At 74.3% G+C, this 56155-nt stretch carries 51 protein-coding genes (2 of these 51 cut by a window edge); 32 read left to right on the top strand and 19 right to left on the bottom strand.

From position 1 onward, the window contains the following. From ACGF1Z_RS07105 to lgt, 10 genes are all read left to right on the top strand, one after another. Positions 1-1048 carry the 3' portion of an anthranilate synthase component I gene (locus tag ACGF1Z_RS07105; RefSeq protein WP_393000845.1) on the top strand. Its footprint begins 452 nt before the window's first position, so the window shows 1048 of its 1500 coding nt (coding positions 453-1500); its start codon lies beyond the left edge, outside the window; its stop codon occupies positions 1046-1048. Positions 1049-1112: 64 nt separating this feature from the next. Next, positions 1113-1769 (top strand): TIGR02234 family membrane protein, encoded by a 657-nt coding sequence (locus tag ACGF1Z_RS07100; RefSeq protein WP_393000843.1) that lies wholly within the window; start codon positions 1113-1115, stop codon positions 1767-1769. A 116-nt stretch (positions 1770-1885) separates the two neighbouring features. After that, a complete protein-coding gene (locus tag ACGF1Z_RS07095; RefSeq protein WP_393000841.1) occupies positions 1886-2146 on the top strand; it encodes an HGxxPAAW family protein in 261 nt (86 codons plus the stop codon). Between the two features lie 311 nt (positions 2147-2457). After that, the gene (locus ACGF1Z_RS07090) at positions 2458-2844 is read left to right on the top strand and encodes a DUF2752 domain-containing protein (protein ID WP_393002411.1); all 387 of its coding nucleotides are present in this window, start codon (positions 2458-2460) and stop codon (positions 2842-2844) included. A gap of 111 nt (positions 2845-2955) precedes the next feature. Then, the gene (trpC, locus tag ACGF1Z_RS07085) at positions 2956-3765 is read left to right on the top strand and encodes an indole-3-glycerol phosphate synthase TrpC (protein ID WP_393000839.1); all 810 of its coding nucleotides are present in this window, start codon (positions 2956-2958) and stop codon (positions 3763-3765) included. 91 nt (positions 3766-3856) lie between these two features. Continuing rightward, complete coding sequence (trpM, locus tag ACGF1Z_RS07080; RefSeq protein ID WP_376629959.1) at positions 3857-4063, top strand: tryptophan biosynthesis modulator TrpM; 207 nt, start codon at positions 3857-3859, stop codon at positions 4061-4063. A gap of 341 nt (positions 4064-4404) precedes the next feature. Continuing rightward, positions 4405-5688: a tryptophan synthase subunit beta gene (gene trpB / locus ACGF1Z_RS07075; protein ID WP_393000837.1), complete on the top strand. Its 1284-nt coding sequence runs from the start codon at positions 4405-4407 to the stop codon at positions 5686-5688. After that, complete coding sequence (trpA, locus tag ACGF1Z_RS07070) at positions 5685-6503, top strand: tryptophan synthase subunit alpha (protein WP_393000835.1); 819 nt, start codon at positions 5685-5687, stop codon at positions 6501-6503. Before trpB ends, trpA begins: the two co-directional genes overlap by 4 nt. 63 nt (positions 6504-6566) lie before the next feature. Beyond that, positions 6567-7403: a DsbA family protein gene (locus ACGF1Z_RS07065; protein WP_393000833.1), complete on the top strand. Its 837-nt coding sequence runs from the start codon at positions 6567-6569 to the stop codon at positions 7401-7403. A gap of 76 nt (positions 7404-7479) precedes the next feature. After that, entirely contained in the window at positions 7480-8508 is a 1029-nt protein-coding gene (lgt, locus tag ACGF1Z_RS07060) for a prolipoprotein diacylglyceryl transferase (protein ID WP_393000831.1), read from the top strand. Between the two features lie 67 nt (positions 8509-8575). Here lgt and ACGF1Z_RS07055 read toward each other — a convergent pair whose 3' ends face one another. Genes ACGF1Z_RS07055 through ACGF1Z_RS07025 form a run of 7 tightly spaced genes read right to left on the bottom strand, consistent with a single transcriptional unit; the run spans position 8576 to position 16488 of the window. Next, positions 8576-9382, bottom strand: coding sequence for an HpcH/HpaI aldolase/citrate lyase family protein (locus ACGF1Z_RS07055; RefSeq protein ID WP_393000829.1), 807 nt, complete (start codon positions 9380-9382; stop codon positions 8576-8578). Next, positions 9379-10602, bottom strand: a complete 1224-nt coding sequence (locus ACGF1Z_RS07050; protein ID WP_393000827.1) for a CaiB/BaiF CoA transferase family protein — start codon at positions 10600-10602, stop codon at positions 9379-9381. Before ACGF1Z_RS07050 ends, ACGF1Z_RS07055 begins: the two co-directional genes overlap by 4 nt. Beyond that, positions 10599-11519, bottom strand: a complete 921-nt coding sequence (gene rbsK / locus ACGF1Z_RS07045; RefSeq protein WP_393000825.1) for a ribokinase — start codon at positions 11517-11519, stop codon at positions 10599-10601. Before rbsK ends, ACGF1Z_RS07050 begins: the two co-directional genes overlap by 4 nt. Next, on the bottom strand, positions 11516-12919 hold the full coding sequence (locus ACGF1Z_RS07040) for an ADP-ribosylglycohydrolase family protein (RefSeq protein WP_393000823.1): 1404 nt from the start codon (positions 12917-12919) through the stop codon (positions 11516-11518). The genes rbsK and ACGF1Z_RS07040 overlap by 4 nt, the downstream gene beginning before the upstream one ends. Then, positions 12916-14067: an ADP-ribosylglycohydrolase family protein gene (locus ACGF1Z_RS07035; protein WP_393000821.1), complete on the bottom strand. Its 1152-nt coding sequence runs from the start codon at positions 14065-14067 to the stop codon at positions 12916-12918. The genes ACGF1Z_RS07040 and ACGF1Z_RS07035 overlap by 4 nt, the downstream gene beginning before the upstream one ends. Further along, on the bottom strand, positions 14048-15421 hold the full coding sequence (locus ACGF1Z_RS07030; RefSeq protein WP_393000819.1) for an ADP-ribosylglycohydrolase family protein: 1374 nt from the start codon (positions 15419-15421) through the stop codon (positions 14048-14050). The genes ACGF1Z_RS07035 and ACGF1Z_RS07030 overlap by 20 nt, the downstream gene beginning before the upstream one ends. Beyond that, positions 15418-16488: an ADP-ribosylglycohydrolase family protein gene (locus ACGF1Z_RS07025; RefSeq protein ID WP_393000817.1), complete on the bottom strand. Its 1071-nt coding sequence runs from the start codon at positions 16486-16488 to the stop codon at positions 15418-15420. The genes ACGF1Z_RS07030 and ACGF1Z_RS07025 overlap by 4 nt, the downstream gene beginning before the upstream one ends. Positions 16489-16716: 228 nt before the next feature. On the opposite strand from ACGF1Z_RS07025, the gene ACGF1Z_RS07020 reads away from it, so the two are divergent. The 6 genes from ACGF1Z_RS07020 (at position 16717) to ACGF1Z_RS06995 (ending at position 26064) form a co-directional block, all read left to right on the top strand. Beyond that, positions 16717-17445: a VIT1/CCC1 transporter family protein gene (locus ACGF1Z_RS07020; RefSeq protein WP_393000815.1), complete on the top strand. Its 729-nt coding sequence runs from the start codon at positions 16717-16719 to the stop codon at positions 17443-17445. 523 nt (positions 17446-17968) lie between these two features. Further along, positions 17969-22540 carry a glutamate synthase large subunit gene (gene gltB, locus ACGF1Z_RS07015; RefSeq protein ID WP_393000813.1) on the top strand — a complete coding sequence of 1524 codons (4572 nt, stop codon included), beginning with the start codon at positions 17969-17971 and terminating at the stop codon, positions 22538-22540. Continuing rightward, positions 22533-23993, top strand: a complete 1461-nt coding sequence (locus ACGF1Z_RS07010; RefSeq protein ID WP_393000811.1) for a glutamate synthase subunit beta — start codon at positions 22533-22535, stop codon at positions 23991-23993. The genes gltB and ACGF1Z_RS07010 overlap by 8 nt, the downstream gene beginning before the upstream one ends. Positions 23994-24220: 227 nt before the next feature. Beyond that, positions 24221-24958: a VWA domain-containing protein gene (locus ACGF1Z_RS07005; RefSeq protein WP_393002409.1), complete on the top strand. Its 738-nt coding sequence runs from the start codon at positions 24221-24223 to the stop codon at positions 24956-24958. Positions 24959-25138: 180 nt separating this feature from the next. Then, entirely contained in the window at positions 25139-25513 is a 375-nt protein-coding gene (locus tag ACGF1Z_RS07000; protein WP_393000809.1) for a VOC family protein, read from the top strand. A gap of 41 nt (positions 25514-25554) precedes the next feature. After that, the gene (locus ACGF1Z_RS06995) at positions 25555-26064 is read left to right on the top strand and encodes a pyridoxamine 5'-phosphate oxidase family protein (protein WP_393000807.1); all 510 of its coding nucleotides are present in this window, start codon (positions 25555-25557) and stop codon (positions 26062-26064) included. A gap of 6 nt (positions 26065-26070) precedes the next feature. Here the strand turns inward: ACGF1Z_RS06995 and ACGF1Z_RS06990 are convergent, their stop codons facing one another. From ACGF1Z_RS06990 to ACGF1Z_RS06980, 3 genes are read right to left on the bottom strand one after another with little or no spacing between them, the layout of a single operon-like run. Next, positions 26071-27057, bottom strand: a complete 987-nt coding sequence (locus ACGF1Z_RS06990) for an acyl-CoA dehydrogenase family protein (protein ID WP_393000805.1) — start codon at positions 27055-27057, stop codon at positions 26071-26073. Next, positions 27057-28247 carry an acyl-CoA dehydrogenase family protein gene (locus tag ACGF1Z_RS06985; protein ID WP_393000803.1) on the bottom strand — a complete coding sequence of 397 codons (1191 nt, stop codon included), beginning with the start codon at positions 28245-28247 and terminating at the stop codon, positions 27057-27059. Before ACGF1Z_RS06985 ends, ACGF1Z_RS06990 begins: the two co-directional genes overlap by 1 nt. Continuing rightward, entirely contained in the window at positions 28247-28465 is a 219-nt protein-coding gene (locus tag ACGF1Z_RS06980) for a hypothetical protein (protein WP_393000801.1), read from the bottom strand. The genes ACGF1Z_RS06985 and ACGF1Z_RS06980 overlap by 1 nt, the downstream gene beginning before the upstream one ends. A gap of 46 nt (positions 28466-28511) precedes the next feature. Here ACGF1Z_RS06980 and ACGF1Z_RS06975 point away from each other — a divergent pair, with 46 nt between their 5' ends. From ACGF1Z_RS06975 to ACGF1Z_RS06960, 4 genes are read left to right on the top strand one after another with little or no spacing between them, the layout of a single operon-like run. Then, positions 28512-29657 (top strand): acyl-CoA dehydrogenase family protein, encoded by a 1146-nt coding sequence (locus ACGF1Z_RS06975; RefSeq protein WP_393000799.1) that lies wholly within the window; start codon positions 28512-28514, stop codon positions 29655-29657. After that, the gene (locus ACGF1Z_RS06970) at positions 29654-30445 is read left to right on the top strand and encodes an SDR family oxidoreductase (protein ID WP_393000797.1); all 792 of its coding nucleotides are present in this window, start codon (positions 29654-29656) and stop codon (positions 30443-30445) included. Before ACGF1Z_RS06975 ends, ACGF1Z_RS06970 begins: the two co-directional genes overlap by 4 nt. A 15-nt stretch (positions 30446-30460) precedes the next feature. Next, the gene (locus ACGF1Z_RS06965) at positions 30461-31075 is read left to right on the top strand and encodes a TetR/AcrR family transcriptional regulator (protein WP_393000795.1); all 615 of its coding nucleotides are present in this window, start codon (positions 30461-30463) and stop codon (positions 31073-31075) included. Positions 31076-31117: 42 nt separating this feature from the next. Further along, the gene (locus tag ACGF1Z_RS06960; protein WP_393000793.1) at positions 31118-32275 is read left to right on the top strand and encodes an acetyl-CoA C-acetyltransferase; all 1158 of its coding nucleotides are present in this window, start codon (positions 31118-31120) and stop codon (positions 32273-32275) included. 80 nt (positions 32276-32355) lie between these two features. Here ACGF1Z_RS06960 and ACGF1Z_RS06955 read toward each other — a convergent pair whose 3' ends face one another. The 5 genes from ACGF1Z_RS06955 to ACGF1Z_RS06935 are packed head-to-tail and all read right to left on the bottom strand — an operon-like array spanning position 32356 to position 36679. After that, a complete protein-coding gene (locus ACGF1Z_RS06955; protein WP_393000791.1) occupies positions 32356-33252 on the bottom strand; it encodes a tyrosine-protein phosphatase in 897 nt (298 codons plus the stop codon). 10 nt (positions 33253-33262) lie between these two features. Next, positions 33263-34309 (bottom strand): NAD(P)H-dependent flavin oxidoreductase, encoded by a 1047-nt coding sequence (locus tag ACGF1Z_RS06950; RefSeq protein WP_393002407.1) that lies wholly within the window; start codon positions 34307-34309, stop codon positions 33263-33265. A gap of 29 nt (positions 34310-34338) precedes the next feature. Next, positions 34339-35049, bottom strand: coding sequence for a CoA-transferase subunit beta (locus ACGF1Z_RS06945; protein WP_393002405.1), 711 nt, complete (start codon positions 35047-35049; stop codon positions 34339-34341). A gap of 8 nt (positions 35050-35057) precedes the next feature. Then, complete coding sequence (locus ACGF1Z_RS06940) at positions 35058-35915, bottom strand: CoA transferase subunit A (RefSeq protein WP_393000789.1); 858 nt, start codon at positions 35913-35915, stop codon at positions 35058-35060. After that, entirely contained in the window at positions 35912-36679 is a 768-nt protein-coding gene (locus tag ACGF1Z_RS06935; protein ID WP_393000787.1) for an enoyl-CoA hydratase family protein, read from the bottom strand. Before ACGF1Z_RS06935 ends, ACGF1Z_RS06940 begins: the two co-directional genes overlap by 4 nt. 64 nt (positions 36680-36743) lie before the next feature. On the opposite strand from ACGF1Z_RS06935, the gene ACGF1Z_RS06930 reads away from it, so the two are divergent. The 3 genes from ACGF1Z_RS06930 (at position 36744) to ACGF1Z_RS06920 (ending at position 40243) form a co-directional block, all read left to right on the top strand. Beyond that, positions 36744-37538, top strand: coding sequence for an SDR family oxidoreductase (locus ACGF1Z_RS06930; RefSeq protein ID WP_393000785.1), 795 nt, complete (start codon positions 36744-36746; stop codon positions 37536-37538). 1 nt (position 37539) lies between these two features. Then, positions 37540-38415 carry an SDR family oxidoreductase gene (locus ACGF1Z_RS06925; RefSeq protein ID WP_393000783.1) on the top strand — a complete coding sequence of 292 codons (876 nt, stop codon included), beginning with the start codon at positions 37540-37542 and terminating at the stop codon, positions 38413-38415. Between the two features lie 157 nt (positions 38416-38572). Then, the gene (locus tag ACGF1Z_RS06920) at positions 38573-40243 is read left to right on the top strand and encodes a serine/threonine-protein kinase (protein ID WP_393000781.1); all 1671 of its coding nucleotides are present in this window, start codon (positions 38573-38575) and stop codon (positions 40241-40243) included. A gap of 264 nt (positions 40244-40507) precedes the next feature. Here ACGF1Z_RS06920 and ACGF1Z_RS06915 read toward each other — a convergent pair whose 3' ends face one another. Together ACGF1Z_RS06915 and ACGF1Z_RS06910 are read right to left on the bottom strand one after the other, a co-directional pair. Continuing rightward, positions 40508-41995, bottom strand: coding sequence for an ankyrin repeat domain-containing protein (locus tag ACGF1Z_RS06915; RefSeq protein WP_393000779.1), 1488 nt, complete (start codon positions 41993-41995; stop codon positions 40508-40510). An 80-nt stretch (positions 41996-42075) separates the two neighbouring features. Then, positions 42076-42900 carry a hypothetical protein gene (locus ACGF1Z_RS06910; RefSeq protein ID WP_393002403.1) on the bottom strand — a complete coding sequence of 275 codons (825 nt, stop codon included), beginning with the start codon at positions 42898-42900 and terminating at the stop codon, positions 42076-42078. Between the two features lie 182 nt (positions 42901-43082). On the opposite strand from ACGF1Z_RS06910, the gene ACGF1Z_RS06905 reads away from it, so the two are divergent. Next, a complete protein-coding gene (locus ACGF1Z_RS06905) occupies positions 43083-43865 on the top strand; it encodes a S1 family peptidase (RefSeq protein ID WP_393000777.1) in 783 nt (260 codons plus the stop codon). A 52-nt stretch (positions 43866-43917) separates the two neighbouring features. Here the strand turns inward: ACGF1Z_RS06905 and ACGF1Z_RS06900 are convergent, their stop codons facing one another. Continuing rightward, positions 43918-45672 (bottom strand): beta-galactosidase family protein, encoded by a 1755-nt coding sequence (locus tag ACGF1Z_RS06900; RefSeq protein ID WP_393000775.1) that lies wholly within the window; start codon positions 45670-45672, stop codon positions 43918-43920. A 96-nt stretch (positions 45673-45768) separates the two neighbouring features. Between ACGF1Z_RS06900 and ACGF1Z_RS06895 the strand changes: the two genes are divergently transcribed. The 4 genes from ACGF1Z_RS06895 to pepN all read left to right on the top strand — a co-directional run bounded on the left by ACGF1Z_RS06895 (position 45769) and on the right by pepN (position 50584). Further along, positions 45769-46656 (top strand): helix-turn-helix domain-containing protein, encoded by an 888-nt coding sequence (locus ACGF1Z_RS06895; RefSeq protein ID WP_393002401.1) that lies wholly within the window; start codon positions 45769-45771, stop codon positions 46654-46656. An 11-nt stretch (positions 46657-46667) separates the two neighbouring features. Further along, on the top strand, positions 46668-46976 hold the full coding sequence (locus ACGF1Z_RS06890) for a chorismate mutase (RefSeq protein WP_393000773.1): 309 nt from the start codon (positions 46668-46670) through the stop codon (positions 46974-46976). Then, complete coding sequence (locus ACGF1Z_RS06885; RefSeq protein ID WP_393000771.1) at positions 46976-47989, top strand: asparaginase; 1014 nt, start codon at positions 46976-46978, stop codon at positions 47987-47989. Before ACGF1Z_RS06890 ends, ACGF1Z_RS06885 begins: the two co-directional genes overlap by 1 nt. Before the next feature lie 102 nt (positions 47990-48091). Next, positions 48092-50584: an aminopeptidase N gene (gene pepN / locus ACGF1Z_RS06880; protein WP_393000769.1), complete on the top strand. Its 2493-nt coding sequence runs from the start codon at positions 48092-48094 to the stop codon at positions 50582-50584. A 63-nt stretch (positions 50585-50647) separates the two neighbouring features. Here the strand turns inward: pepN and ACGF1Z_RS06875 are convergent, their stop codons facing one another. Continuing rightward, positions 50648-51538 (bottom strand): LysR family transcriptional regulator, encoded by an 891-nt coding sequence (locus tag ACGF1Z_RS06875; protein ID WP_393000767.1) that lies wholly within the window; start codon positions 51536-51538, stop codon positions 50648-50650. A 108-nt stretch (positions 51539-51646) separates the two neighbouring features. Between ACGF1Z_RS06875 and ACGF1Z_RS06870 the strand changes: the two genes are divergently transcribed. The 4 genes from ACGF1Z_RS06870 to ACGF1Z_RS06855 all read left to right on the top strand — a co-directional run. Continuing rightward, complete coding sequence (locus ACGF1Z_RS06870; protein ID WP_393000765.1) at positions 51647-52024, top strand: hypothetical protein; 378 nt, start codon at positions 51647-51649, stop codon at positions 52022-52024. Further along, positions 52017-53639 (top strand): multicopper oxidase family protein, encoded by a 1623-nt coding sequence (locus ACGF1Z_RS06865; RefSeq protein WP_393000763.1) that lies wholly within the window; start codon positions 52017-52019, stop codon positions 53637-53639. Before ACGF1Z_RS06870 ends, ACGF1Z_RS06865 begins: the two co-directional genes overlap by 8 nt. Before the next feature lie 316 nt (positions 53640-53955). After that, positions 53956-55338 carry a pyridoxal phosphate-dependent decarboxylase family protein gene (locus ACGF1Z_RS06860; protein WP_393000761.1) on the top strand — a complete coding sequence of 461 codons (1383 nt, stop codon included), beginning with the start codon at positions 53956-53958 and terminating at the stop codon, positions 55336-55338. Beyond that, positions 55335-56155: the 5' portion of a lysine N(6)-hydroxylase/L-ornithine N(5)-oxygenase family protein gene (locus ACGF1Z_RS06855; RefSeq protein ID WP_393000759.1), read on the top strand. Its footprint extends 595 nt past the window's final position; only the first 821 of its 1416 coding nucleotides appear in the window; it begins with the start codon at positions 55335-55337; its stop codon lies beyond the right edge, outside the window. The genes ACGF1Z_RS06860 and ACGF1Z_RS06855 overlap by 4 nt, the downstream gene beginning before the upstream one ends.

The raw sequence follows: 56155 nt of genomic DNA, 5'->3' as shown, positions 1-56155 counted from the left end.
GCTCACCAGCGACCTCGCCGTCCTCGACCACTGGGACGGCTCGGTGCTCCTGATCGCCAACGCGATCAACCACAACGACCTGGAGACCGGCATCGACGAGGCGTACGCGCACGCCGTCGCCCGCCTCGACGCGATGGAGGCCGATCTGGCCCGCCCCGTCGAGACCGTGCCCGTCGCCCTGCCGGCCTCCGAGCTGCCCGAGTTCTCCGCCCTCTGGGGCGGCGCGGCCTACCAGGACGCCGTCGAGGACATCAAGGAGCGCATCCGGGCCGGCGAGGCCTTCCAGGTCGTGCCCTCGCAGCGCTTCGAGACCCCCTGCGGCGCCTCCGCCCTCGACGTCTACCGGGTGCTGCGGGCGACCAACCCGTCCCCGTACATGTACCTCTTCCGCTTCGAGAACGGCTTCGACGTCGTCGGCTCCTCGCCCGAGGCGCTGGTCAAGGTCGGGGACGGGCACGCGATGCTCCACCCCATCGCCGGCACCCGGCACCGGGGCGCCACCCCGCAGGAGGACCACGACCTCGCCGAGGAACTGCTCGCCGACCCCAAGGAGCGCGCCGAGCACCTCATGCTCGTCGACCTGGGCCGCAACGACCTCGGCCGGGTCTGCGAACCGGGCTCCGTCGAGGTCGTCGACTTCATGTCGATCGAGCGCTATTCGCACGTCATGCACATCGTCTCCACCGTGACCGGCAAGGTCGCCGAGGGACGGACGGCGTTCGACGTCCTCACCGCCTGCTTCCCGGCCGGCACCCTCTCCGGCGCGCCGAAGCCGCGCGCGATGCAGATCATCGAGGAACTGGAGCCCTCGCGCCGCGGCCTGTACGGCGGCTGTGTCGGCTACCTCGACTTCGCGGGCGACTCCGACACCGCCATCGCCATCCGCACCGCCCTGCTGCGCGACGGCACCGCGTACGTGCAGGCCGGAGCGGGTGTCGTCGCCGACTCCGACCCGGTCGCCGAGGACAACGAGTGCCGCAACAAGGCCGCCGCCGTCCTCCGGGCCGTCCACACCGCCAACCGGATGACCCGCGCGGCCGGGCGTTGACGGCGCCGGTGTGACCGAAGGCATGACACGACCGGATGAACGGTTCCCGAGCCGGTAGGGGATAGTGGGGTACGTGAGTGCTGTACCCGTACCCCAGCCCCGAGCCGCCCGAACGGGCGGCGCCGCCCCCTCCGGCGCCCGCCGCAGTCTCGCTGCGGCGCTGCTGCTCGGCGCCCTCGGAGCCACCGTCGTACTGCTCTCCGCCGGCCAGATCTGGGCCGAGGGCACCGCGGCCGTCGGCGGCGGCACCGTACCCGTCGAGGCGAACGGCGGCGCCGTCACCGGCGTGCCGACCGCGCTCGCGATCGTCGGCCTCGCCGCCCTGGTCGCCGTCTTCGCCGTCCGCCGCGCCGGCCGCACCATGGTCGCCGCGCTGCTCGCCCTGAGCGGCGCGGGAGCGGCCCTGGCCGCCGTCCTCGGCGCGTCCGACAGCGCCGCCCTGGACGCCGAGGCCGCCCGCGTCAGCGGCAACACCGCCGCGGTCGTCGGCGGCCTCAGCCACACCGTCTGGCCCTACGTGACCGCTGCCGGCGCCGTCCTCATCCTGGCCGCCGGGCTCTTCGCGCTCCGCTTCGGCAAGTCCTGGCCGGCCATGGGCGGACGCTACGAGCGCTCCGGCGCGCCCCGCGCCGCGCGGCGCCCCGCGGCCACCGACCCCGACCGCCCCGAGGACCTCTGGAAGGCCCTCGACCGCGGCGAGGACCCGACCCACGGCGGCTGAGCCGCGCCGCGGCCCGGTGCGACGCGTGATCGTTCGGGCACCCCGATGCATCACGGCGCCCGCATGTGCGGAAGAATGAGGCGTCACCACCGAGCAACACCAACGAGGAGCAACTCATGGCGGGCAGCGCCCACGGACACACCCCGGCCGCCTGGACCGGTGTCATCATCTCCTTCATCGGCTTCTGCATCGCCGGAGTCTTCATGGTGGCGGCGAACGTGCCCGGCTTCTGGGCCGGCATCGGCGTCATCCTCCTCGGCGGTGTGGTCGGCGGCGCGATGAAGGTCGCCGGCATGGGCATGCCGAAGGAGTCGGCCGCCGTCGTGGCCGCTCGCGAGGCCGCCACGGCGACCGCCCTCGAGAAGGCCCACGCCTGATCCCTCCGCTTCACCCCGAAGGCGCAGCCCGGCACGACCGGGCTGCGCCTTCGCGTGCGAACGGCGAGAATCACCGCGTGGACGACAAGGCGACGGCGGCAGCCGTGAGGGAAGCGGGCGCGGCGGCGCCGACGGGCCCAGGGGACGAACAGGACACCTCGCACGCGCCCGGAACGCCCGGGGCCCCGGGGGCGTCCGGAGCGCCGCGGGGGCCGGAGGCCGCACCCGGGGCCCCGTGGGCCGCAGCCCCGCCCGCGGGCGGTGCCTGGGGCCCGCCGGCGCCCGCGCCCGGCCCGCCGCGCCCGCGCGCGCTGTGGCTGCTCGCCCCGCTCGGCACGCTGGCCGGGGTCGCCGCCGCCTTCGCGTACGTCGGGAACGTCGACCCCAACGAACCCGGTCACTACCCGGTCTGCCCGCTCCTCCGCTTCACCGGCGTCTTCTGCCCCGGCTGCGGCGGTCTGCGCAGTGCCCACGCCGTCGCGCACGGTGACCTCGGCGCCGCCCTCGGCTTCAACGCGGTGGCCGTCGCCGGCTACGCGGTCTTCGCCGTCGTCATGGTCCTGTGGCTGGTTCGCGCCTTCCGCGGGCGGCCGATGCGGCTCGCGGTCTCCCCGGCCTGGTGGTGGGGGATCGGCGCCGTTCTGGCCCTTTTCACCCTCGTACGCAACCTCCCTTTCGGCTCCGCGCTCGCCCCCTGAAGTCCCACGAAGTGGGACGCGACTCCCGCCGATGCGATTCCAGGGGTCACCTGCGGATACCATCGACGTGGCTGAACAAGACCGTCACCGTCCCGGAAGGGGGCCTCTCGCGTGAGTGTGCTCGACGAGATCATCGAAGGCGTGCGCGCCGACCTCGCAGAGCGGCAGGCGCGGGTCTCCCTCGAGGAGCTCAAGGAGCGTGCCGCCAAGGCGCCGCAGGCCAAGGACGGCGTCGCCGCACTGCGCGGCGACGGCGTCAAGGTGATCTGCGAAGTCAAGCGCTCCAGCCCCTCCAAGGGCGCGCTCGCCGCCATCGCCGACCCGGCCGGCCTCGCCGCCGACTACGAGGCGGGCGGCGCCGCCGTCATCTCCGTCCTGACCGAGCAGCGCCGCTTCGGCGGTTCGCTCGCCGACCTGGAGGCCGTGCGCGCCCGGGTCGACATCCCGGTCCTGCGCAAGGACTTCATCGTCACGGCGTACCAGCTCTGGGAGGCCCGGGCCTACGGCGCCGACCTCGCGCTGCTCATCGTCGCGGCGCTGGAGCAGGAGGCCCTCGTCTCCCTCATCGAGCGCGCCGAGTCCATCGGGCTCACCCCGCTCGTCGAGGTCCACGACGAGGAGGAGGTCGAGCGGGCCGTCGACGCGGGCGCCCGGATCATCGGCGTCAACGCGCGCAATCTGAAGACCCTCAAGGTCGACCGCTCCACCTTCGACCGCGTCGCCCCGGAGATCCCGGCCCACATCGTGAAGGTCGCCGAGTCCGGTGTCCGCGGCCCGCACGACCTGATCGCGTACGCCAACGGCGGCGCCGACGCGGTCCTGGTCGGCGAGTCCCTGGTCACCGGCCGCGACCCGAAGGCCGCCGTCGCCGACCTGGTCGCCGCCGGCGCCCACCCGGCCCTGCGCCACGGCCGGAGCTGATCCGGTCATGACCCTCCGCCACGACACGCCGCCGTACGTCCCGGGCCTCACCGCCCGGGGCGTGGCCGGTGTGCCGTCGGCGGTCGGCGCGGTGCCCGGGCGCCGCACCCTGCTCCGTACGGCCTCCGTACCGGCCCACGCCCCGCTGGCCCGCGGCTGCCGCCCCCGTGGCTGCCGTGCGCCGGCGCGCCGTGTGCACGGGCGGCGGGTGCGCTACGTGATCGGCGACGAGCCCGGTCAGGTCAACGGGATGCGATGGCGCCCGCGCCTCGCGCGCACTTCCCCGTACGACACCTAGCCACCACCGCGCCCCCATGGGCCGGCTCGGCCCCGCTGTCCGCGCTTCGCCCGCTCCGTGCCGGCTTGCCTCGCCCCACTCCTTGTGGGCCGTCGGCCCGCCCCGTACGGCGCCGCGCCTTCGTGGCGCGCGTCAGGGCGCGAGGAGTCCGGGCAGGGCGAGGCGCCGCGTTCCGTTGTGCCCACCCGTTCCGCCCTGCGGAACGACTGCCCACAACGCGGCGGGACGGCGGCTGCGCCGGCGCTCGCGACGGCGCGGTGACGTACGTGGACGGCTCGCGCGCATCACGTGACCCATCGACCGCACGTTTTCGGGGCGACCGCCCCGCGAGGAGCAACCGCATGTCCAGCGAGTTCTTCATTCCCGACCCGGAGGGTCAGGTCCCGTCCGCCGAGGGCTACTTCGGCGCCTATGGCGGCAAGTTCATCCCGGAGGCCCTCGTCGCCGCCGTCGACGAGGTCGCCGTCGAGTACGAGAAGGCCAAGAACGACCCCGAGTTCGCCCGCGAGCTCAACGAGCTGATGGCCGACTACACCGGCCGGCCCAGCGCCCTCACCGAGGTCCCGCGGTTCGCCGAGCACGCCGGCGGCGCCCGGGTCTTCCTCAAGCGCGAGGACCTGAACCACACCGGTTCGCACAAGATCAACAACGTGCTCGGCCAGGCCCTGCTCACCAAGCGCATGGGCAAGACCCGCGTCATCGCGGAGACCGGCGCCGGTCAGCACGGCGTCGCCACCGCCACCGCCTGCGCCCTGTTCGGTCTCGAGTGCACCATCTACATGGGCGAGGTCGACACCCAGCGCCAGGCCCTCAACGTCGCCCGCATGCGCATGCTCGGCGCCGAGGTCGTGGCCGTGCAGTCCGGCAGCCGCACCCTCAAGGACGCCATCAACGAGGCCTTCCGCGACTGGGTCGCCAACGTCGACCGGACGCACTACCTCTTCGGCACGGTCGCCGGCCCGCACCCCTTCCCGGCCATGGTCCGTGACTTCCACCGGGTCATCGGCGTCGAGGCGCGCCGCCAGATCCTGGAGCGGGCGGGCCGCCTGCCCGACGCGGCCGTCGCCTGCGTCGGCGGCGGTTCGAACGCCATCGGTCTCTTCCACGCCTTCATCCCGGACGCCTCCGTCCGGCTGATCGGCTGCGAGCCGGCCGGCCACGGCGTCGAGACCGGCGAGCACGCCGCCACCCTCACCGCCGGCGAGCCCGGCATCCTGCACGGGTCCCGCTCCTACGTCCTCCAGGACGAGGAGGGCCAGATCACCGAGCCCTACTCGATCTCGGCGGGCCTCGACTACCCCGGCATCGGCCCCGAGCACGCCTTCCTCAAGGACAGCGGCCGCGGCGAGTACCGCGCCGTCACCGACGACGCCGCCATGCAGGCGCTGCGGCTGCTGTCGCGCACCGAGGGCATCATCCCGGCCATCGAGTCGGCGCACGCCCTCGCCGGCGCCCTGGAGGTCGGCAGGGAGCTCGGCAAGGACGGGCTGATCGTCGTCAACCTCTCCGGGCGCGGCGACAAGGACATGGACACCGCCGCCCGCTACTTCGGCCTGTACGACGCCGACGCAGCGGTGGCCGCCGACGCGGCCGACGTCGCGGAGATCGAGGGGGACGCCAAGTGACCGGGAACATCCAGCTGCTCGGCGACACCCTCGCCAAGGCGAAGGCCGAGGACCGGGCCGCGCTCATCGCCTACCTCCCGGCCGGCTTCCCGACCGTGGACGGCGGCATCGCGGCGATCAAGGCCGTCTTCGACGGTGGCGCCGACATCGTCGAGGTCGGCCTGCCGCACAGCGACCCGGTGCTCGACGGGCCGGTCATCCAGACCGCCGACGACATCGCCCTGCGCGGCGGCGTCAGGATCGCCGACGTCATGCGCACGGTGAAGGAGGCGTACGGGGCCACCGGCAAGCCGGTCCTCGTGATGACCTACTGGAACCCCATCGACCGCTACGGCATCGAGCGCTTCACCGAGGAGCTCGCCGCGGCCGGCGGCGCGGGCTGCATCCTGCCCGACCTGCCGGTCCAGGAGTCGGCGGTCTGGAGGGAGCACGCCACCCGGCACGGCCTCGCCACGATCTTCGTCGTCGCCCCCAGCAGCAAGGACGAGCGGCTGGCCACGATCACCGCGGCCGGTTCCGGCTTCGTCTACGCGGCCTCCCTCATGGGTGTCACCGGTACCCGGGAGTCGGTCGGGGAGCAGGCCGCCGACCTCGTCCGCCGCACCCGCGCCGCCGGCGACCTGCCGGTCTGCGTCGGTCTCGGCGTCTCCAACGCCGCTCAGGCCAAGGAGGTCGCCGCCTTCGCCGACGGCGTCATCGTGGGCTCCGCCTTCGTGAAGCGGATCCTCGACGCCGACGGCGACGAGCAGGCCGGGCTCGGCGCCGTAAGGGAACTGGCGGGCGAACTCGCCGAGGGCGTGCGCCGCAGCTCGTAACCCGTACGGGTGGTTCGTCACCGGGGAGGCACGCGCGTGCCTCCCCGGTTCGTTGCTGTGGGCGTGAGCGAGAAGAACCGAGACGGTAGTAACCGGAGCGCGCGGGAGCGCCTCCAGCAGCAGCGCGAGCGCGAGAAGGCCCGCGACAGGCAGCGGCGCGTCCTCATCGTGTCGGCCGCGGTCGTGGGCGTCCTCGCCCTGGCCGCTGTCGTCGGCGTGATCGCCGCCAACAGCGGCGGGAAGGACAGTTCCGACAAGGCGGGGCCGGTCGTCGAGCCCAGCGGCGCCCTCGGCGGCGAGAAGCCCGTCATCCCCCAGGGCAGGCCGGACGCCCCGTCCACGCTCACGATCTGGGAGGACTTCCGCTGCCCCGCGTGCGCCCAGTTCGAGACGTACTTCCGGGACACCGTCCACGAGCTGGAGGCCGCGGGGGCCGTCAAGGCGGAGTACCACCTCGTGACCCTCATCGACGGCAACATGGGCGGCAGCGGCTCCCTGCGCGCCGCCAACGCGGCCGCGTGCGCCCAGGACGCCGGGAAGTTCACGGCCTACCACGACGTGCTCTACACCAACCAGCCGCAGGAGACCGACGACGCCTACGCGAGCAACGCCAAGCTGATCGAGCTCGCGGCCAAGGTCCCCGGGCTCGACACGCCGGCCTTCCGCAGCTGCGTCGAGGACGGCACGCACGACAGCTGGGTGAAGAAGTCGAACGACGCCTTCCGCGCCAGCGAGTTCCGCGGCACGCCGACCGTCCTGCTCAACGGCGAATCGGTCTTCCCGTCGAAGGGGAACGAGCAGATCTCCCCGGAGAACCTGAAGAAGTGGGTCGCCGAGGCCAACAAGGGCAAGAAGGCGGGCACCGCATCCCCGGCCCCGGGAAGCCCCGCGGGCCGCTGAGACCGCGGGGCGTTACGGAGAAGTTGCCGGGCCGGTCGCCGCAGGGCCCGCCCGGCAGGGTAGCGTCGGACCTGCCATGGACCTTGCCTACATTCCCAGCCCGTCGACCGGCGTGATCCACCTCGGACCGATCCCGCTGCGCGGCTATGCCTTCTGCATCATCATCGGTGTCTTCGTCGCCGTCTGGCTCGGCAACAAGCGCTGGATCGCCCGGGGCGGCACCGCCGGCACCGTGGCCGACATCGCCGTCTGGGCGGTGCCCTTCGGCCTCGTCGGCGGCCGGCTCTACCACGTGATCACCGACTACCAGCTGTACTTCAGCGAGGGTGAGAACTGGGTCGACGCCTTCAAGATCTGGGAGGGCGGCCTCGGCATCTGGGGCGCCATCGCGCTCGGTGCCGTCGGCGCCTGGATCGGCTGCCGCCGCCGCGGCATCCCGCTCCCGGCGTACGCGGACGCCATCGCGCCCGGTATCGCCCTCGCCCAGGCCGTCGGCCGCTGGGGCAACTGGTTCAACCAGGAGCTGTACGGCCGGCCGACCGACCTGCCGTGGGCGCTGAAGATCACCGCGGGCGCCAACCGCGAGGCCGGCCTCTACCACCCGACCTTCCTCTACGAGTCGCTGTGGTGCGTCGGCGTCGCGCTCGTCGTCATCTGGGCGGACCGCCGCTTCACGCTGGGCCACGGCCGCGCCTTCGCGCTCTACGTCGCCGCGTACTGCGCCGGCCGCGGATGGATCGAGTACATGCGCGTCGACGAGGCGCACCACGTGCTGGGCCTGCGTCTGAACGTGTGGACCGCGATCGTGGTCGGCCTGCTGGCCGTCGTCTACATGGTGGTCTCGGCGAAGGTGCGGCCGGGCCGCGAGGAGATCGTGGAGCCGAAGAAGGACGCCGGCGGGAAGGCCGTGGAGGACGCCGACAAGGCCGGGGCCCCGTCCGCCGACGAGCCCGAGGGCGAGACCGACGGGTCCGCGGACGAGGCGGCGGCCGCCTCCGCCGCCTCGGACCGGGACGGGGATGCCACCGGGGACGCCCCGGCGGACGACGTTCCCTCCTCCGGGAAGGACGCGGCCGACAACGGCGCCGGCGCGGGCGGTCGCTGACCCGCACGACATGCGGCGGTGGGCCGCCGGGACCACGGGTCCCGGCGGCCCACCGCCGTTTCCCGGGTCAGGACCGGCGCGCGGCGAGGGCCAGGACCCGGCGGGCGCCGGTGACGACGGCCGCGTCCACGAAGCGTCCGTCGGGCAGGGCGAGCGCACCCGCCTGGGCCTCCGCCGCCTTGACGATCTCCTCCGCCGCGGCGATCTCGTCGGCGGTGGGGAGATAGGCCCGCTCGATCACCGGGAGCTGGCGGGGATGGACGGCGGCCCGGCCGAGGAAGCCCATCGCCCGGCCCCGGGCGCAGCCGGCGGCGAGGGCGTCGAGATCGCGGACGTCCGCGTGGACGGACTGGACCGGCGGCGGCAGGGCAGCGGCGCGGGCGGCGACCACGATCCGGCTGCGCGGCCAGTCCAGGCCGCTGTCCTCCCGTACGCCCAGGTCGGCGGCGAGGTCCGCCTCGCCGAGGGCGATGCCGTGCACCGAGGGGTGGGCGGTGGCGATGGCGTACGCGTGCTCCACGGCGAGGGCGGTCTCCAGCAGCGGGTAGAGCGGGAGGCCCCGTGAGAGCTCGACGATCCGGCCGATGTCGGTGGGGTGCGACACCTTGGGGACACGGAGAGCGACGAGGCCGGGGAGTGACGCCAGGGAGGGGATGTCACGCGGCGCGTGGATGCGTACGTGGACCGGGACGGGCTGGGGGTCGGAGAGCAGTTCGGCGGTGGCGGCCAGGGCGTAGGAGCGGCGGTCCGGGGACACCGCGTCCTCCAGGTCGACGATGACGACGTCGGCGCCGGAGACGAGCGCCTTCTGGACGACGGCGGGGCGGTCACCGGGGGCGTAGAGCCAGGTGAGGGGAGCGGCGGCGGTGTTCATACGGCTCCTTCGGCGCGCAGGGCGGCGATCTCGGCGCCGGTGAGGCCCAGTTCGGTGAGGAGATCGGCGGTGTCGGCGCCGTGCGGGCGGCCGGCCCAGCGGATCGCGCCGGGGGTCTCGGAGAGCCGGAAGAGGACGTTCTGCATCCGGAGGGGGCCGAGTTCGGGGTCCGGGACCTCGGTGACGGTGCCGAGGGCCTGGAACTGGGGGTCGTCGAGGACGTCCCGGACGTCGTAGACCGGGGCGATGGCGGCCTCCGCCTTCTCGAAGGCGGCCATGGCCTCGTCGCGGGTGTGACGGGCGATCCAGGAACCCACCGCCTCGTCGAGGACGTCCGCGTGCGCGGCCCGGCCGGTGCCGTCGGCGAACCAGGGTTCGTCGACGAGCTCGGGCCGGCCGACCAGCCGCAGCACGCGCTCGGCGATCGACTGGGCCGACGTGGAGACGGCGACCCAGGAGCCGTCGGAGGTCCGGTAGGTGTTGCGCGGGGCGTTGTTGCGGGAGCGGTTGCCGGTGCGGGGCTGGACGTAGCCGAGCTGGTCGTACCAGAGGGGGTGGGGGCCGACGACGGAGAGCATCGGTTCGATGATGGCCATGTCGACGACCTGGCCGCGGCCGGTGGCGGTCCGTGCGGTGAGCGCGGTCATCACGGCGTACGCGGTGGCGAGGGCGGCGACCGAGTCGGCGAGGCCGAAGGGCGGGAGGGTCGGCGGGCCGTCGGGTTCTCCGGTGATGGCGGCGAACCCGCTCATCGCCTCGGCGAGGGTGCCGAAGCCGGGGCGGTGGGCGTACGGGCCGAACTGCCCGAAGCCGGTGACCCGGGCGAGCACCAGACGCGGGTTGACGGTCGACAGCTCCTCCCAGCCGAGCCCCCAGCGCTCCAGGGTGCCGGGCCGGAAGTTCTCCACGATCACGTCGGCGTCGGCGGCGAGCCGGAGCAGCGTGTCGCGACCGCCGGGCGAGGACAGGTCCAGGGTCATCGTGCGCTTGTTGCGCCCGAGGACCTTCCACCACAGTCCGACCCCGTCCTTGGCCGGGCCGTGACCGCGGGAGGGGTCGGGCCTGCGGGGGTGCTCGATCTTCACGACGTCGGCGCCGAAGTCGCCGAGCAGCGTCGCGGCGAGCGGGCCGGCGAAGAGGGTGGCGAGATCCAGGACGCGCAGTCCGCGCAGCGGGGCGCCGGGGGTGGCGGGCGCGGCGGGGGAGGCGGGGGTGGTCATGCGAGGGCCGCCTCGATCGCGACGCGGTACGGCATCGAGGTCGACGCCCCCTCGTGCTGGACGGACAGCGCCGCGGCCGCCGAGGCCCAGGCCAGGGCCTCCGGCATGGGCCGGCCCTCGGTGAGGGCGACGGCCAGGACGCCCACGAAGGTGTCGCCGGCGGCCGTGGTGTCGACGGCGTGGACGCGGGGCGCCGGCACGGTGAGCGGTTCGGCGCCGTCGCGCGCGGCGTACAGACATCCGGCGGAGCCGAGGGTGACGACCACCTCGGGCACCACGTCGAGGAGGGCCCGGGCGGCCTCGTACGGGTCGGTGAGGCCGGTCAGGGCGGTGGCCTCGTGCTCGTTGGGCACCAACAGGTCGGTGGCGGTGAGGAGTTCCGGAGGGAGGGAGCGGGCGGGAGCCGGGGTGAGGACGGTGCGCACACCGCGCTCGCGGGCGGCGCCGGCCCCCTCCACGACCACGGACAGGGGGAGTTCGAGCTGGAGGAGCAGGGCGTCGGCGGTCTCGATGAGGGCCTCGTCGCCGTGGGTGAGGGAGGTGACGGTGCCGTTGGCGCCGGGGACCACGACGATCGCGTTGCCGCCCTCGTCGTCGACGACGATGTGCGCGGTGCCGGAGGGGCCCTCGACGGTGCGCAGCAGATCGGTGTCCACACCGCTGTGGTCGAGCGCGCCGCGCAGCCGCAGGCCGAACTCGTCGGCGCCGACCGCGCCGATCATCGACACCTCGGCCCCCGCGCGGGCGGCGGCGACGGCCTGGTTGGCGCCCTTGCCGCCGGGCACGGTGCGGAACTCCCGTCCGGTGACGGTCTCGCCGCGGGCGGGCGCCTTGGCCACGTAGGCCACGAGGTCCATGTTCGTGCTGCCGAGCACGACGATGCTGGTCGGGCTGGTCGGGCTGGTCGGGCTGGTCATGGGCGTACTGCCTCCGAGTGGGTCAGGGCGGCCAGGGTGTCGAAGCCGATGCCGTCGAAGGACGCCACCGAGGTCGAGAGCCGGTTCTTGAGGGGGGAGGTCCACCGGTGGGGCAGCCGGTCGGGGTGCCCGGCCAGCAGACCGGCGACCGATCCGGCCGTGGCGCCGTTCGAGTCGGTGTCCCAGCCGCCGGACACGGCCGCGCAGACGGACCGGGTGAAGTCGCCGTCGGCGTGGGTGAGCGCGGCGGCCAGGAGGGCGGCGTTGGGGACGGCATGGACCCAGTGATACCCGCCGAGCTCGGCGTGGAGCCGGTCCACGGCGACGTCGAAGTCCCGGTGCTCCCGGGCCGCGGCGATGCCCAGGCGCACGCCCGCGGCCAGGCGCGACCGGGGCGGCACGACGGAGAGCCCGGCCGCCAGCGCCTGGTGGACGTCCGCCCCGCCGCCCGCGGCGGCGGCGAGGGCGGCGGCGACGAACATGGCCCCGTGGACCCCGTTGCCGGTGTGGGTGAGCACCGCGTCCCGGTGGGCCTGCCGGGCGGCGCCGCCGGGGTCCCCCGGGTGGGTCCAGCCGTGCACGTCGGCGCGGATCAGGGCGCCGATCCACTCGCGGAAGGGATTGCGGCGGACGGCCGTGAGCGGGGGTTCGACCCCGTCGAGCAGATTGCGGTAGGCGACCCGCTCGGCGGTGAACGTGCGCCCGGCGGGCAGTTCGTCGAGCCACAGCCGGGCGACGTCGGCGGTGGTGAACGCGCGGCCGTGGCGGCGCAGGAGCAGCAGGGCGAGGAGGGGGTAGTTGAGGTCGTCGTCCTCGGGCATCCCGTCGATGTTCTCGGCCAGGGAGGTGGCGGCGGAGCGCCGGTTCCACGGATGTGCGGCGAGCAGCGGGGCGGGCACGCCGCGGGCCGTGAACCAGTCGTTCAGCGGCCAGTTGCCGGTGGCGCGGCCGAGCGCGCGGATGCCGTCCAGGGGCAGCTTCTCGACGGGTTTTCCGAGCAGGCACCCGACGGCCCGCCCGAGCCAGGCGGCGTGCAGCCGGTCCAGCAGGGCGCCGCCCGGGGCCGTCCCGTCCTCGCGGGGGCGCGGGGCGGGGGCGGCCGGCCAGTCCGGGCAGGCGGCGGTGATCGCGTCCAGGTGGGTGGGTTCGTGGGAGGCCAGCGGGGAGGGGAGTTCGGCCAGGGCGTCGAGGAGCTGCTCGGCCAGGGGGCGCAGCGCGGGGCGGGCGGCGGGGGAGGCGCCGGCGGTGGCCGGGGCCTCGGGGCCGCCGGCGGCCTGCCACCGGGCGGCGAGGGGTGCGGCGTCGCGGCCGTCCTCCGCGGCCTGGCGGAGTTCATGGCCCACCAGGTCCTCGGGCTGGACCCAGGTGAGGCGCAGGAGACCGGTGGCGGAGGGGGTCATCGGGGGGCGTCCGTCAGGGTCGCGTACGCCGCCTCGTGGGCGCGCCGTCGGGTCGTGTCGCGGCGGAAGATCTCGTGGGTCACCGCGGTCAGGGCGGCCGCCGGGGCGTGGAGGTCCAGACGGCTGGCCTCCGCGACCCGCTTCGCCCACTCGGCGGGGACGGCGGACTCGCCGTGGAGGGCGCCCGACAGCGCGCCGGCCATGGTCGCGATCGAGTCGCAGTCGCGGCCGTAGTTGACCGCGCCCAGGACCGTGCGGCGGTAGTCGCCCTCGCCGACGAGGAGCATGCCGAGTGCGACGGGGAGTTCCTCGATCGCGTGCAGCCGGGAGGGGCGGCGGGCGTCCAGGGACGGGGCACGGTAGTCCGGGCCGACCGAGTCGAAGGGGGCGACGGCCGCCCGCAGCGGCGTCAGCGCGGTCTCGAAGTCACGGTGGTTCTCGGCGACTTCGGCGACCGCCTCGATCGCGGCCCGGGTGCCGTCCTTGGCCAGGGAGAGGGCCGTCTCGGTGACCGTGCGCGGGGTCGCGCCGGGCGCGCAGGCCGCCGCCACGGCCGCCGCGAAGACGCCTGCCGCCTCGCGGCCGTACGAGGACTGGTGGGCGCCCGCGATGTCGAGGGCCTCCGCGTAGGCGCCCGCCGGGTTGCCCGCGTTGACCAGGCCGACCGGGGCCATGTACATCGCGGCACCGCAGTTGACGATGTTCCCGGTGCCGGCCTCACGCGGGTCGGCGTGCCCGTAGTGGAGGCGGGTGACGATCCACTTCTCCGCGAGGAAGACGCGCTGGAGCGGCAGCGCCTCCGCCTCCAGCTCCGGGATCCAGACCGTCCGGCCCATGAGCTCGGGGACCAGGTGCTCGGCCACCGCGTACGCGTCGAGGTGGTCGCGGACGTGCTCGTACACCCGGATCAGGGCGTGCGTCATCAAGGTGTCGTCGGTGACGTGTCCGTCGCCCTTGTGGTACGGGGCGATCGGGCGCGCCGTGCGCCAGGCGTCGCCGTTCCACGGGCCGACGATGCCGGTGACGCGGCCGCCGTGGCGTTCCAGGATCTGCTCGGGGGTGTAGCCCTCGACGGGGCCGCCGAGGGCGTCGCCCACGGCCGCCCCGACGAGACTGCCGGTGATGCGGTCATCCAGTTGGGGTGTCATGTCGGAATTGTCCACCCGGGGTGGCCAGTTCCGTGGCTGCGAGCAGTCCGGCGAGTTCGACGAGGTCCGTGCCGGCGAGGCGGGGCAGCGCGCAGCCCGCGAGGGTCCGGCACGCCTCGCGCCAGGTGGCCGGGACCGAATCCCCGCCGCCCAGCGCGCCGGTGAGCGCGCCCGCCAGGGCCGGGGCCGAGTCCGCGACCCGGGACAGGCAGGCCGCGGCCGGTACGGCCGAGGCCACCTGGCCGTGGGACGCGAGCGTCAGCGCCAGGGCGACCGGGACGGTCTCGGCGGCGGCGATGCCGTAGCTGTAGACGTGGTCCACGATCTGGTGCTCCAGGAGCGGGACCAGCTCGAAGGAGGAGCCCACGGCGCGGGCCAGTCCGACGGCGTGCTGGGCGTTCCGGCCGATCTCCGTGCCGGGCGGGAGCTGGGTGAGCGCCGCCGCCACGGCCTCGGCCGGGGTGGCGCCGCCCAGGGCCGCGGCGGTCGCGGCCGCCACCGCGCGGGCCCCGTGGACGCCGTCGCCGTCCTGCGTGTACCGCGCGTCGAACTCGGCGAGTTCGGCCGCGGCGGCCGGATCGCCGGGGTGGACGAGGGCGAGGACGGCGGCGCGGACGCAGGCGGCGTCGTCGAAGTAGTGGGGGTTGTCGTGACCGGTGGCGGGCGGGCGCAGGCCGGTGGCGAGGTTGCCGAGCCCGGCCCGTACGGAGATCCGGGCGCGGAGGGGGAGGACCGCGGACTCCACCTCGGGCGCGCGGTCGGCGGCGGCGGCGACCTGGCCGGCCAGGGAGTTCCAGGCGAGGTCCACGGAGGCACGCAGGCGGCGCTCGGGGGCGAGGGTGCGGAAGAGCGGGCCGGCCGAGGCGAGGAGGGCCTCGGCGGTGAACACCGCCCACTCGGCGTCGTCGGAGGGGCCGAGGCGGAGCGGCTCGGGCGGCTGGTTGAGGGCGATGGGGACGGGGAGGGTGGTCGTCGCGTTCTGCTCGGCGAAGGTGTCGAGTTCGCGGGTGAGCCGGCGGGTCCACTCGGGCATGCGGGCGGCGCGGTGCCGGGCCGCGGGCCAGCCCGCGGCGTCGCCCGCGGCGAGGCCGAGCAGCAGTCCCTCGATCGCCTCACGGGGGGCGCGGGGGGTGTACGGCCCTGCCGCGGAGGGCGCCACCGTGCCGGCTCGGGTCGCGGTGCCGAGCACCGGCGCGCGCCCGAGGGTGGCGCGGCCCGTGGCCGGGGCGATGGCACCGCCGCCGTCCGCGGAGGGCGCGCAGGCACCCCCAGGGGGTGCTGCGCCGGCGCCCGCGCCGACGGGAACGGTGTCCCTTCCCGTCGTGTCCAGGGCCGTCGTGATGTCCGCGCTCATGGCGTCTCCTCGTCCGGGGTCAGCAGGTCGGCGATGTCCAGGACGTGGTAGCCGCGCATCGAGGGGAGGCAGCTGCCGGCGACCGGGGGGATGGCGGAGGCCCAGGGCTCGGGGATCGCGGCGGTGCCGCCGAGCGCGCCGGCCAGGGCGCCGGCGACCGCCGCCGTCGTGTCGGCGTCGCGGCCCATGTTGACGGCGGTCAGGACCGAGGTGCGGAAGTCGCCGCGGGCCGCGGCGAAGGCGCCGAAGGCCAGGCCGACGGCCTCGGGGGCGAGGTCCGTCCACGGGTAGCCGCCGATGACGACCGCCGAGCGGACCGCCCGTTCGCGTTCCAGCGGGTCGGGCCGGAGCCGTTGCGCCGCCACCACCGCGCGCCGCAGCGACCGGGCGGTCCAGGAGTCCATCGGGATCACCGAGAGGGCCGCCGCGATGACGGACGTGACCGTGGCGCCGGTCATCGCCGCCGCCACCCCCGCGGCCACCGCCTGTCCGCCGTAGATGCCCTCGCCCTCGTGGCTGACGCCGCCGTCGATGGCGACCAGCCGTGCCGCCTCGGCGGGGCGGCCCGCCGCGAAGACGCCGAAGGGGGCGGCCCGCATCGCGAGGCCGTCGCTCCAGGCGTGCCGGTGCTGGGCCGAGATGGGGGCGGCCAGTCCGCGGCGGAGGTTCTCCAGGGTGCCGCGTTCGGAGAAGCCGGCGCCCCGGAAGGGTCCCTCGTCGAGGTCGGCGATCCAGTGGTGCCAGGCCCGTTCGACGTGGGCCACCGTGAGGGCCGAGCCGTGCCGGGCCAGCAGCAGGCCGGAGAAGATCGCGTACTCGGTGTCGTCCGTGCCCGCCGGACGGTCCGTCACGAAGCCCTCGATCCTGCCCCATCGGGCGCGGATCTCCGAGGGCCGCAGGTTCTCGGCGGGAGCGCCCAGCGCGTCACCCACCGCCAGGCCGAGCAGGGCGCCCCGCGCGCGTTCCCGCACCGTTCCCGCATGCCGCGGATCCCCTCCGTCCCCTGCCCCCGCCGGATCCCCTGCCGCCCCTGCCGTCCGTACGGCGGCTCGCTTCGTACCGGCCATCTGTTCTCCCTTTCGCGCTCTGCAGATGCCTGCCACGCGACCGGGCCCGACCCCTCACCGAAACGTTTCTGTCACCCGGGTGACAGCAGCTCGGCCAGGCTTGCCTCAGTAAAGCGAGCCTTACTAAGTACGGCCTGCCTTGCTGGCGCGCCCCTTACATCGGGCGTATTTTCGACGGTGTCGAGGGGGGCGGGCTCGCCGAACCCGCAAGAAAGACAGGGGAGAAGCATGTCCATCATCGAGGCCGTCGCACCGCTCCACGAGGCCCACCGCGACAACCACACGCACCGCGACGTCAACGGCGGCTGGCTGCGCCCCGCCGTCTTCGGCGCGATGGACGGACTCGTCTCCAACCTCGCCCTCATGACCGGTGTGGCCGGCGGTGCGGTCTCCTCGCAGACCGTCGTCATCACGGGCCTGGCCGGGCTCGCGGCCGGCGCCTTCTCGATGGCCGCCGGCGAGTACACCTCCGTCGCCTCGCAGCGCGAGCTGGTCCAGGCCGAACTGGACGTCGAGCGCGTTCAGTTGCGCAAACACCCGGTCGACGAGATGGAGGAGCTCGCCGCGCTCTACGTCTCGCGCGGGGTCGAGCCGGCGCTCGCCCGCGAGGTGGCCCTGCAGCTGTCCCGCGACCCCGAGCAGGCCCTGGAGATCCACGCCCGCGAGGAGCTGGGCATCGACCCCGACGACCTGCCGTCGCCGATGGTCGCCGCGGTCTCGTCCTTCGGCTCCTTCGCGCTCGGTGCCCTGCTGCCCCTGCTGCCGTACCTGCTCGGTGCGACCGCGCTGTGGCCGGCCGTGCTGCTAGCGCTGTTCGGGCTCTTCGGCTGCGGCGCGCTCGTGGCCCGGGTGACCGCCCGAAGCTGGTGGTTCAGCGGACTGCGCCAGCTCGTCCTCGGGGGCGCCGCCGCGGCCGTCACGTACGGGCTCGGCATGCTCCTCGGGGCCGCTCTGTAGTCCGTCCCCGCGGTGCGCCCGCCCGCCCGCACAGGGCCGCCGCGCGGCCGCCCGGCCGCGGCCGCGCCGCCGCGTCTCCCGCAAGGCCCCTGGTCATCGCGACCGGGGGCCTTCGCGCGTCATAGGGCCGTCCGGGGGCTCTGTCTCTGTGACGTATCTCCCTGGGCGGATCCGCCGCCCCGGTGAGACACTATGCACGGCGCCACATATCTAGCCGGTTACCGGCCGGTTTCGAATCCTCGGCCACCGGGCATGAGGCACAAGCGCCGCGGGCAATGAGGCCCGCTCTGCGACAGGTCACCGGATTCCTCCTGAATCCCTGGCCCGTCCCCATGGGAACGCCGTGGTTCCCGTGCCTCACAGCTGAACCACCCGCCACCGCCCGTATCGGCGGTGTCCGCATGCTGGAATGAGCTATCCACTTCGCGAGAAGCCAGCCATCATGTAACCTGCACGAAATTTCGCGGAGGGCCAACGTCGTCCCTCGGCTGCTGCATATGCCACGACGACGACGGGAGAGCCGATGCGTTCCGACGCCTGGTCGCCCATGGACGGTCGCCCCGCCCCCCAGGGGCTGTACGACCCCCGTAACGAACACGACGCCTGTGGTGTCGGGTTCGTGGCCACCCTCACCGGTGTTGCCAGCCACGCCCTGGTCGAGCAGGCGCTGACCGTACTGCGCAATCTCGAGCACCGCGGCGCCACCGGCTCGGAGCCCGACTCCGGTGACGGCGCCGGAATCCTTTTCCAGGTCCCCGACGCCTTCCTCCGCGAGGTCACCGACTTCGAGCTTCCCGCGGCCGGCTCCTACGCCGTCGGCATCGCCTTCCTTCCCGCAGACGGCTCCGCACAGGCCGTCTCGCAGATCGAGACGATCGCCGCCGAAGAGGGCCTCGACGTCCTCGGCTGGCGCGAGGTCCCCGTCGCCCCCGAGCTGCTCGGCGCCACGGCCCGCTCCACCATGCCGGTCTTCCGCCAGCTCTTCGTCGCCGACGGCGCGAACAGCGGCCTCGCACTGGACCGCAAGGCCTTCGTCCTGCGCAAGCGCGCCGAGCGTGAGGCGGGAACGTACTTCCCGTCGCTCTCCGCCCGCACCATCGTCTACAAGGGCATGCTGACCACCGGCCAGCTGGAGCCCTTCTTCCCGGACCTGTCGGACCGCCGCTGCGCCACCGCCGTGGCCCTGGTCCACTCCCGGTTCTCCACGAACACCTTCCCGAGCTGGCCGCTCTCCCACCCGTACCGCTTCGTCGCCCACAACGGCGAGATCAACACGGTCAAGGGCAACCGCAACTGGATGACCGCCCGCGAGGCCCAGCTGGCCGGCGACGTCTTCGGCCAGAGCCGGGACGGCCGCGGCATCGAGCGGATCTTCCCGATCTGCACCCCGGACGCCTCCGACTCCGCCTCCTTCGACGAGGTCCTGGAGCTGCTCCACCTCGGCGGGCGCACGCTGCCGCACGCGGTCCTGATGATGGTCCCCGAGGCGTGGGAGAACCACGACTCCATGGACCCGGCCCGCCGCGCCTTCTACCAGTACCACTCCACCCTGATGGAGCCCTGGGACGGCCCCGCCTGCGTCACCTTCACCGACGGCGTCCAGGTCGGCGCGGTCCTCGACCGCAACGGTCTGCGCCCCGGCCGCTACTGGGTCACCGACGAGGGCCTCGTCGTGCTCTCCTCCGAGGTCGGCGTCCTCGACATCGACCCGGCCAAGGTCGTCCGCAAGGGCCGCCTGCAGCCCGGCAAGATGTTCCTCGTCGACACGGCCGAGCACCGCATCATCGAGGACGACGAGATCAAGGCCGCCCTCGCCGCCGAGCAGCCGTACGCGGAGTGGCTGGAGACCGGCGAGATCGAGCTCTCCGACCTCCCCGAGCGCGAGCACATCGTGCACACCCACGCCTCGGTCACCCGCCGCCAGCAGACCTTCGGCTACACCGAGGAAGAGCTCCGCGTCATCCTCGCCCCGATGGCCCGCACCGGCGCCGAGCCGATCGGCTCCATGGGCACGGACTCGCCGATCGCCGCGCTGTCCGAGCGCCCCCGGCTGCTCTTCGACTACTTCACCCAGCTGTTCGCGCAGGTCACCAACCCGCCGCTGGACGCCATCCGCGAGGAGCTCGTGACCTCGCTGCTCTCCTCGCTCGGCCCCGGCAGCAACCTGCTCGACCCGACCGCCGCGTCGTGCCGCAGCGTCACGCTGCCCTTCCCGGTGATCGACAACGACGAGCTGGCCAAGCTCATCCACATCAACGCCGACGGCGACATGCCCGGCATGAAGGCCGTGACCCTGTCCGGCCTGTACCGGGTCTCCGGCGCCGGCGAGGCGCTCGCCGCCCGCATCGAGGAGATCTGCGCCGAGGCCGACACGGCGATCGAGGGCGGCGCCCGCCTGATCGTCCTGTCCGACCGGCACTCCGACGCCGAGCACGCGCCGATCCCGTCGCTGCTGCTCACCGCGGCCGTCCACCACCACCTCATCCGTACCAAGCAGCGCACCAAGGTGGGTCTGCTGGTCGAGGCCGGCGACGTCCGCGAGGTCCACCACGTCGCCCTGCTCATCGGCTACGGCGCCGCCGCGGTGAACCCGTACCTGGCCATGGAGACGGTCGAGGACCTGGCCCGGGCCGGCACCTTCATCACGGACGTCGAGCCCGAGGCGGCCATCCGCAACCTGATCTACGCCCTCGGCAAGGGCGTCCTCAAGGTCATGTCGAAGATGGGCATCTCGACCGTCGCCTCCTACCGCGGCGCCCAGGTCTTCGAGGCCGTCGGCCTCGACACCGCCTTCGTCGAGAAGTACTTCAACGGCACCGCCACCAAGATCGGCGGCGCCGGCCTCGACGTCGTCGCCAAGGAGGTCGCCGCCCGTCACGCCAAGGCGTACCCCGTCACCGGCATCCCCTCGGCGCACCGCGCCCTCGACATCGGCGGCGAGTACCAGTGGCGCCGCGAGGGCGAGCCGCACCTCTTCGACCCGGAGACCGTCTTCCGCCTGCAGCACGCCACGCGCTCCAAGCGGTACGACATCTTCAAGAAGTACACGGAGCGGGTGAACGAGCAGTCCCAGCGCCTCATGACGCTCCGCGGCCTGTTCGGCTTCGCCTCCGACCGCGCCCCGATCCCCGTCGACGAGGTCGAGCCGGTCTCCGAGATCGTCAAGCGCTTCTCCACCGGAGCCATGTCGTACGGCTCCATCTCGCGCGAGGCCCACGAGACCCTCGCCATCGCCATGAACCAGCTGGGCGGCAAGTCCAACACCGGCGAGGGCGGCGAGGACCCGGACCGCCTCTACGACCCGGAGCGCCGCTCCGCGATCAAGCAGGTCGCCTCCGGCCGCTTCGGCGTCACCAGCGAGTACCTGGTCAACGCGGACGACATCCAGATCAAGATGGCCCAGGGCGCCAAGCCCGGCGAGGGCGGCCAGCTGCCCGGCCACAAGGTCTACCCGTGGGTGGCCAAGACCCGGCACTCCACCCCGGGCGTCGGCCTGATCTCCCCGCCGCCGCACCACGACATCTACTCCATCGAGGACCTGGCCCAGCTGATCCACGACCTCAAGAACGCCAACCCGCAGGCCCGCATCCACGTGAAGCTGGTCTCCGAGGTCGGCGTCGGCACGGTCGCGGCCGGCGTGTCCAAGGCCCACGCGGACGTCGTGCTCATCTCCGGCCACGACGGCGGTACCGGCGCCAGCCCGCTCACCTCGCTGAAGCACGCGGGCGGCCCCTGGGAGCTCGGCCTCGCCGAGACCCAGCAGACCCTGCTGCTCAACGGCCTGCGCGACCGCATCGTCGTGCAGACCGACGGCCAGCTCAAGACCGGCCGTGACGTCGTCATCGCCGCGCTGCTCGGCGCCGAGGAGTTCGGCTTCGCCACCGCGCCGCTCGTCGTCTCCGGCTGCGTCATGATGCGCGTCTGTCACCTGGACACCTGCCCCGTCGGCATCGCCACCCAGAACCCGGTCCTGCGCGACCGCTTCTCCGGCAAGGCCGAGTACGTGGTCAACTTCTTCCGGTTCATCGCCGAAGAGGTCCGCGAGCTCCTCGCCGAGCTGGGCTTCCGCTCGATCGAGGAGGCCGTCGGCCACGCCGAGCTCCTCGACACCAGCCGCGCCGTCGCCCACTGGAAGGCCCAGGGCCTCGACCTGGCGCCGCTGTTCCACGTGCCGGCGCTGCCCGAGGGCGCGGTCCGCCACGCGCTCATCGAGCAGGACCACGGTCTGGAGAAGGCCCTCGACAACGAGCTGATCCAGCTCGCCGCCGAGGCCCTCGGCGCCGACTCCGCCGAGACCGCCCAGCCGGTCCGCGCCCAGGTCGGCATCCGCAACATCAACCGGACCGTCGGCACCATGCTCGGCCACCACGTGACGAAGAAGTTCGGTGGCGCGGGCCTGCCCGCCGACACCATCGACATCACGTTCACCGGTTCCGCGGGCCAGTCCTTCGGCGCCTTCCTGCCGGCCGGTGTCACCCTCCGCCTGGAGGGCGACGCCAACGACTACGTCGGCAAGGGCCTCTCCGGCGGCCGCGTCATCGTCCGCCCGGACCGCGGCGCCGATCACCTGGCCGAGTACTCCACCATCGCGGGCAACACGATCGGCTACGGCGCCACCGGCGGCGAGATGTTCCTGCGCGGCCGCACCGGCGAGCGCTTCTGCGTCCGCAACTCCGGCGCGCTGGTCGTCTCCGAGGGCGTGGGCGACCACGGCTGCGAGTACATGACCGGCGGCTCGGCGGTCGTCCTCGGCGAGACGGGCCGCAACTTCGCGGCCGGCATGTCCGGCGGCGTGGCCTACGTGATCGACCTCGACCGGGACAACGTCAACGCCGGCAACCTGGAGGCGGTGGAGGCCCTGTCGGACACCGACAAGGCGTGGCTGCACGATGTCGTGCGCCGCCACCACGAGGAGACCGGCTCGACGGTCGCCGAGAAGCTGCTCGCCGACTGGGACGCCGCCGCGGCCCGGTTCAGCAAGATCATCCCCACCACGTACAAGGCAGTGCTCGCCGCCAAGGACGCCGCTGAGCTCGCCGGTCTCTCCGAGGCCGAGACCACCGAGAAGATGATGGAGGCGGCGACCCATGGCTGACCCGAAGGGCTTTCTGACCACCGGGCGTGAGGTCGCCAAGACCCGGCCCGTGGGCGAGCGCGTGAAGGACTGGAACGAGGTCTACGTTCCCGGCTCCCTGCTGCCGATCATCAGCAAGCAGGCCGGCCGGTGCATGGACTGCGGCATCCCGTTCTGCCACAACGGCTGTCCGCTGGGGAACCTCATCCCCGAGTGGAACGACTACGCCTACCGCGAGGACTGGTCGGCCGCGTCCGAGCGCCTCCACGCCACGAACAACTTCCCGGAGTTCACCGGCCGCCTGTGCCCGGCTCCGTGCGAGGCGGCGTGCGTGCTCGGCATCAACCAGCCGGCCGTGACCATCAAGAACGTCGAGGTCTCGATCATCGACAAGGCGTGGGACGCCAACGACGTCCGGCCGCAGGCGCCCGAGCGCCTGTCCGGCAAGACCGTCGCGGTGATCGGCTCGGGCCCGGCGGGTCTCGCCGCCGCCCAGCAGCTGACCCGGGCCGGCCACACCGTGGTCGTGTACGAGCGGGCCGACCGCATCGGCGGTCTGCTGCGCTACGGCATCCCCGAGTTCAAGATGGAGAAGCGGCACATCAACCGCCGCATCGAGCAGATGCGCGCGGAGGGCACCAAGTTCCGCACCGGCATCGAGATCGGCCGCGACCTCACCTCGACGGACCTGCGCAAGCGGTTCGACGCGGTCGTCGTCGCCGCCGGTGCCACCACCGCCCGCGACCTGCCCGTCCCGGGCCGGGAGCTCAAGGGCATCCACCAGGCGATGGAGTACCTGCCGCTCGCCAACAAGGTCGTCGAGGGCGACTTCGTGGCCTCGCCGATCACCGCCGAGGGCAAGCACGTCGTGGTCATCGGCGGCGGCGACACCGGCGCGGACTGCGTCGGCACCGCGCACCGCCAGGGCGCGGCCTCCGTCACGCAGCTGGAGATCATGCCCCGCCCGGGCGAGGACCGGAACGGCAACCAGCCCTGGCCGACCTTCCCGATGCTCTACAAGGTCACCTCGGCGCACGAGGAGGGCGGCGAGCGGGTCTACTCCGTCTCCACCACCCACTTCGAGGGCGACGAGGAGGGCAACGTCCAGTTCCTGCACCTGACCGAGGTCGAGTTCGTCGACGGCAAGCTCACCCAGAAGCCCGGCACCGAGCGCCGGATCCCCGCCCAGCTGGTCACCCTCGCCATGGGCTTCACCGGCACGGACGTCGAGAACGGCCTGGTCGCCCAGTTCGGCCTGGCCCTCGACGAGCGGGGTAACATCGCGCGTGACGCGGACTTCGCCACCAACGTCGATGGCGTCTTCGTCGCCGGTGACGCCGGTCGCGGTCAGTCCCTGATCGTGTGGGCCATCGCGGAAGGCCGCTCGGCCGCCCGCGGAGTGGACCGCTACCTCACGGGCGCCAGCTCCCTGCCGGCCCCGATCCGCCCGACGGACCGTGCCCTGACGGTCTGATCCGCCGGATCACCCCCTGGATGTCCCGTACAACGACGTACGGAACTGAGCGCGGCGCTCGCCCCACTGTCCCCGACCTGGACGACCGGGCGAGCGCCGACGCGCGTCGGGGCGACGTGCGCCGGGACGCCGGCCGCCGGGAGGCGCCGGGCACGGGCGAGGCCCTCGTCCCGGAGGCCTGTCGCCGCCGGGCCCGGCCTTCCCGTACCCTCGGCAGCCGGCACGCGATGAGGGAGGGGGCGCCCGTGGCCCTGAGTCTGCGCAAGGTCGAGGAGTCCGCACCCGGCCTGGTCGACCTGTACAAGACGGCCGGGGACTCGCTCCGGCGGCGCGGGATCGACGGGCAGCGCCTCGCCGTGTACCTCGTCGTCGACTACTCGGGCTCGATGAAGCCGTACTACGCCGACGGCACCGTCCAGGCCCTGGCCGACCGGGTGCTCGGGCTCGCGGCGCAGCTCGACGACGACGGCCGGGTGCCGGTGGTCTTCTTCTCGACGGACGTGGACGCCGAGACCGAGATCGTGCTCGGCGAGCACGAGGGGAGGATCGACCGCATCGTCGCCGGGCTCGGACACATGGGCAGGACCAGCTACCACCTGGCCATGGACGCGGTCATGGACCACTACCTCGACAGCGGGTCGAGCGCGCCCGCCCTGGTGGTCTTCCAGACCGACGGCGGGCCCGTCAACAAGCTCGCGGCCGAACGCTACGTCTGCAAGGCGGCCCGGCTGCCGGTCTTCTGGCAGTTCGTCGGCTTCGGCGATCCGGACAGCCGGCAGTTCGAGTTCCTGCGCCGGCTGGACGAGCTGCCGGTACCGGCGAAGCGCCCGGTCGACAACTGCGGCTTCTTCCACGCCGGGCGGGACCCGCGGCGGGTCCCGGACGCGGAACTGTACGACCGGCTCGTGGCCGGCCTCCCGGCCTGGCTCGCCGCCGCCAGGGCCCGGGGCATCGTGCGCGGCTGACCGCCCACGCCCGGGCTTCCGCCCGACGCCCTCGGCGAGAGGAACAACCGCCTCCGCGCCACCCGGACCCCGTCCGCGGCCGCCGGTCCGGGCCACGCAAGGGCGTCCGGCGGCCGCGGCGCACCGACGGCCCTCTCAAATCGATGGTCAGCAGCGTTCCGGCCAGGCGATAGTGACGGCATGACCTCTCTTGTGCGCCACATCACGATCGACTGCTCCGACGCCTACACCCTCGCGGGTTTCTGGGCCCAGGTCCTCGGCTCCCCGGTCTCCGACGACGACCGGCCCGGCGACCCCGAGGCCCTGGTCGCGTCGGCGGGCGCGGATCTGCTCTTCATCCAGGTGCCGGAGAAGAAGTCGGTGAAGAACCGGGTCCACATCGACCTGCAGCCGCAGGACCGCACGCGTGACGAGGAGGTCGAGCGGGTGCTCGCGCTCGGCGCCTCCCTCGTCGACGACCGGCGCCGGCCGGACGGCACGGGCTGGGTGGTGCTCGCCGACCCGGAGGGCAACGAGTTCTGCGTCGAGCGCAGCAAGGCCGAGCGCACGGAGTAATCCGGACGGAGGTTGTCGGGTATCCGGTGTCTCCTGGGACCATGGGAGACACCGCCATCACCGCCTGGGCCGCCTTCGAGGCCGCCGAACCCGAGCTCGCCGCCACCGTCCGGGAGCGCTTCGGGCAGTACACCCACCACGCCCTCGCCACCCTGCGCAAGGACGGCTCGCCGCGGCTCAGCGGCATCGAGGCCGACTTCCGGTCCGGTGAGCTGTGGCTCGGCATGATGCCGAACTCGCTCAAGGCCCGCGACCTCCGCCGCGACCCCCGCTTCTCGCTGCTCGCCAACCCCGGCGAGGGCACCTCCATGGGAGGCGGCGACGTCCGGGTCTCCGGGCGGGCCGTCGAGGTCACCGATCCGGACACCGCCTCCTGGTACGCGAAGGAGGCCGGCGCGCCGCAGCCCTTCCACCTCTTCCGGGCCGGGCTGACGGAGGTCGTGCGGACCACGGTGGAGGGCGAGGAGGTCGTCTTCCGGGTCTGGGCCCCGGGCCGGCCGGTGCGCACCCTCCGGCGCGGCAACGACGAGAGCCCGCCCCGCGAGTCCTGACCGGGGTCACGCCGTCGGGTCGAGCACCCGCGCCCGGCACCAGGACGGGCTGCCCCAGGCGTCGCGCAGGGGGCGGGCCTTGCGGAGCCACAGGGAGAGGTCCAGTTCCTCGGTGTAGCCGACGGCGCCGTGGATCTGCAGCGCGGTGGCGGCCGCCGCGTGGGCCGCCTCGCCCGCGGTGGTCTTGGCCGCGGCGAGGTCGGCCTCCGCGAGGGTGACGGCCGCCCCGAAGAGCAGGGGCCGGGCGAACTCCAGGCCGATCAGGGTGTCCGCCAGGCGGTGCTTGACCGCCTGGAAGGAGCCGATCGGCGCGCCGAACTGCGTGCGCTGCCCCGCGTAGGCCACCGTCCGGTCCAGGAGCGCCAGGCCCAGGCCGAGCGCCTGCGCGGCGGTCGCGAGGAGGGCCCAGTGCCGGGCCGTCCGCGCGGCGGCGGTCACCGCCGGCCCGGCGGCCAGGAGTTCCCCGCCCGGTGCCGGGCGCGCCAGCCGGCGCGCCGGGTCGGCGGACGCGCGCATCTCGCCGTGCCCGGGCGCGAGGCGCAGTTCCTCGCCCGCGACGGCGAACACGAGGTCGGCGGCGTCGGCGTCCAGGGCGTACGGCGAGGCGTTTGCCAGGGCCAGGGTCGCCACCGTCGTGCCCGCCGCCAGGGCCGGCAGGAAGCGCTCGGCCGGCGCGGTCTCGCCGTGTTCCGCGAGCTCCGCGAGCAGGGCGGTCACCGCGACCGTCTCCACCAGGGGGCCGGGGACCGCGTGGCGGCCCGCCTCCAGCACCGCGTGGGCGAGCTCGACGGGCAGCGGGCCGGCGCCCTCGTACGCCTCGGGGGCCGCGAGGGCGAACATCCCCGCCTTCCCGAGCCGGGTCCACAGGGCGCGTCCGGGGCCGGGGTCGCCGGCGGCCCAGGCCCGGATCGCCTTCGGCGGGTCGGCGGCCGTCAGCATCGCGTCCAGGGAGCGCGCGAAGTCGCGCTGCTCGGCGGTCGGCAGGAAGCGCATCAGCGGCGGCCCTTCGGGAGGCCGAGCAGGCGCTCGGCGATGATGTCGCGCTGGATCTCGTTGGTGCCGGCGTAGATCGGCCCGGCGAGCGAGAAGACGTGCCCCTCCGCCCACTCGGTGTCCGCCAGTTCGCCGTCCGGGCCGAGGAGATCGAGCGCCGTCTCGTGCAGGGCGATGTCGTACGTCGACCAGAACACCTTGTTGAGGCTGGACTCGGCCCCGGCGGCCCCGGCGGCCCCGGCGGCCCCGGCAACCCCGGCGGTCTCGCCGGCCGCGAAGCGCGAGGCGCCCGCCGCCGTGAAGAGCTGGTAGGCGCGGGCGCCGATCACCGCGTCCGCGACCCGGTCGCGCAGCGCCGTGTCCGACGGGTCGCCGTGCTCCCGCCACCGCCGTACGAGACGGTCCGCCGAGGCCAGGAAGCGGCCGGGGGAGCGCAGCGTGAGCCCGCGCTCGTTGCCGGTGGCCGACATGGCGATCCGCCAGCCCTGCCCCGGTTCCCCGATGACGTCCTCGTCGGGGACGAACACCTCGTCCAGGAACAGCTCGGCGAAGGCCGGTTTCCCGTCGAGCCGCCCGATGGGCCGTACGGTCACGCCGGACGCGCGGAGGTCGAACATCAGATAGGTCAGGCCCCGGTGCGGACGCCCCTCCGCCGCCGGTGCCGGGTCGGTGCGGAAGATGCCGAAGGCCCGGTCGGCGAAGGCCGCCCGCGAGGACCAGGTCTTCTGCCCGGACAGCAGCCAGCCGCCCTCGGTGCGCACCGCCCGGGAGGTGAGCGAGGCGAGGTCGGAGCCGGCCTCCGGCTCGGACCAGGCCTGCGCCCAGATCGTCTCCCCGGTCGCCATGGACGGCAGGACGCGGAGCCGCTGCTCCTCGGTGGCGTGGTCGAAGAGCGTGGGGGCGAGCAGATGGATGCCGTTCTGCGAGACCCGGCCGGGTGCTCCCGCCGCGTAGTACTCCTCCTCGAAGGCCAGCCAGCGGAAGATGTCGGCGCCGCGGCCGCCGTACTCCTCGGGCCAGGAGACCACCGACCAGCGGCCGGCGGCGAGTTCGCCCTCCCAGGCGCGGTGGGCGGCGAAGCCCTCCTCGGTCTCCAGGGACGGCAGTGGTGCGGCCGGCACGTGGGCGCGCAGCCAGGCGCGGGCCTCGGCCCGGAACTCCTCCTCGGCCGCCGAACAGCTCAGGTCCATCAGCGCACCGCCTCCTTCGCCGGCGTCACGTCCGTCCCGCCGGGCGCGTCCGCCGCGGTCGGCGCGTGGTGCGCGCGGGCGAGGCGGTGCGGCCGGGCGTGTGCCGTCGCCGCGTTCCGGTCCTCGCGGTGGCCGGGGCGGGCGCGGTGGCGGGGGAGGTCCGTCGTCACGTGCGCGACCGGACCGCACCGCTCGTACCGGACGGGATCGTCGGGCAATGTCTCATCCTTCCCTAACAAGTGTTTGGTAGGTTACCGTGCAGCCATGAGCAGCGTCGAGGAGTTCCGCACCGAGATACGCGACTGGCTCACGGTCCGGCTCGACGGCGAGTTCGCCGCGCTGAAGGGCCTGGGCGGCCCCGGCCGCGAGCACGAGGCGTTCGCCGAACGGCTCGCCTGGGAACGCCACATGGCCGCCCACGGCTGGACCTGCGTCGGCTGGCCCGAGGAGTACGGCGGGCGCGGGGCGAGCATCGAGGAGCAGATCGCCTTCCACGAGGAGTACGCCCTCGCCGACGCCCCCGCCCGCGTCAACCACATCGGCGAACAGCTCCTCGGCCCCACCCTCATCGACCACGGCACCGAGGAGCAGAAGGCCCGCTTCCTGCCCGCCGTCCGGGCCGTCGAGGAGCTGTGGTGCCAGGGCTACAGCGAACCCGAGGCCGGATCCGACCTGGCCGCCGTCCGCACCCGCGCCGTCCGCGAGGGCGACGAGTGGGTCGTGCACGGCCAGAAGACCTGGACCTCCCTCGCCCACGAGGCCCAGTGGTGCTTCGTCATCGCCCGCACCGAACCCCGCGCACCCGGCGCCCGCCCCCACGCCGGACTCTCCTGCCTCCTCGTCCCGCTCGACCAGCCCGGCGTCGAGATCCGCCCCATCGTGCAGCTCACCGGCACCAGCGAGTTCAACGAGGTCTTCTTCGACGGAGCCCGCACCCCCGCCGGCCATGTCGTCGGCGCTCCCGGCGACGGCTGGCGCATCGCGATGGCCACCCTCGGCTACGAACGCGGCGTCTCCACCCTCGGCCAGCAGGTCGGCTTCCGCCGCGAGCTGGACGCCCTCGTCGAGCTCGCCCGCACCACCGGCGCCGCCGACGACCCGCTGATCCGCGAGCGGCTCGTCCGCGCCTGGGCCGGCCTGCGCACCCTGCGCGCCAACGCCCTGTCCGGCGTCGACCCCTCCCTGGCCAAGCTCTCCTGGTCCCACTGGCACCGCGACCTCGGCGAGCTCGCCATGGACGTCCGCGGCGCCGCCGGGACCCTCGCCGCCGCGGAGCCGTACGAACTCGACGACTGGCAGCGCCTGTTCCTCTTCTCGCGCGCCGACACCATCTACGCCGGATCGAGCGAGATCCAGCGGAACATCATCGCCGAGCGGGTGCTCGGCCTTCCGAAGGAGCCCCGCGGATGAGCCCGACGCCCGCTCCCGACTACGTGCCCGGCCACGGACTGCTCACCGGCCGGACCGCCGTCGTCACCGCCGCCGCCGGCTCCGGCATCGGCGGCGCCACCGCCCGCCGGCTCCTGGAGGAGGGGGCCCGGGTCCTGGTCAGCGACACCCACGCGCGCCGCCTCAAGGAGACCGAGCAGACACTCGCCGCGGAATTCGGCGCCGACCGGATCTCCTCCCAGCCCTGCGACGTCACCGACGAGAGCCAGGTCCGGGCGCTCCACGACACCGCCGTACGGCTCCACGGCGGACTCGACGTGCTCGTGAACAACGCCGGACTCGGCGGCACCGCAGAGCTCGCCGACATGACCGACGAGCAGTGGACCCGCGTCCTCGACGTCACCCTCAACGGCACCTTCCGCTGCACCCGCGCCGCCCTGCGCCACTTCCGCGACAGCGGGACCCGGGGGGTCGTCGTCAACAACGCCTCCGTCGTCGGCTGGCGCGCCCAGGCCGGCCAGGCCCACTACGCCGCCGCCAAGGCCGGGGTCATGGCGCTCACCCGCTGCGCCGCGGTCGAGGCCGCGGCCTACGGCGTCCGCGTCAACGCCGTCGCCCCCTCCCTGGCCATGCACCCCCACCTGGTCAAGGTCACCTCCGCCGAACTCCTGGACGAGCTGACCGCGCGCGAGGCCTTCGGGCGGTACGCCGAGCCCTGGGAGATCGCCAACGTCATCGTCTTCCTGGCCAGCGGCTACTCCTCGTACATGACCGGGGAGACGGTCTCCGTCAGCAGCCGGCATCCCTAGGACCAGAATGGAAGCGTGCCAACGACCAAGAAGAAGACGCAGGTGACCGCTTCGCCCGAGCGGCGCAGGGAACTCCTCGACACGGCGGCCGAGGTGTTCGCCGCGCAGGGGTACAACGCCACCACCGTCCGCAGGATCGCGGACGAGGCCGGCATGCTCGCGGGCAGCCTCTACTACCACTTCGATTCCAAGGAATCGATGCTCGACGAGATCCTCTCCACCTTCCTGAACGAACTGTGGGCCGGCTACGACGCCGTGCTCGCCGCGGGGCTCGGCCCCCGGGAGACCATCGAGGCCCTCGTCACCGAGTCCTTCCGGGAGATCGACCGCCACCGCGCCGCCGTGGCGATCTACCAGAAGGAGGCCCGTCACCTCGCCGACCAGCCCCGCTTCCACTACCTCGCCGACTCGCAGGTCAAGTTCGAGAAGGCCTGGCTCGGCACCCTGGAGCGCGGCGTCGGGTCCGGAGCCTTCCGCGCCGACCTCGACGTCCGGCTCACCTACCGGTTCGTGCGCGACACCGTCTGGGTCGCCGCGTCCTGGTACCGCCCCGGCGGACAGCACAGCCCCGAGGAGATCGCCCGCCAGTACCTGTCGATGGTGCTCGACGGGATCGCCGTACGCGCATAGCCAGCCCGCGCGGACACCGCGCAGACACCAGGAGGAGTCGTCATGGCCGAGGCCTACATCGTCGAAGCGGTCCGCACCCCGGTGGGCCGCCGCAAGGGCGGGCTCGGCGCCGTCCATCCGGCGGACCTCGGCGCCCATGTCCTGAAGGCGCTCGTGGAGCGGACCGGCGTCGATCCCGCCGCCGTCGAGGACGTCGTCTTCGGCTGCCTCGACACCGTCGGACCGCAGGCCGGCGACATCGCCCGCACCTGCTGGCTCGCGGCCGGACTGCCCGAGGAGGTCCCCGGGGTCACCGTCGACCGCCAGTGCGGCTCCTCCCAGCAGGCCGTCCACTTCGCCGCCCAGGGCGTGCTCTCCGGCACCCAGGACCTGGTCGTCGCCGGCGGCACCCAGAACATGACCATGATCCCGATCGCCTTCGCCTCCCGGCAGGCCGCCGAACCCCTCGGACTGACCCAGGGCCCGTACGCCGGGTCGGAGGGCTGGCGGGCCCGCTACGGAGACGCGCCGGTCAACCAGTTCCACGGCGCCGAGCTCATCGCCGCCAAGTGGGGCATCACCCGGCGCGACCAGGAGGAGTTCGCCCTCCGCTCGCATCTGCGCGCGCTCCACGCCATCGACGAGGGCCGCTTCGCCCGCGAGACCGTCCCCTACGGCGACGTCACCGTCGACGAGGGCCCGCGCCGCGACACCGGTCTGGAGAAGATGGCCGCACTCGCGCCCGTCGTCGAGGGCGGCACCATCACCGCCGCCTGCTCCTCGCAGGTCTCCGACGGGGCCGCGGCGATGCTGATCGCGAGCGAGCGGGCCGTACGGGAGCACGGGCTCACCCCGCGGGCCCGCATCCACCACCTGTCGGTGCGCGGCGAGGACCCGATCCGGATGCTGTCGGCACCGATACCGGCGACCGCGCACGCCCTGAAGAAGACCGGGATGACCATCGACGACATCGACCTGGTCGAGATCAACGAGGCCTTCGCCCCGGTCGTCCTCGCCTGGCTCAAGGAGACCGGCGCCGACCCGGAGCGCGTCAACGTCAACGGCGGCGCGATCGCCCTCGGCCACCCCCTCGGCGCGACCGGCGTGAAGCTGATGACGACCCTCCTGCACGAACTGGAGCGCACGGGCGGCCGCTACGGGCTGCAGACGATGTGCGAGGGCGGCGGCCAGGCGAACGTGACGATCATCGAGCGGCTGTAGCCCCCCGCGGCTCCTCCCGTACGACATGAGGGCGGCCCGCACCCCCCTGAAGGGGCGCGGGCCCCCCGCGTACGGGAGCGTCAGCCGACGAGCCGCTCCCGCAGGCCCGCCAGGGTGCGCAGGTCCAGGCCCAGGCCGTCGGTGACGTACCGGTAGAGGCCGCCGTAGCCGGCCCGGACCTCGGCGAGGGCCGCGTCCAGGTACTCCCGGCGCACCTCCTGGAACGGGATGATCAGGTCCGGGTTCTGCATGAACCCGCCCTGCCGCAGGCCGTCTCGCACCCGGGCGTCGTACGCGGCACGGAAGGTGTTGGAGGCCAGGTAGTCCTCGGTGGCCGAGCGCTCCGGCACGCCCACGAGGGTGAGCAGCAGCCAGCTCGCCCAGCCCGTACGGTCCTTGCCCGAGGTGCAGTGGAAGAGCGCCGGGCCCGCGCCGGGGGCGGCGAGCTCGCGCAGGGTGGTGCCGAACTGCTGCCGGTTGGCCGCGCTGGTGACGAAGGTGCGGTACACCTCGGTCATGAACGCCGCGGCCCGCCCGCCGCCCAGCATCTCCTCCTGCCGGACCGGGTCGCGCGAGCCGATCGCGGCCATCAGACGCCCGTACAGACCGTTGTCGGTGACGCTGCGGGACACCGGCACGACCCCGGCCGGCAGCCGGTCGGCGCCGTCGGACGCCACCTCCAGCGGGATCCGGAAGTCGATCGCGCGGGCGAGGCCCAGCCCACCGAGCGTCGCCAGGTCGGCGTCGGTCAGCTTGCCCAGATGGTCACCGCGGCAGACCAGGCCGTAGCGGACCCGGGCCCCGTCGTAGGTGGGATATCCGCCCAGGTCGCGGACGTTCACCGCGCCCTGGAGCGGGATCTGCCGGGGGACGCCCGCCGCCCCGGCGCGGGGCCGGGCCGAGGCGGGTCGGGCGGCGACCGCCAGGAGAACGGTGGCGCCGGCGGTGCTCAGCAGTGCGCGTCTCGACAGGGACATGGCTGACTCCCTAGGCGGAGGGAAGGGAACGGAGCACGTGCGCGGCCTCGGACATGATCCGGGTGACGAGTTCCTCGCAGTTCGGCAGGTCCTCGATCACCCCCGCGACCTGTCCGGAGGCCATGACGCCGAGGTCGGTGCGGCCCTCGACCATGGAAGCCCTCAGGAGCACCGGGGTGTTGGCGGCGAGCAGGACCTGGCTCCAGGACAGGTCCCTGCCGTGGCGCATCGCCAGACCGTCGCGGACCATCGCCGCCCAGGACAGGCCGGAGAGCCGGCGGAAGCCGGCGGCCCGGCGCACGGCCTGCACCAGCGCGCCGACCCGGCCCGCCCGCTCCAGCGCGGCGACCATCTCGGTGCGCAGCATCCGGTGCGGCAGGCCGTCGACGGCCGTCGTGACGGTGACGTCCCTGACCGTGGCCGCCAGGTACATCGCCTTCACGGCGTCGGGGACGGTCGACTCGGCGGTGAGCAGGAAGCGGGTGCCCATGGCGATCCCCGCCGCCCCGTAGGACAGCGCGGCGACCAGCCCGCGCCCGTCGTGGAAGCCGCCCGCCGCGATCACCGGGATGCCGACCGCGTCGGCCACCTGCGGCAGGAGCACGGTGGTGGCCACCTCGCCGGTGTGCCCGCCGCCCTCGCCGCCCTGCACGACCACCGCGTCGGCCCCCCAGGCGGCGACCTTCTCGGCGTGCCGGCGCGCCCCGACGGAGGGGATGACGACGACACCGGCGTCCTTGAGCTCGGCGATCAGCTCACGGGAGGGCGCGAGGGCGAACGAGGCGACCCGGACGCCCTCGTCGACGATGATCCGCACCCGCTCGCGGGCGTCGCCCGCGTCGGCCCGCAGGTTCACCCCGAAGGGGCGGTCGGTGCGGGACTTCACCTCGCGGACGGCGGCCCGCAGCTCGTCGGTGGTCATGGTGGCGGAGGCGAGGACCCCGAGCGCGCCGGCGTTCGCGGTGGCCGAGACGAGCCGGGGCCCGGCCACCCAGCCCATGCCGGTCTGCACGATCGGGTGCGCGACGCCGACGAGCCTGGTGAGCGCGGTCTCCATGGCGGGTGCCGGTGCCGCCGGGGTCTCGGTCACGCCCTGACCTCGCGGTCGCGCAGCCCCCGCGGGTCGAGCACCTCGCGGATCAGCCGTAGTTCCTCGGCGGTGGGCTCCCGGGTGGTGGGCACCTCGCCGTCGGTCACGAGCGGGAAGCCGGTGGCGGCCCGTACGTCCTCGACGGTGACGCCCGGGTGCACGGACGCCAGACGCATCGTGTGCCCGGGGGTCGCGAAGTCGAGGACGGCGAGGTCGGTCACCACCCGGGGGAGGCGGTGGTACGGGCCGACGGCGTGGTCGTAACCGACTCCGCTGATCATGTCGACCCGCTCGACGAAGACCCGCGGCGAGTGCTTGGGGACCCAGTAACTGACCGGGTTGTTCAGGGTGTTGACGGGTGCGCCGCGGACCCCGAGGAGCTGGCGGGCGGGCTGCTCCCAGTCGCCGATGCAGGAGATGTTCTGGTTGCCGTACCGGTCGAGCTGACTGGCGCCCATCATCACGTGCCGCCTGCCGCCGGTGACCATGGTCAGGTGCCTGCGGTACGGCAGCCAGCCCTCCGGCCGTCCGTCGAGGCCGACGAGCAGCGCCTCGCCGTCGGTGAGCAGCAGGTCGGGGGAGAAGGTGTGCCTGGCGAGGCGGGCGCCGAGGGCCGGGATCAGGCCCATCGGGCTGGCCAGGACCTCGCCGTCGTCGCGCCAGGCCTCGGCGCAGGCCACCACGCAGTACTCGGCCCGGGTGATCACGTCGCCGGTCACTTCCGCTCCTCCGTCCGCTCGTCGTGCCAGGCCCGTACGGCGGCCTGGTAGTCGTCCTCGCTCCTGCCGGACAGGAAGCGTGCGGCGAAGTCGGTCCAGGGGGTGGTCGCGTAGAGCCTCTGGAAGGGCTCGTCGCGGTCGTGGTCGGGGACGCAGGAGGTGAAGTGCGCCCCGTTCGGGGCCTCGACGACGCCGGTGACGCTGTGGCGGGAGACGAGGAGGGTCTGCGGGACGGTGTCCGGGCCGAAGGCGTCGACCAGCCGTTCGCAGGACACGTAGGCGGTGTCGGCGGCCTCGCAGAACAGGTCGTCGAAGTACGGGTCGGGGCCCAGGTACTGGCCGTTGCCGAGCCGGTCGGCGCGATTGAGGTGGACGAGAGCGGCGTCCATGCGCAGGGCGGGCACCGCGACGAACTCCTCGCCGTCGGCGTACGGGGAGGTCACCGTGCGCAGCTCCGGATTGACCCGCATGACGTCGGAGCCGAGGCCGGCCCGCACGGGCAGGAAGGGCAGCCGGTTGGCGGCGGCGTGCAGGCCCCACATGAACATCGCCTCGTCGAGTTCCGTGAGCCGGAGGGTGCCGCGCTCGCGGGCCGCCCGGAAGTGCGGTTCGAGCGGGATCGAGTCCAGGGTGGCGAAGGGGGCGACGAGCCGGCGGATCCGGCCGGCGGCGGCCAGCAGGCCGACGTCGGGTCCGCCGTAGGAGATCACCGTGAGATCGGTGATCTCGGACCGGAGCAGCGCTCTGACCAGGGCCATCGGTTTGCGCCGGGAGCCCCAGCCGCCGATCCCGAGCGTCATGCCGGAGCGGAGCCGGCCCACCACGTCCTCGGGGGTCATGGTCTTGTCGGTCATGTCTGCGGCTCCTTCCCCGCGGCCCCGGGACCGCCGAAGGTGTCGCGGACCCGGCCGGCGACGCCGCCGAGGTTGGCCTCGAAGGTGAAGCCCTGCTCGAAGCGGTAGCTGCGGCGCACGTCGACCGGGTCGATGCCGTTGATGGCGGCCTTGGCGAGCCGGACGAGGGTGCCGTCCTTGGCCGCGATCTCGCCCGCGAGCTCCAGGGCGGCCGTGCGCAGCTCCTCGCGCGGGACCACCCGCCACACCGAGCCGTGCGCGTGCAGTTCGTGCGCGGTGACGGTCCGCGAGGTGAAGTAGAGCGCGCGCATCAGGTGCTGGGGGACCAGCCGGGCGAGGTGGGTCGCGGCGCCGAGCGCGCCCCGGTCGAGTTCGGGCAGGCCGAAGACGGCGTCCTCGGCGGCGACGATCGCGTCGGCGTTGCCGGCCAGCCCGATGCCGCCGCCCAGGCAGAAGCCGCCGACCGCGGCGACCACCGGCACCTCGCAGTCGTAGACCGCGGCGAAGGCCTCCGCGCAGCCGTGGTTGACCGCGATGAGGGAGCCGTGGCCGGGATCGCGCTGGAGCTCCTTGATGTCGACGCCCGCGTTGAAGCCGCGACCCTCGGCGGCGAGGACGACGCAGCGGACCTCCGGATCGCGCCCGGCGGTGCGGACCGCGTCGGCCAGGTCGTACCAGCCCCGCACGGGGAGGGCGTTGACGGGTGGGAAGTCGACGGTGACCAGTGCGACGCCCTTGCCGGGGCGTGAGGTGGAGACACCCATGAGCGGATCAGCTACCTTTCCACCAAACGTTTGTTAGGTGACGCTGGGAGGAAGGTAGCAGCCGATGGAGCTGGACGGGAGGGTCGCCGTCGTCACCGGGGGAACCCGCGGAGTCGGCGCGGGCATCGCCCGGGCCTTTCTGCGGGCCGGTGCCCAGGTCGTGGTCTGCGCCCGCAGACCGCCCGCCGAACCGGTCGCCGTCGCGGGCCGGGAGGCCGCCTTCGAGGCGGTCGACCTGCGCAGATCCGAGGACGTCGCCGCGTTCTTCGCCTGCGTCGCCGAGCGCCACGGGCGGCTCGACACGCTCGTCAACAACGCGGGCGGCACGCCGTACCGCCTCCTCGGCGAGGGCGGGGACACCGCGGCCGAACGGCACGCGCGGATCCTCGAACTGAACCTCACGGCCCCGCTGATCGCCTCGCTCGCCGCGTACGAGCCGCTGCGGGCGACCCGCGGCTCCGTCGTCATGATCGGCAGCGTCAGCGGCAGCCGCCCCTCGCCCGGCACCGCCGCCTACGGCGCCGCCAAGGCCGGCCTGGAGAACCTGGCCCGCTCCATGGCCGTCGAGTGGGCACCCGAGGTGCGGGTCAACACCCTGGTCCTCGGCATGGTCAGGACCGAGCTGTCCCACCTGCACTACGGCGACGCCGAGGGCATCGCCGCCGTCGCCCGCACCGTGCCCCTCGGCCGGCTCGCCGAACCGTCCGACATCGGCGAGGCCGCGGTGTTCCTCGCCTCCGACCGGGCCGGCTACGTCTCCGGAGCCTCGCTCCTGGTCCACGGTGGCGGGGAACGCCCCGCCTTCCTGGACGTCGCGACCGCCAACCGACCGTCGACAAGGAAAACCGAGGAGAACTGACATGGGACTGTGCGACGAACGCGTGGCCGTCGTGACCGGCGCCGGCCGCGGCCTCGGCCGCGCCCACGCGCTGGCCTTCGCCGCCGAGGGCGCCAAAGTCGTGGTCAACGACCTCGGCGTCGGTCTCGACGGGCGGCCCGGCCCCGACAGCCCGGCGGCCCGGGTCGTCGACGAGATCCGCGCGGCCGGCGGCGCGGCCGTCGCCCACGGCGGCGACATCGCCACCGAGGAGGGCGCGGCCTCCCTCGTGCGGACCGCGCTCGACACCTTCGGACGCCTCGACACCCTCGTCAACAACGCCGGCTTCCTGCGTGACCGGATGCTCGTCAACCTCGGCGAGGACGACTTCGACGCCGTCCTGCGCGTGCACGTGAAGGGCCACTTCCTGCCGCTCCGGCACGCCGCCGCGCACTGGCGGGCCGAGGCCAGGGCGGGCCGCCCGGTGACCGCACGGGTCGTCAACACCACCTCGGGCGCGGGCCTCCTCGGCAGCGTCGGCCAGGGCAACTACGCGGCGGCCAAGGCCGGGATCGTCGGCCTGACCCTCGTGGCGGCGGCCGAGATGGGCCGCTACGGCGTTCAGGTCAACGCCATAGCCCCGGCCGCCAGGACCCGGATGACCGAGCAGACCTTCGCGGGTCTGGCCGCGCTCCCGGAGGACGTCTCCCCGCTGGTGGTGTGGCTCGGCTCGGCCGCCTCCGCCGGGGTGACCGGCAGGGTCTTCGAGGCGGAGGGCGGCCGGCTCACCGTCATGGAGGGCTGGCGCCCCGGCCCCACGGCCGACAAGGGCGCCCGCTGGACCCCGGCGGAGGCGGGGGAGGCGGCTCGGAAACTCCTCGCGGAATCGCAGCCGCCCCGGCCGGTGTACGGGGCGTAGCAGGGGCGGCCCGGGCCGGGCGGCCGGGCCTCCGTCCGGCCCCCGCACGCCCGACGCCCCCCCTGGGCAACCCGTCTGTCGAACGGTCAGGTCCGCTCGCCTAGGCTGCTGCCCTGGCCGGCGTGACGTCGGCCGGAGTATCGGGGGGACGGGGCGGATGAAGAGCGTGACCGAGGTGTTCCAGCCACTGGAGACGGACGATCCGGTCCAGGTGGGGGGCTACCGGCTCGCCGCACGGCTGGGCGCGGGCGGGATGGGCCGGGTCTATCTGTCGCACACCCGGGGCGGGCGGCCGGTGGCCATCAAGGTCGTGCGTCCGGAGCTGGCCGACGACCCGGACTTCCGGCGGCGTTTCCGCCGCGAGATGGAGGCCGCCCGGCGCGTGCGCGGCGCGTACACCGCCGAGTTGATCGACGGCGACGCGGAGGGCGCACCGCCCTGGCTGGCCACCCTGTACGTGCCCGGGCCCTCGCTGGCGGAGGCCGTCGCCCGGAACGGGCCGCTGCCGGTCCCGGCCGTGCTGTGGCTGCTGGCCGGCGTGGCCGAGGCGCTGCAGGCCATCCACGGGGTCGGCGTGGTGCACCGGGACCTGAAGCCCGCGAACGTGCTGCTCGCCGCCGACGGCCCCCGGGTGATCGACTTCGGTATCTCGCTCGCCTCCGGCATCTCGTCGCACACCGCCACCGGCGCCGCCGTCGGCACGCCCTCGTTCATGGCACCCGAACAGGCCTCCGCGGCCGAGGTCACGCAGGCGACCGACATCTTCGCGCTGGGGCAGACGGCGGCGTTCGCGGCCCTCGGCCGGCCGCTGTACGGGGACGGCCCCGGGGTCAGTGTGCTGTACCGGATCGTCCACTCGGAGCCCGATCTGTCGCAGGTGCCGGACCAGTTGCGACCGCTGCTCGCCCGGTGCCTGGCGGCCGATCCCGCGGACCGGGTCACCGCCGCCGAGGTCGTGGACCGGTGCCGCCGCCTGCTGGGCGCGGACCTCGAGGCGGGTGTCGGACCGGCTGCGTGGCGTGAGGTCAAGGGGCCCGACCCGGAGATCCCGCCGCCGGTGGCCGAGCCCACTCCGCTGCACGTGCCGCCCCTGGGCACCTGGCCGTATCCGCCGGACGCCGCGGCCCCGGCGTCCGGTGACCTGTCGGGGGACGCCGGGGATCGCCGGGCGCGCAGGCGGCGCACCGCGCTGGTCACGGCCGCTGCCGTGACGGCCGCGGCGCTGGCGCTGACCGGTATGGCCCTGCAGGTCGGGGACGTCTTCGGCCGGCTGGCCGACCGCGCGGCGCAGGGCCCGTCCACCGGGGCGAAGCAGTCGCCCGGGCCGAGCGCTTCGGCGGGGGCCGCGTCCGCCGGGCCGGGCACCGGGAGCGACGCCCCCGGCTCCACCGCGTCCGCGTCGGGCGGCCCGTCGGCGCAGCCGACCCCCGAGCCGCACCAGGGCGTCTTCCTCGACGAGAAGAGCTCGCTGGGCATCAGGGACGGGGAGCGCCGCGAGGACCGCAAGGGGGACCTGCGGCTGGTGTGCGACCCGGGCAGGTGCGAGCTGCAGAGCGACAGCAGCGTGATGGTGCAGCTCTTCGGCCAGGAGGGGAACGGCTACGACATGTGCCGGATGATGCTCCGGAGCGCCGATCAGCGCAGTTGGCCGATGGCCTCGTTGGCGGCCGGCAGCCGCGTCTGCGTCCGGCACCCCTCCGGGGACATCGCGCTGTTCGTGGTCCAGGTGAAGTCGACGTACCTGCCGGAGACCTCGAGCGACTTCGTGACCGCCGACGTGACGATCTGGCGGCACGCCTTCGACCGGCGCTCCGCGTCCGGTCGCTGAACCGCGGCGACGGAGCGGGCGCAGATCGCGCGGCGCGTGCCGCGCAGCGGTCCGGCGGTGCCGGGGCAGGCCGCGAGAGGTCTCCTCGGGGTCGGGGCCCGCGCGGCGCGCGGCGGCCGCGGCGGGGGCGCGGGGCGCACCGGCGCGGGTCCGGCGACGGCCTTCGGATGGGCGGCGGTCGGGGCCCGCGCCGCGCCGACCGCCGGGGAGGCCGCCGGCGGGCCGTGTCCTTCGGGCGGGTCGGCCCGGGCCGAGGGGCCGGGCCTAGCGGCAGCGCGGGGTCGTCCACTCCAGCCGGGTCCTGACCCGCGGATCTCGCAGGTGCTCCAGGGCGGCGAGGGCCGTCTCGCGGGCCGGGTCGTCGGGGGCGCTGTCCGCCAGGATGCGGGCCAGGACCTCGACGGCGCGAGGGTCCTGACGGATCGCCAGACCGCGCGCCGCCTCGGCGACCGTCTCCGGGTCGGGGTCGGCGAGCCGGGCGGCCAGGGCCTCGCGCACCAGAGGGGTGTCGTCGGGCAGCTCGCCGAGGGCGAGGGACGCCCAGTCGCGGACCCGCGCCTCGGCGTCCCGGCTCAGCGTCACGAGCACGCGGGCGGCCCGCGGGTGGCCGGCCGGCACGAGACCGGCGAGGGCCGCGGCGACCTGCTGCCGCACCTCGGCCGAGGGATGCCCGGCGAGGCCGAGCAGCTCGTCCACGGCGCCCGCGTCGCCGCAGTGCCCGAGCGCGATCGCGGCGGACAGCGCGGGCTCGCGGGCGTCCGGCCGCGCCGGCCCGGGCGTGGCGCACTCCGCCGCCAGGCGGCGCAGGACCGGCACCGCGCTCTCCGTCCAGCCGGTGAGGGCGGCCAGGACGCGGGCGCCGAGGGCGCGGCGCAGCGGTTCCCGGTCGGCGCACCAGGCGGCGGCGGTGACGAAGGTGTGCTCGTCGGCGCGGTCCGCGAGCGCCGCGACGGCCGTGGTCCAGTCGTCCTGCCCGGGGTCGCCGCAGCGCAGCGCCCGCCCGGCCAGCTCCTCCGGCGGGACCCGGATCCCGAGGGCGCCCTCCAGGAGCGTGGCGATCGCGGCGTGGCCGGTCTGGCGTTCGTCGCCGCGGGTCGGTGCGCCGTCCTCGCGCAGCAGCTCGACGACCACGGTGACGCCGCCGTCCTCGGGGACGCGCCGCACCACCGCCTCGTACGTGTCCGCGGTGCCGCCGCCGCCGACGAGCCCGCGCCGCAGTACGGCGGCCATGTCGGCGCCGATCCAGCGCCTGGCCTCGTCGAGCGCCTCCTCCCACTGGTCCGCGCCGTGGTCGAGCAGCGCCCGGACGAGCGAGGCCGAGCCGCGCCGGGCGGCGGCGACGAGCGGCGTGAGCCCGTCGGGGCCGGGGCGGCCGGGCGCGGCGCCCGCCTCCAGCAGCGCCCGGGCCACCTCGGTGTGTCCGAGCCGCACGGCCCAGGCCAGGGCGGTGAAGCCGTACGCCTCCTCCTGGTCCGGCTCCGCTCCGGCCGCGAGCAGCGCCCGGACGACCTCGGTGTGACCGCCGCACGCGGCCCCGCACAGCGGCAGGTCTCCGTCGTCCTCGCCGCTCGTCCGCGCCGGGTCCGCTCCTGCCGCGAGGAGCAGCCGGACCGCCCCCGGACGGTTCGCCACGGAGGCCCGGTACAGCGCGGTCTCCCCGTCGTTCCGGGCCTCCGGGTCGTCCCCCTCCCGCAGGGCGCGGACCACCCCGTCGTCGTCCCCGGCCGTCAGCGCGTCGAACAGCTTGCTCATGCGCCGACCCTCACCCGAAGCACCCGAACGGCGCAAACGCATTGCGCCCGGCCAGCACGGTCCGTGCGGTGCGCGGGGGCCTACGGGGCGCAGTCCAGGACCGTCTCGCAGACCCCGCACCGTGCCCGCACGCGTCGCTGCGGTGCCACCCGCAGGCGTTGGCCGCAGACCGGGCAGGGGAAGACGCCGTCGCCGGTGGCGCGGGCGCGCCGGCGGGCGGCCCAGCCGGCACCGGCGAGCGGTGGCCGGCGCCAGTCGCGCGCGGCCTCGGCCCGGCCGCGTACCCAGGCCTCGTACGCGACCGCGCTGGTGAACCACGGCGACGGGTCCTCCCCGAACACGTCGGCCCGCTTGGCCAGGACGTAGCCGAACTCCTCCGGGGTCAGATAGCCGAGCTTCTGGCGGGAGACGCCGTCCTGCCGGAAGGCGTCGAGGAGCAGCCAGCCGGCGCCGAGGTAGGTGGTGACGACGTCGGTGAGGATCTCGTTCTCGGCCGTCGCCGGGAAGGAGAGGCCGAGGCGGTGCAGCAGCACGTGGGTGATCTCGTGCGCGAGGGCGGCGCCGATGTCGCGCCGGTGGGTGCGGAAGCGGTCGTTGAGCTCGACGAAGTACTCGGGTCCCGCGGTCAGTTCGACGGCGGCCGCGTGCTCCATCGCGCGGAAGCCCACCACCATGCGGGCGTCCGGCAGCCGCAGGTGCCGGACGAGGGCGCGGGCCGCGCGCTGGGCGCCGAGGTGGAGCCCGTCGGCCTCGTCGACCGCCACGTCCGCCGCCGTGACGCTGGTCCCGTAGCGCCGTACTCCGTCCGGGGAGAGTCGCCGGTAGAGCGCGGTGATCGAGGCCCGGACCGTGTCGAGGTGCGGGAACCCGCGGACCACCCGGGAGACTTCATCGCTGTGCGACACGTACGGCACGCCGGACCACCCCCTGCCGTCCAGGGTACGGGCGGTCCCGCGCCCCTCCCAGGACGTCCCTCAGCTGGCCGAAAAGGCCTTCTTGTTGCCCTTGTCGGGCGCTGCCCATAATCCGATTCGTCTTGACGGGCACATGCCATCAAGATCAACCCCCCATGAAAGAAGGCAGTCGCATGCAGAAGAACAGACTCGTCCGTGCCCTGCAGAAACTCGCCGCCGCCGGCGCCGTCGTCCTCGCGGCCGTCAGCCTCCAGCCCACCACCGCCTCCGCCGCGCCCGCACCCGTCGTCGGCGGCACCCGCGCCGCCCAGGGCGAGTTCCCCTGGATGGTCCGCCTCTCCATGGGCTGCGGCGGCTCCCTGATCACCCCTCAGGTCGTCCTCACCGCCGCCCACTGCGTGAGCGGCTCCGGCAACAACACGAGCATCACCGCCACCGCCGGCGTCGTGGACCTCCAGTCGAGCAGCGCCATCAAGGTCCGGTCGACCAAGGTCTACCAGGCCCCCGGCTACAACGGGCAGGGCAAGGACTGGGCCCTCATCAAGCTGGCTTCGCCCATCAGCAGCCTGCCCAACCTGAAGATCGCCGAGACCACCGCCTACAACAACGGCACCTTCACCGTCGCCGGCTGGGGAGCCGCCCGCGAGGGCGGCGGCCAGCAGCGCTACCTGCTCAAGGCCAACGTGCCGTTCGTCACCGACGCCACCTGCCAGTCCGCGTACGGCAGCTCCCTCGTCCCGAACGAGGAGATCTGCGCCGGCTTCTCCCAGGGCGGCGTCGACACCTGCCAGGGCGACTCCGGCGGCCCCATGTTCCGCAAGGACAACACCAACGCCTGGGTCCAGGTCGGCATCGTGAGCTGGGGCGAGGGCTGCGCCCGGCCCGGCTACCCCGGTGTCTACACCGAGGTCTCGACCTTCGCCTCCGCGATCAAGGCCGCGGCCGCCACGCTCTGACGGCGCACGCGGTACGCGACGCCCGGGGCCGGACCGGCCCCGGGCACCCCGTTCACGCGAGCCCCACCCCGTCCCCCGGCCCGCCCGCCAGCTCCAGGACCCACACCTCGTTCACGCCCTCGCGCAGCACCGGGCCCGGCACGAACAGCGACTCCTGCGGTCCCGCGTTCCAGTAGCGCCCCAGACAGAAACCGTTGACCCACACGAAGCCCCGCGTCCAGCCCGGCAGCCGCAGCGCGGCGTCACCCGGCGACGCGACCGTCACCGAGCCCCGGTGGAGACCCGGCCCGGCGTCCGCCGGCACCGGACCCCACGGCACCTTCGCCACCGCCGCCGCCTCGAACGCGTCCAGCCGCAGGCCCCGCGCCCGCACCCCGTGCAGATACTGACGCTCGTGCCGCACCCCGCCCGTGACCCCCTTCGGCTCGGCCAGCCGCGGCCCGTAGTTCACCCGGCCCAGCGACTCCACCCACAGCTCGACCACCGCGGGCCCCGCCACCGGCTCCGCCAGCTCCGCCTCCTCCGCGTCGAGCACCCCCGCCAGGACCCCGTCCACGTACACCGTGGCCCGGTCCCGCAGCCCCGACACCGCCAGCGGATACGCCTGCCGCGGACCGGGCACCTCCACCCGGTAGCGGACCAGCCCCCGGTCCACGCCGAGCTCCTCGAACGTCGGCGGCAACGGCGTGTCCGACTCCTCGTCGCCGAGTACCTCCAGGACCTCCGCCAGCGGCGCCCACTCCGCCGTCGCGCCCGCCGCCGGCTCCCCGATCCGCGCCGGCGGCTCCGGCACCTCGGCGAGCGGCCCGTCCGCGTACCGCGCCAGCACCTCGCGGAAGAGCCAGAACTTCTCCGTCGGCAGCCCCGCCTCGTCGACCGGCGCGTCGTAGTCGTACGAGGTCACCGTCGGCCGCAGCGCGCCCCCGTGCAGCCGGCCCGCCCGGTTGGCCCCCGCCCAGCCGCCGAAGCTCGTCCCGCCGTGCGCCATGTAGACGTTGACCGACGCCCCGCACTCCAGGATCTCCCGCAGCGTCGCCGCCGCGTCCGCCGCGTCCCGGCCCACCGGGGCCGTCCCCCAGTGGTCGAACCAGCCGCACCAGAACTCCATGCACATCAGCGGCCCCGTCGGCCGGTGCCGCCGCAGCGTCGCGAACGCCTCCCGCGCCCCCGAGCCGAAGTTCGCCGTCGCCAGCACCCCCGGCACCGAACCACCCGTCAGCATGTGGTCCTCCGGGCCGTCCGAGGTGAACAGCGGCACCTCCACCCCGCACGCCACCAGCAGGTCCGCCATGTGCCGCAGATACCCGGCGTCCGTGCCGTAGCTGCCGTACTCGTTCTCCACCTGCACCATGAGCACCGGGCCGCCCCGCCCGATCTGCCGCTCCACCACCTGCGGCAGCAGCCGCCGGAACCAGCGCTCCACCGGCCCCAGGTACCCGGCGTCGTCCGTGCGCACCCGCCGCCCGAGCGGCCCCGTCAGCCAGTGCGGCAGCCCGCCGTTCTCCCACTCGGCGCAGATGTACGGACCCGGGCGCACGATCGCCCACAGACCCGCCCGCGCCACCGCGTCCAGGAAACGCCCCAGCGCCGCCACGTCCCCGAACCGCCCCGGCTCCGGCTCGTACAGGTTCCACGGCACGTACGTCTCGACGCAGTTGAGACCCATCGCCCGCAGCATCCCGAGCCGGTGCTCCCACTGCTCCTCGTGCACCCGGAAGTAGTGCAGCGCCCCCGACAGCAGCCGCACCGGCCGCCCGTCGAGCAGGAAGTCCTCGTCACCCACCACGAACTGGCTGAACTCGCTCATGCGCCTCACCCTCGCCCTCTGGCGGCGGACCGGTCCATGGACAAAGATCGTCGCAGTTTGGACGTTCGGATCGAGGTCAGGGGAGGCGGCCGCGCCGTGTACCACACCTGGATGCGCTATTTCACCCCCGGCCCCGCCCACCACCGGCTCGGCCTGGTCTGCCTCGGCGTGGGACTCCAGCACGGCCCCCTGCCCACCGTCGGCCCCCGCACCCTCGACCACCACGTCGCCGTCCTCGTCAGCTCCGGCAGCGGCTGGTACCGCGGCACCGACGGGCGCCGCACCCCCGTCACCGCCCCCGCGCTGATCTGGCTCACCCCCGGCACCCCGCACCACTACTCCGCCGACCCCGGCAGCGGCTGGGACGAGTCCTTCGTCGACTTCACCGGACCCGCCACCGCCACCTACACCGAACTCGGCTACATCGAACCCGACCGGCCCGTCGTGCCCCTCGCCGACGCCGCCCCCGCCCGCGCCGTCATCGCCCGCATCGCCCGCGCCGCCCGCCCCGGCAACCCCCTCCTGGAGGTCGAGACCGGCGCCGCCGTCCACGAACTCCTCGTCACCCTGCGGCGCGCCCGCGCCGACACCAACGCCGACGGCGACCCCGTCCTCGCCGCCCTCGCCCGCGACGCCTTCCGGCGCCTCTCCGTCGCCGAGCACGCCGCCCGGCACGGCATGACCCCCGCCGAGCTGCGCACCGCCGTCCGCCGCACCGCCGGCTGCAGCCCCAAGGACTACCTGCTCACCGTGCGCCTCGGCCGGGCCAAGGAACTCCTCGCCGCCACCGACCTGCCCGTCGCCGCGGTCGCCCGCCGCGTCGGCTACGACGACCCCGCCTACTTCTCCCGGCTGTTCACCCGACGGGTCGGCAGCGCCCCCGTCCGCTTCCGTGAGCAGCAGGGCAGGACCGTGCCGGGCGGCTGGAGCCACACCGTTCCGGATCCCGAACACCCGCCGACCCTCCCCGGCGGATCCGGATAGGCTCGCGCATCATGAGCGACGACATCGACGAGTCCGTACGGGCCGACCTGACCCGACTGCGCGAGAGCATCGACAACATCGACGCAGCGGTGGTCCACATGCTCGCCGAGCGCTTCAAGTGCACCCAGCAGGTCGGCGTCCTCAAGGCGGAGCACAACCTGCCGCCCGCCGACCCGGCCCGCGAGGCCCGCCAGATCGCCCGGCTGCGGGAACTCGCCGAGAGCGCGAAACTGGATCCGGCGTTCGCGGAGAAGCTGCTCAACTTCATCATCGCGGAGGTCATCCGCCACCACGAGACGATCGCGGACGGAGCACGCTGATGGCGCGCGTCACCGTATTCACCCTGGGGGGCACCATCTCCGCGCGGGGCGGTGACGCGACCCGCATGTCCGGCGCCGAGGTGCTCGCCGAGCTCGGTGCCGGCGTCTCCGGCCCCTCCGGCATCGACGTCGAGCTCAGGGACTTCCGGCGGGTCCCCAGCTCCTCCCTCTCCTTCGAGGACCTGACCGCCCTCGCCGACGAGGTCGCCGCGACCGTCGCCGCCGGCTCCGGCGTGGTCGTCGTCCAGGGCACCGACACCCTGGAGGAGACCGCCTTCCTGCTCGACCTGGTGTGCACCACCGAGCAGCCCGTCGTCGTCACCGGCGCCATGCGCCGCCCCGACCTGCCCGGCGCCGACGGCCCCGCCAACCTGGCCGCCGCCCTCGCCGTCGCCGCCGACCCCGCCTGCCGCGACCTCGGCGTCCTCGTCGTGCTCGCCGACGAGATCCACGCCGCCCGCTTCGCCCACAAGGCCCACACCACCTCCGTCGCCACCTTCACCTCGCCCGGCGCCGGCCCCCTCGGCGTCGTCGTGGAGGGCGAGCCGCGGATCCTGCTCCGCCCCGCCGTCCCCAGCCGGCTCTGCCCGCTCCGCCTCGACCCCTCCGTACGGGTGGCCCTGCTGACCCTCTCCCTCGGCGACCGCGGCGACCTCCTCGAACTCGTCACGGAACGACCCGAGCGCTACGACGGCCTGGTCGTCGCCGCCTTCGGCGCCGGCCACGTCCCCGCCTGGTTCGTCGAACCCCTCGCCGCCCTCACCGCGCGCATGCCCGTCGTCCTCGCCTCCCGCACCGGCGCCGGCGCGACCCTCTCCCACACGTACCGGGGCCCCGGCTCCGAGCACGACCTGCTGCACCGCGGCCTCGTCCCGGCCGGCCCCCTCGCCCCGGTCAAGGCCCGGCTGCTGCTGCACGCCCTGCTCTCCAGCGGCGCCAGAGGACCCGCCGGCTACGACCGGCCCCGGATCTCCGCCGCCTTCGCCCACCTCGACGGCGCCGGACTCGCCTGAGAGCACCTCCGGGGGGATCTTCCGGACGCGCCCGGGGGATCTCCTGAGCTCTCGGTGAACGCCCCTCCCCGGTCCCGCGGGGCATCAGGCAGCATGGGCCCCATGTCCGTACTGACGCGCGACGAAGCGCAGACCCGTGCCCAGCTCCTCGACGTCCACCACTACACCGTGGACCTCGACCTCACGACCGGCGACGAGACCTTCGAGTCCACCAGCCTCATCCGGTTCACCGCCCGCGCCGCCGGGGACACCTTCGTCGAGCTCAAGCCGGACGCCCTCCACTCCGCCGTCCTCGACGGACAGCCGCTGGACACCGAGGCCCTCGACGGCAACCGGCTCCCGCTCACCCTCACCGAGGGCGAGCACACCCTGAGCATCGCCGCCACCATGCGCTACTCGCGCACCGGCGAGGGCATGCACCGCTTCACCGACCCCACCGACGGCGAGACCTACGTCTACACCCAGCTGTTCATGGAGGACGTCCAGCGCGTCTTCGCCGCCTTCGACCAGCCCGACCTCAAGGCCGTCTTCGAGGTCGGCGTCACCGCCCCCGAGGGCTGGACCGTCCTCGCCAACGGCATCACCGAGCAGCAGGCGGACGGGCGCTGGAAGGCCGCCCCCACCCCGCTGCTCTCCACCTACTTCGTGTGCGTCGCCGCCGGACCCTGGCACTCCGTCCGCACCGAGCACGCCGGCCTGCCCTTCGGCATCCACTGCCGCCGCTCGCTCGCGCCCCACCTCGACGCCGACGCCGACGAGATCCTCGACATCACCAGGGCCTGCTACGACCGCTACCACGAGAAGTTCGACGAGCCGTACCCCTTCGACTCGTACGACCAGGCCTTCGTGCCCGAGTTCAACGCCGGCGCCATGGAGAACCCCGGACTCGTCACCTTCCGCGACGAGTTCGTCTTCCGCTCCGCCGTCACCGACACCGAGCGGATGACCCGCGCCATGGTCATCGCCCACGAGATGGCCCACATGTGGTTCGGCGACCTCGTCACCCTGCGCTGGTGGGACGACATCTGGCTGAACGAGTCCTTCGCCGAGTACATGGGCTTCCAGACGGTCAACGAGGCCTGCGCCGATCTCTTCGCCGACACCTGGATCGACTTCGGCGTCACCCGCAAGTCCTGGGGCTACGAGGCCGACCAGCGGCCCTCCACCCACCCCGTCGCCCCCGACCCGGACGCCGTCCCCGACACCGCCTCCGCGCTGCTCAACTTCGACGGCATCTCCTACGCCAAGGGCGCCTCCGCGCTGCGGCAGCTCGTCGCCTGGATGGGGGAGAAGGACTTCCTCGCCGGCATCAACATCCACTTCAAGCGGCACAGATTCGGCAACGCCACCCTCGCCGACTTCATCGACAACCTCGCCGCCGCCACCGACCGCGACGTCCACGGCTGGGCCGAGCAGTGGCTGCGCACCACCGGCGTCGACATCCTCACCCCGCGCCTGGAGGGCGAGGGCCGGCACTGGCGCCTCACCGTCGACCGCGACGGCAGCCGGCCGCACCGCCTCGCCGTCGGCATCTACGACCGCGACCCCGCCGGCGACCTCGTCCTGCGCGAACGCCCCTGGGTGGACGTGCCGCAGCAGGCCCCGCTGGAGCTCGACGGCCCCCGCCCCGCGCTCGTCGTCCTCAACGACGGCGACCTCACCTACGCCAAGATGCGCTTCGACGAGGTGTCCGAGGAGAGCGCCCTGCGCGCCCTCTCCCGCATCCCCGACCCCCTCACCCGCGCCGTCGTCTGGAACGCGCTGCGCGACATGGTCCGCGACGGCGAACTGGAGCCCGCCGCCTACCTGGAGACCGCCCTCGCCCACCTCCCCGAGGAGACGGACCTCGCGCTCGTCCAGGGCGTCCTCGGCTTCGCCCGCACGCAGATCGCCGACCGCTACGCCTCCGCGGCCGAACGCCCCGCCGCCCTCGCCACGATCTGCGAGATCGCCCGCGCCCTGATGCGCCGCACCGAGGACGGCGACGCACCCGGCCTGCGCCTGACCGCCGTCCGCACCTACATCGACAGCGCCACCACCCCCGACAAGATCGCCTCCTGGCTCACCGACGGCACCGTCCACGGCGGCCCCGAGCTCGACCCCGAGCTGCGCTGGCGCATCCTCGCCCGGCTCGCCGTCCTCGGCGCCACCGACGAGGCCGCCATCGCCGCCGAACTCGACCGCGACCCGAGCGCCACCGGCCGGGAGGGCGCGGCCCGCTGCCGCGCCGCCCTGCCCACGGCGGAGGCGAAGGCGGCCGCCTGGGCCGCCATGTTCGCCTCCGACGACCTGTCCAACTACCTCTTCACCGCCACCGCCCAGGGCTTCTGGAAGCCCGAACAGGGCGACCTCGTACGGGAGTACGTGGCCCGCTACTACCCCGACGCCATCGCCATGGCCGGACGCCGCAGCCCCGCCATGGCCGAGGCCGCCGGTCGCTGGGCCTTCCCGTCCTACGCGGTCGACGCGGAGTCCCTGGCCCTCGGCGAACGCCACCTCACGCACGACGAGATGACCCCGGCCCTCCACCGCAAGCTCGTCGACCAACTCGACGACCTGCGCCGCGCACTGCGGGTGCGGGGGGAGGACGCCTGAGGCCCGTCCTTCGGAACAGGCCGGGCCGAGCCGCCGACACGGCCCGCGCCCGGTCCGGCGGCCCTACACCGGGCCGGACGCCCAGTCCCAGGCGGTGAGCGCCGCGCGCATGAGGCGCGCGGCGCCCGCCGGCTCCCCGGCCGCGCTCCTGAGCAGGGTCAGGGTGCGCCGGCAGTCGGGGCCCTCGACGGCGATCCAGGCGACCGGGGCACGGGTGGCGCTGCGCCGCGCCATGTCCGGGATGAGACCGATGCCGAGCCCCGCGCCGACCAGGATGGCCGTGGCGCTGGGCTCGTCCCCCTGACACACGATCTTCGGAGGCGCGAGGCCGTTGCCGGTGAAGAGCCGGTCGAGGAGCCGCCGCTGCCAGTGCCCCCGGTGCGTCGTGACGAAGGGCTCGTCGGCCAGCTCGGCGACCGTCACCGAGGCCCGGCCGGCCAGCGGGTGGTCGAGCGGGGCGACCACCCACACCGCCTCGTCCAGGAGCTCCACCGCCTCCAGGCCCTCCCCGCGCACCGGCTGGGAGGCCACGCACAGATCGACCTCCCGGGCGCGGAGCCGGCGGGCCATCTCCTCGGCGTCCATTTGGTGCAGCTCGACCTCGACCGCCGGATGGGCCCGCTTGAACGCCCCGAGCGGACCGGTCAGCGTCAGGAAGGTCTCCGAGCCGAGCCGTACGGTGCCGAACCCCTCGCCCGTGCTCTCGGCGACGGCCCGGCGCCCCGCGTCCAGCTCCCCCAGGGAGCGCTCCACATGCCGGAGGAAGATCCGCCCCGCGTCGTTCAGCCGCAGCCGGCTGCCGCGGTCGAAGAGCGGCGTGCCCAGGTCGCCCTCCAGACGGGCGATCGTGCGGCTCAACGAGGGCTGCGCCACGCGCAGTTCCTCGGCCGCGCGGCTGAGGTGCTCCAGCCGGGCCACCACGACGAACTGCCGGAGCGAGTGGAGATCCATCATGCCCCCCGAGACATAGCTCCATAGCGATATTGATCTTGGACAGGATATCGCCGCGGTCATAGCGTCGAAGCGTTCACCCACCGACGACACGAGGGGGAGGGGCGCCTCATGCTGAGGAGCGTATGGCGGGCCGTCGTCACCGCGCACGTGGTCGCGGTCTTCGGACAGCCGGTGTTCGCCGGCGTCTATCTGAGCGGCGACTTCGACGGACTCGGCCTGCACGGGACGGGGGCCGACGTCGTCACCTCCCTGTGCCTGGTCCAACTGGTCGTCGCGATCGTCCTCTGGGCACGGCTGCGCCGCTCCTGGCCCTTCCAGGCGACGCTGGGCCTGGCGGTCGCCGAGTCGCTGCAGTACGTGGCCGGGACGGCCGGCGCCCTGTGGCTGCACATCCCGCTCGGCGTGTTCACCGTCGTCGGCGCCGCCCTGCTGTTCGTCGCGGTGTGGGCCCGGCCCCTCGTCCGACGGGAGACCGCCGATGCCTGAGCCGATGACCCGACGCCGGGCCCTCGCGGTCGGCGGCGCGCTCGGGGCGATGGCGGCCGGCGGACTCGCGACCGCGGCGGCACTCTCCCGGCGCCCCGCCCTCACCGGCGCCGAACTGCGCAGCGCCGTACCGCTGCCGCCCCCGTACACGATCCCGCTGCCGCTCCCCGCCGTCCTCGCACCCGTGGCCACCTCCGGCGGCACGGACCGCTACGAGATCGTGCAGCGCGCGACGACGGCGGAGATCCTGCCCGGCATCAGAACGCCCCTGTGGACCTACGGCGGCACCTTCCCCGGCCCCACGATCGAGTCGCGCCGCGGCCGGCCGGTCACCGTGACGCACCGCAACGAACTGCCCGTCCCGACCGTCGTCCACCTGCACGGCGGACGCACCCCCGCGGACTCCGACGGCTACCCCACCGACCTGGTCATCCCCGCGGGCTGGCCGGCGCCCGGCACCCACGGCGCACCGCACCCGGCACACCCGGGAACGGCGGCCGGCGCCCCCCACCCCATGCACGACCCGAGAGCCGTACGGACCCGGCTGACCCGCGACTACACCTTCCCGCTCGACCAGCGCCCGGCGCTGCTCTGGTACCACGACCACCGGATGGACTTCACCGCCCCGGCGATCTGGCGCGGCCTGGCCGGGTTCCACCTCGTGCGCGACGCCGCCGAGGAGGCGCTCGGGCTGCCCGCCGGGCCGCGGGAACTGCCCCTGATGATCACGGACCGGGCGTTCGCCGCCGACGGAAGCCTCGACTACCCGTCCCTCGACCCCACCCTCCGCACCCGCCCCGGCGTCCGCGAGCCGTACCTCGCCGGCGTCCTCGGCGACGTCGTCCTGGTCAACGGCGCCCCCTGGCCCGTCCACGAGGTCGACGCGGCCCGCTACCGGCTGCGCGTCCTGAACGCGTCGAACGCCCGGCACTACGACCTGGTCGCCGTCGACGGCGACGGCCGCGGCCTCCCCCTCGTCCAGATCGGCTCCGACCAGGGCCTGCTGGCGGCACCCGTCACCCACGGGAGCCTGCCGATCGCCCCGGCCGAACGCTACGACCTCGTCGTTGACTTCACCCACCAGCCGGTCGGCGGGCTCGTCCGCCTCCTCAACCGGCTCGGCAGCGGCCGCACCCGCGACGTGATGGCCTTCCGCGTCGCCCGCCGGGCCGCCGATCCCAGCCGCGTCCCCGGCACCCTCGCCACCGACCTCCCGACCTGGCGCCGCCGGGACGCGGTCCGGGTCCGCGACTTCGCCTTCCGCGCGGGCCGCATGGGCGAGGACGGGAAGCACGGCTGGCTGATCGGAGGCCGGCCCTTCGACCCGGCCCGCTCCGACGTCCGGGTCCGCCTCGGCGACGTCGAACTCTGGCGCCTGGTCGCCGACGTCCACCACCCGGTCCACCTCCACCTCACCGGCTTCCGCGTCGTCTCCCGCGGCGGCAGGCCCCCACGGCCCCACGACGCGGGCCTCAAGGACACCGTCTCCCTCCGCCCCGGCGAGTCCGCCGAAATCCTCACCCGCTGGGACGGCTATCGCGGCCGCTACCTCTTCCACTGTCACAACGCCGAACACGAGGACATGGGCATGATGGCCAACCTGGAGGTCGTCTAGCCCCCCGTCCCCGGCGCCGACCCACCCGGACCCCCTCACCCCGGCCGGGGGCGCCCTGATCCCACCGCCAGGCCGTGCGCCCCCGACCGGCCGCCTCCCCACGCACCGCCACCCCCATCCACCCGCCAGGCCGTGCCCCACCCCCAGGCCGTGCCCCGCCCACCCAGCCGCGCCCCTACCGCACCCCCTCAACCGGCCGCCTCCCTACCGCACCGCCGCCCCACCCGCCAGGCCACGCCCGGCCGGTATCCCTCGTTCGGGTCATCCACACCCGGTCGCCGGACAAACCCCGACAACCCCCGGCACGCTGTCGTCCATGCGTGCCGCACCCCTCGCCGGAGGCGCCCCCGGGCCCGACGCACTCCGCCCGCTGCTCGACACCGCCCTCGACGCCCTCCGCGCCGGCGCGGAGGAACGCGGCGGACCCCTCCCGGCCGGCGGCCCCGAAGCCGTCGCACAGCGCCTGCGCGACGTCCTCGCCGGCCCGGCCCTCACCGAGACCGGGACCGGCCCGGACGAGGCCCTGCGCACCCTCGTCCACGCCCTCGCCGCCGGCGCCGCCGACCCCGCGCACCCCCTCTGCGCGGCGCACCTGCACACCCCGCCCCTCGCCCTCGCGGCCGCCGCCGACCTCGCCGCGTCCGTGCTCAACCCGTCCATGGACTCCTGGGACCAGGCCCCGGCCGCCTCAGCGCTCGAAGCGCTCGTCTCGGCCGCGCTCGCGGCCGAGGTGTTCCCGGCGGCGCCCGCCCCCGACGCCCTCGTCACCACCGGCGGCACCGAGTCCAACCAGCTCGCCCTGCTCCTCGCCCGCGAGCGCCACGGCTCCGTCCGAACCGTCGTCGGAGCCAACGCCCACCACTCCTTCCACCGCGCCGCCTGGCTCCTCGGCCTGCCCGAGCCGGTCGTCGTGCCCGCCCCCAGCGGCACCATCGACCTCGTCGCCCTCGACGAGGCCCTCACCGATCTCGCCGGCCGCCCCCTGCTCGTCGCCGCGACCGCCGGCACCACCGACGCCGGCCTGATCGACCCCCTCCCGGAGATCGCCGACCTCTGCGCGGCCCACCCCGGCACGGAACTGCACGTCGACGCGGCCTACGGCGGCCCCCTCCTGTTCAGCGACACCCACCGCCCGCTCCTCGCCGGCCTCGACCGGGCCCGCACCGTCACCGTCGACCTGCACAAACTGGGCTGGCAGCCGGCCGCCGCCGGACTCCTCGCCCTACGCGACGCCGCCGACCTCGCCGTCCTCGGACACACCGCCGACTACCTGAACGCGGACGACGACACCGAAGCCGGCATCCCCGACCTCCTCGGGCGCTCCCTGCGCACCACCCGCCGCCCCGACGTCCTCAAGACCGCCGTCACCCTGCGCGCCCTCGGCCGCAGCGGACTCGGCGCCCTCGTCGACGCCTGCACGGCACAGGCGCAGCAACTCGCCGACCTCGTCGAGAAGACCCCCGGCCTGGAGCTCTACGCCCGGCCCACCCTCACCACCGTCCTCTTCCGGCCGCACGACGCCACCGACGCCACCGTCGCCGGCATCCGCCGCACCCTCCTCACCGAAGGCCGCGCCGTCCTCGGCCGGGCCACGGCCGACGGCCGGCTGTGGCTCAAGGCCACCCTGCTCAACCCCCACGCCACCCCGGACGACCTGGCAGCGCTCATCACCCTCGTGGAAGGCGGCATCGACCGATGACCGGCAGCACCCCCCAGCACGACCTCGACCACCCGTACGACCTGGTGGGCGTCGGCATCGGCCCGTTCAACCTCTCGCTCGCCGCCCTCGGCCACGGCGTCCCCGGCGGCCTCGCGACGGCCTTCTACGAGCAGCGCCCGGCCTTCCACTGGCACCCCGGACTCCTCATCGAGGGCGCCACCCTCCAGGTCCCCTTCCTCGCCGACCTCGTGACCCTCGCCGACCCGGCCAGCCCCTGGACCTTCCTCAACTACCTGCGCGCCCGGGACCGCCTCTTCCCCTTCTACTTCGCCGAGAAGTTCCACATCCAGCGCGCCGAGTACGACGCCTACTGCCGCTGGGTCAGCGAACGCCTCACCGGCCTCCACTTCGCCCACCAGGTCGACTCCGTCCGCTGGAACCCCGAACGGCGCCTGTTCGAAGTCGACTACACCCACCTCGACCCCGACGGCGAGGCCGCCGCCCTGGGCCGCTCCTACACCCGCAACATCGTCCTCGGCGTCGGCACCGAACCGTACGTCCCCGAGCCGCTCCGCCCGCTCGCCGAGGCCCCCGGCGTGCCCGTCTTCCACTCCGCCGACTACCTCGCGCACCGCGAGACCTTGCTCGCCGCCCCACACGTCACCGTCATCGGCTCCGGCCAGTCCGGCGCCGAGGTCTTCCTCGACCTGCTGCGCGCCCGCCCCGCCGGCCGGGAGGGGATCCACTGGCTGGCCCGCACCGAGGCCTTCGCCCCCATGGAGTACTCCAAACTGGGCCTGGAACACTTCACCCCCGACTACACCCGCTACTTCCACGCCCTGCCCGAACACGTCCG

It is taken from the genome of Streptomyces sp. NPDC048018, from assembly GCF_043202995.1.
GTDB lineage: Bacteria > Actinomycetota > Actinomycetes > Streptomycetales > Streptomycetaceae > Streptomyces.
The sequence above is the reverse complement of the archived record's forward strand: the minus strand, read 5'-3'. Positions and strand labels throughout refer to the sequence as shown.

Bases quoted from the DNA above. Each gene is read 5' to 3' on its own strand.
- ACGF1Z_RS07095 (WP_393000841.1), top strand. From the start codon at position 1,886: ATGGCGGGCAGCGCCCACGGACACACCCCGGCCGCCTGGACCGGTGTC.
- trpB (WP_393000837.1), top strand. From the start codon at position 4,405: ATGTCCAGCGAGTTCTTCATTCCCGACCCGGAGGGTCAGGTCCCGTCC.
- lgt (WP_393000831.1), top strand. From the start codon at position 7,480: ATGGACCTTGCCTACATTCCCAGCCCGTCGACCGGCGTGATCCACCTC.
- ACGF1Z_RS07055 (WP_393000829.1), bottom strand. From the start codon at position 9,382: ATGAACACCGCCGCCGCTCCCCTCACCTGGCTCTACGCCCCCGGTGAC.
- ACGF1Z_RS07050 (WP_393000827.1), bottom strand. From the start codon at position 10,602: ATGACCACCCCCGCCTCCCCCGCCGCGCCCGCCACCCCCGGCGCCCCG.
- rbsK (WP_393000825.1), bottom strand. From the start codon at position 11,519: ATGACCAGCCCGACCAGCCCGACCAGCCCGACCAGCATCGTCGTGCTC.
- ACGF1Z_RS07040 (WP_393000823.1), bottom strand. From the start codon at position 12,919: ATGACCCCCTCCGCCACCGGTCTCCTGCGCCTCACCTGGGTCCAGCCC.
- ACGF1Z_RS07035 (WP_393000821.1), bottom strand. From the start codon at position 14,067: ATGACACCCCAACTGGATGACCGCATCACCGGCAGTCTCGTCGGGGCG.
- ACGF1Z_RS07030 (WP_393000819.1), bottom strand. From the start codon at position 15,421: ATGAGCGCGGACATCACGACGGCCCTGGACACGACGGGAAGGGACACC.
- ACGF1Z_RS07025 (WP_393000817.1), bottom strand. From the start codon at position 16,488: ATGGCCGGTACGAAGCGAGCCGCCGTACGGACGGCAGGGGCGGCAGGG.
- ACGF1Z_RS07020 (WP_393000815.1), top strand. From the start codon at position 16,717: ATGTCCATCATCGAGGCCGTCGCACCGCTCCACGAGGCCCACCGCGAC.
- gltB (WP_393000813.1), top strand. From the start codon at position 17,969: ATGCGTTCCGACGCCTGGTCGCCCATGGACGGTCGCCCCGCCCCCCAG.
- ACGF1Z_RS07010 (WP_393000811.1), top strand. From the start codon at position 22,533: ATGGCTGACCCGAAGGGCTTTCTGACCACCGGGCGTGAGGTCGCCAAG.
- ACGF1Z_RS07005 (WP_393002409.1), top strand. From the start codon at position 24,221: ATGAGGGAGGGGGCGCCCGTGGCCCTGAGTCTGCGCAAGGTCGAGGAG.
- ACGF1Z_RS07000 (WP_393000809.1), top strand. From the start codon at position 25,139: ATGACCTCTCTTGTGCGCCACATCACGATCGACTGCTCCGACGCCTAC.
- ACGF1Z_RS06995 (WP_393000807.1), top strand. From the start codon at position 25,555: ATGGGAGACACCGCCATCACCGCCTGGGCCGCCTTCGAGGCCGCCGAA.
- ACGF1Z_RS06990 (WP_393000805.1), bottom strand. From the start codon at position 27,057: ATGCGCTTCCTGCCGACCGCCGAGCAGCGCGACTTCGCGCGCTCCCTG.
- ACGF1Z_RS06985 (WP_393000803.1), bottom strand. From the start codon at position 28,247: ATGGACCTGAGCTGTTCGGCGGCCGAGGAGGAGTTCCGGGCCGAGGCC.
- ACGF1Z_RS06975 (WP_393000799.1), top strand. From the start codon at position 28,512: ATGAGCAGCGTCGAGGAGTTCCGCACCGAGATACGCGACTGGCTCACG.
- ACGF1Z_RS06970 (WP_393000797.1), top strand. From the start codon at position 29,654: ATGAGCCCGACGCCCGCTCCCGACTACGTGCCCGGCCACGGACTGCTC.
- ACGF1Z_RS06960 (WP_393000793.1), top strand. From the start codon at position 31,118: ATGGCCGAGGCCTACATCGTCGAAGCGGTCCGCACCCCGGTGGGCCGC.
- ACGF1Z_RS06955 (WP_393000791.1), bottom strand. From the start codon at position 33,252: ATGTCCCTGTCGAGACGCGCACTGCTGAGCACCGCCGGCGCCACCGTT.
- ACGF1Z_RS06950 (WP_393002407.1), bottom strand. From the start codon at position 34,309: ATGGAGACCGCGCTCACCAGGCTCGTCGGCGTCGCGCACCCGATCGTG.
- ACGF1Z_RS06940 (WP_393000789.1), bottom strand. From the start codon at position 35,915: ATGACCGACAAGACCATGACCCCCGAGGACGTGGTGGGCCGGCTCCGC.
- ACGF1Z_RS06935 (WP_393000787.1), bottom strand. From the start codon at position 36,679: ATGGGTGTCTCCACCTCACGCCCCGGCAAGGGCGTCGCACTGGTCACC.
- ACGF1Z_RS06930 (WP_393000785.1), top strand. From the start codon at position 36,744: ATGGAGCTGGACGGGAGGGTCGCCGTCGTCACCGGGGGAACCCGCGGA.
- ACGF1Z_RS06925 (WP_393000783.1), top strand. From the start codon at position 37,540: ATGGGACTGTGCGACGAACGCGTGGCCGTCGTGACCGGCGCCGGCCGC.
- ACGF1Z_RS06920 (WP_393000781.1), top strand. From the start codon at position 38,573: ATGAAGAGCGTGACCGAGGTGTTCCAGCCACTGGAGACGGACGATCCG.
- ACGF1Z_RS06915 (WP_393000779.1), bottom strand. From the start codon at position 41,995: ATGAGCAAGCTGTTCGACGCGCTGACGGCCGGGGACGACGACGGGGTG.
- ACGF1Z_RS06905 (WP_393000777.1), top strand. From the start codon at position 43,083: ATGCAGAAGAACAGACTCGTCCGTGCCCTGCAGAAACTCGCCGCCGCC.
- ACGF1Z_RS06900 (WP_393000775.1), bottom strand. From the start codon at position 45,672: ATGAGCGAGTTCAGCCAGTTCGTGGTGGGTGACGAGGACTTCCTGCTC.
- ACGF1Z_RS06890 (WP_393000773.1), top strand. From the start codon at position 46,668: ATGAGCGACGACATCGACGAGTCCGTACGGGCCGACCTGACCCGACTG.
- ACGF1Z_RS06885 (WP_393000771.1), top strand. From the start codon at position 46,976: ATGGCGCGCGTCACCGTATTCACCCTGGGGGGCACCATCTCCGCGCGG.
- pepN (WP_393000769.1), top strand. From the start codon at position 48,092: ATGTCCGTACTGACGCGCGACGAAGCGCAGACCCGTGCCCAGCTCCTC.
- ACGF1Z_RS06875 (WP_393000767.1), bottom strand. From the start codon at position 51,538: ATGATGGATCTCCACTCGCTCCGGCAGTTCGTCGTGGTGGCCCGGCTG.
- ACGF1Z_RS06870 (WP_393000765.1), top strand. From the start codon at position 51,647: ATGCTGAGGAGCGTATGGCGGGCCGTCGTCACCGCGCACGTGGTCGCG.
- ACGF1Z_RS06865 (WP_393000763.1), top strand. From the start codon at position 52,017: ATGCCTGAGCCGATGACCCGACGCCGGGCCCTCGCGGTCGGCGGCGCG.
- ACGF1Z_RS06860 (WP_393000761.1), top strand. From the start codon at position 53,956: ATGCGTGCCGCACCCCTCGCCGGAGGCGCCCCCGGGCCCGACGCACTC.